Raw genomic sequence first — 57,671 nt, 5'->3', positions numbered from 1 at the left:
CCACAAACATTAGCAGAACATTAGGATATACCAATCCAATTTTCTTATGTGTTGTAGTGGGTGGTATTGTACCGCTGGGAAATTTATTGCCACGTCTGGATTTTTCTCTCGAAGTAGATTATGTGCATGCAACCCGCTATAGCGGGGATATCAAAGGTAAACGTTTAGCATGGAAAATGAAACCGAGCTGTAACATGAGAGGACGAACTATTGTAGTTGTCGATGATATTCTTGATGGCGGTGTGACGTTAGGTGCTGTTGTTCAATATTGTCAAAATCAAGGAGCAAATGCTGTTTATTCGGCTGTTCTAGTAGATAAATGTCAAGCTCGCTTGCCAAATGGGCATAAGCATGCTGATTTTAGTGGTTTAGAAGTTGAAAATCACTATGTATTCGGTTATGGCATGGATTATAAAGGTTATCTTCGTAATGCACCGGGTATTTACATGGTGGCGTCTGAGCATGAATGACACCTAATCGATAAGGAGATAATTTTAATCAATACCATGTTTCCCTTGTATATAATCAACCCTTTTTGAGATAGTCAGTCATTGATTATCTATTACTGCCAGGCCATATATAGCTCATGTTTTGTTTTAAATAGATTGTTTACTTAAATCCGACTGTTCCTGATTTAGCAAAAACTGAGAGGATAGAAGGAAATCAATCGGTGCACGTTGATTACTAAAATTTGATGGGGTGAAGATTATTTCTTCTATTTTTTGAATCGTCTTTAGAAAGACTTGAATAAAGCAGTCTCAAAATACCATCTATACCTATATCAGACGTATGTGTTCACGCAACCACCCACTAAATATCATTACAGTCTAATGCAAACCATTTGCTCGGTATATGTTTGAACAGCTTTATCAAGTCCAAGCAGCATTTTCACAGTTACCTCTCTTCAATAGAGATAAAATTCCTTGAAGCAGGGCCAATATATTCAGAAATTGGACGAATTAGTTTATTATCAGCACGTTGCTCTAATATATGGGCTGTCCATCCTGCAATGCGAGACATTGCAAATAAAGGCGTGAACATTTGCATGGGTATTTCACAAAAAGCATAGGCGGAAGCGCTATAAAAATCGAGATTAGGAAATAATTTCCTTTCATTCCACATGATTTTTTCTATTTGTTCAGAGATAGGAAAAAGATAACTCGCTTTTGAACGCTGAGCTAATTTTTTTGACCATTTTTTCATGATATTGGAACGAGGATCAAAAGTTTCATAGACACGATGTCCAAATCCCATAATCAATTCTTTTCGCGCTAACATTTTTTTCAAACCTTTTTCCGTTTCGTCCAAGTTATGAAAACGGTGAATTAATTTATAGGCTTCTTCATTAGCACCCCCATGTAAAGGACCTCGAAGTGTACCAATAGCACTACAAATAGCGGAATAAAAATCCGATAATGTTGCACTAGTTACTCGAGCCGCAAATGTAGAAGCATTAAATTCATGTTCTGCATATAAAATCATGGAGACATCAAGCATTCGTGCTTGCTGCGGATCAGGTTCTTTATCATGCAGTAAACGTAGAAAATAAGCAGCAGTACTAGGTATTTTTAAAGTAGTATCAATCTGCTTGTTGTCTTTATGAAAGAAATACCAATAAAGAAGCATCGCGGGGAAAATCGCGATTAAACGATTTGATATGTCAATGGCGTTGTGTGTATTTGTTTCTGTTTCTAAGCATCCTAGGATACTGCAACCACTACGCAAGACATCCATCGGATGTACATTAACAGGAATTTGCTCAAGCACAATTCTCAATGACTTCGGTAATGATCTCAAACAAACCAAAATATGACGATAGTCATTCAATTCTTGCTGATTAGGTAATCTGCCATAGATTAATAAATAAGCAACCTCTTCAAAACATGCGTTTTCAGTTAGATCTTCAATCGAATAACCGCGGTAATGGAGACCGACACCTTTTTGACCAACTGTACAGATAGCAGATTGCCCAACCACAACGCCAGCAAGTCCCCCTGTTTTTTGTTTATTCATGACCACTCCTGTAGTTTTGTTTTTTTAATATAGCGAGAGTTAAACGTGAAACTGAAATGAGACGATCTTTCTCATCTAGAATTTCAATGCCCCATACTTGCGTACTTCTTCCTAAATGAAAAGGTTTTGCTGTACCGATTACATAACCTGAACATATAGAGCGAATATGGTTGGTATTGATCTCTAAACCCACGCAATAAAATTCGTTTGGATCAATACAAAAATTACCGGCGATACTACCCACTGTTTCCGCTAATACGCAAGAAGCGCCACCATGCATAATGCCAATAGCTTGATAAGTACGATGATCCACGGGCATCCGTGCTCGAATATAGTCATCCCCAATCTCTGTAAATTCGATACCTAAATAAGTAACCATTGTGTTCTTGCTGCGTTCAGCCGCTTTTGTGAGATTTAATGCAGTCTTCCAAATACTCATAATAAACCCTGCTAACCCGAAAAGGAGAGTGCAAGCTCAATGTATCACATTGATGGGGAAGAATAAAAGTAGAGAAGTAATTAATGATTAAAAGGCATTTGTTTTCTAGGTGTTTTTCTATCAGAGTATGATTTAGAGTCTGATGTATTTTTTCATTTTTTTAACTTGTCCCTTCACGTTGTCTATCTATTTTTCGCTATTTTTTTTGATTCACGCAACAGTCTACTAGAATCTGATTTAGAATATTCCGCAATTAAACCACCAGATTTAGATCAATTTTTCTTTTTCTTGATACCTTTATTTTTATTTACTAGGTTAAAACAAATGTAGTGTTTTACTATGCCTTTAGTTTATTTATACCTTTAGGATAAGTGCGGTTTCGCATATGATCCCTCTTGATAGAACTCTAACATATACTATGGAACCTTAATATATAACTTTACATAATACTGATGGAATGCTAAATAATTATATCATTGATACCACTGTGATAGAATCTTGTTCCTAAGGAGTATTGCTGTTGTTGGCGCGATAGCTGAATTGTAAATAAGGCTGATTAAACGAACAGCCCCTGTATTGCCTTAGATCTACATATTTTTACCAATGTGGAAGGAAATTGTTGTAAGTAATAAATTATTTTTAAGCTAAAAAATTAAGATTTTAAGGAAAACTTGAGTAAAGCATGCTAATGCTACGATCTTACTGATTGACGTCCGATATAATACACCACCGGAGTGGTTTGTAGTCCAAATGGTTTGAAAGGGAACTATTGTGCTATACTGCTGTATTCCGAAGACACACTGTCTAGTCAAACAGCTAATTCTAAAGCAACCAGGTAAAACAATATATTATGTATCATCATGTTACTCAATTTTTGTAATAATAATGTTCTAAAGTATACTCTCTATTTATGAAAACTGATTATAATCGCAAGTGGTGGATTTTAGTTACAATGGCGACGGCTTTATCATTGGTTTTTATCGATCAAACCGCAGTTTCTATTGCTCTACCACAAATACAACGGGATCTTAATACGAGCAATCAGATACTACATTGGATGATTAATGGTTATCTCTTAAGTCTTTCGACAGTTGTAATCTTTGGAGGGAAACTAGGGGATTTATTTGGATATCGTTATACTTTTTTAGTAGGAACAATTGTTTTTGTTTTAGCATCCCTTGCCTGCGTAGTAGCGGAATCTGGCACGTGGATTATTGTTAGTCGGGTTATTCAAGGCATCGGTGGTGCTTTTATGATTCCTACAACGGGTGTAATTGTTATCAATGCATTTCCTAAAGAAGAGCATAGCAGAGCAACAGGTATTTATATCGGTCTTGCTTCTATAGCGCTTTCCATAGGGCCATTATTGGGTGGTGCATTAACTGAATTTTTAAGCTGGCGTTGGGTGTTTGGAATTAATCTTCCTGTAGCTTTACTTAGTATCATATTAATGCTGAAATTTGTTTCGAAAGAAAAACGCACACAAATAATTTCAATTGATTGGCTAGGTTTTATTTTACTTGCTATGTGTGTAGCTTGTTTTATCTTAGCGTTAATGGAGGTGTTTGATTTTGGATGGACCTCACCGTTAATTTGGACTCTCTTGGCAATTAGTTTACTATCAGTGATGGCTTTTATCATAGTAGAACAACGTTTAAAACATCCCCTAGTTGAGTTGAATATTTTTAGGAATCGGCTTTTTGCGACGATAGTTATGATGTTAATCATCATGCGAGCAACATTTATTTCTTTTATTTTTTGGATGATTTTTCTACAAAATGTAATAGGGTTTTCTCCAGGAATGGTGGGACTTTTGGTTCTTCCTGTTACTTTACCAATTATTTTAGGAAGTCCTTTCTCCAGTTATCTTGACGATCGTTTTGGGCCCCGTCTATTAATTAGTTTTGGAGCTGCATTTGTTGTTGCCAGTATGCTATGGGTGGGAATTACTTCTTGGACTCATAATTATGTTTATATGTTTCCAGGCTTTCTTTTATTAGGCTTTGCTACACCATTAGTGGTTTCAAATTCGATGATGACAGGAGTAACTGCAATAGAAGCTCATCAGCGAGGTCTAGGTTCTGGTATTTTGAGAGCCTCTCGGCAATTAGGGAGTTCCATTGGACTTGCTATTATTGGGTCAGTTATTTCCCATGTTAATCAGACAAAAATTTCTGGTTGGCTTTCTCATGCAACGGGCTTGTTAGCACAGATTCAGAGTTCTCAGATTAATGGTATTTTAGCGGGTACAGCTTCTTCGAGACAAGCTGTTGCTCATTTGTCTCCTCAGGAGATGGATGCTGTTCACACCGTTGCGGTATATGCTTATACATTTGCTTTCAGTAGGGGGATGTATCTGGCTGCACTTATTGCCTTTATTGGCTTTTTATTAGCGCTTCAAATCCCGCGACGTCAGCATGTGGATTGAACGATGGGTTACTTTTTGGCAGTATCATGGCGTTCTTGAAAGTTCAATATCAATGTATTTATCTGTGATCGCACTTGAGTTATGCCCAGCGTCTTCACGGACATATTCGCGAGGGCGGATCTTTACGTCGTCAGAAATACCAATGTGTCTCAGTCAGTAAACGGTAGCTTCAGTTAGCGTTCCTGATTTCTCCAGGAAACCATCTTGTTTTAATTGCCCAATTGACTGATCAAAACAATATTGGATAATTTTATGAATATGATTAGTACCGCAGCGCGAATATAGACTTTACCTTTTATGCGTGATAATAGCGGAGCATGATCAGCTGAAGAGGGAATGGGTGATAAATTGAGATATTTGCGACATCGCTTTAATGCGTCTAACATAGCTTCGCTAACAGCGATTTGATGTCGTTTATTTTCTTTACCTATAGTTGTATAAACCACCAATTATCATTACTATCTCGAAAAAAAATGATTCATCGTTGGTATCCAACGAGGGTTGGCTGCGAGTTCTGAGATTCGTAAGTGCATTGAATAAAGTACAGAAATAATAAAGAGAGTGCGTTCATGAACACCGGAATTTAAACAAGCTAGATTTTTTGCGGTTTAACTACATATTGCCATGGTAGTTTCGATAGACGCCTAATTTTTGTTTGCCCCTGAAATTTACGAATAAACTTGCTTTTTTGTCGGATAAGAGAGCCATAGAATTAACATGAACATATTCTTCCTGTAATAAATAATTATAAAAACTGCTTAAAATAGCAAATAATTCTTTTAAAGAGCCTTGAGATAATGCAAAATTTTCTAACTTTGGTTGTTCTCCTTTTCAATGACGAATTTTAGAAATAACAGATACAAAAGGGCGCCTAATAATATAGATTAGGAAGGCGTCTCCCTTCTTTCTTAACAAAATGTGGTAGTTTTCGAGTACCAATCCAATTTTTAGGTGGATTTTGGCAAAAACATATAAAGGTTTTCATGTCATGATGTTTTATGTTGGCCAATGAATACATGCATAGCACGAATATATGCGAAAATTCACGTTTAATTTTCTTAAAAAGGAACCTTATTTGCAAGAAGTTTAAAAACTGTTGAAAGAAAACATCTAAAAACTTATCCCGCATAGTTTATTTTCAAAAATTTAAATTATGTAGAGTAGAAATGATTATTAATGATTATAATGTAATTACTTTAATTAAAGTATTAAGTATATAAGTATTAAATTTTTTAAAGTGCTACTAGGTCAGAAGAAGATTTGACTATACTGATATCGTAGATTAAATAACTAGACTAGCATGAGATGATCCTCTATTTATCGAGGTGATGTGGTTCTTTATCCTCACGTAATTAGTGCGAAATTATCCACAGCAGCTTAAGAAAGAAAGAGAATTATACGGTGCTCTGTAATAATCATCTCTAGATAAATCTATATAAACTTCGTCAAATATGCAAGGCATCTGTCCTAAAGATATTAAGATAGCAACTAACAAATCGAGACTGAAATTCATTTAATATTAAGATGTAACCTTTACGCGATAACTACAGAGATATTGAGAATATTAATTATTTTATCCTTTCCAATAACTATTTTGATAATTTTTAGAATGTAAACACTATAAGTACTGCAGATCCAATATAAAATATTGCATAGAAAACAATTTTGTTATAAGTTTATTTCATGGCGGTTAGTGGAATTTGATAGCTTTCCGTTTCTGATTCGATTACATGAAATCTATATCTTACAAAGAACAAACCATAAAATAAATGATATTTTAAGATTTAACGTAAGAAAATGATACTGATCTATTATCATGCTTGGAACTTTTATGTTATGCAAGAAACATTAAATTTTTCCAGAGTTTACAATAATATTATAACGTGTATTATTCTACGATTATGATTCTTGTTAAGAACGCTACTTTTCGAAAAGAATTAGAACAGCATAAGAGATACTTACTAAGAATATCGATGGAAATAGGGGAAACAAGTTTTCGTCACTGATTGGGATAACTTTGATGGATAATCATCAATATTGGAGTTATGAGTATTTTTTGACGTGTCTCTGCATAAGTTTTATTGATAATTCAAGACGATGACTTCCGGTAATTAATACTTTATAATTACCTGACCGATTTAGCAATCAGACGCATTCTCTTGAAATTTGAAATTATTGCAATGTTTGGCGACGCGCGTGTATTTTAGTGATGTCTTTCATTTAAATCCTTGCTAAAGTAATTAAATTTTAATTGATGGAAATGTACAGCATACCAATGATTATAGAATTATAACTACAGAGATATTTTTGTGAATATTTTAATTTTATGAAATGCATAGTTCTATGTTCAGTGGTATTTAAGAAATTTTCAGATGTAATAAGATACTTATAGATTAGGACTACTATTGATTTGTAAATCGAGATACTTTATATATTAAAGTAGCAGTAGTAGCTCTTATGCTTTAGTACTTTTTCAGATTTTTTTCGCACGTTAAGTGATAAAATTTAGTTAGTATATTATCTTCTTAAAATTTTAAATTTTACCGCCGAGATTTCTAGAGTTAATTGCACTCGCTGATTTAAGTTAGTTATTTTAGTTAGTTTTAATTAGTTAAAATTAAAAATATTGATCAATTATCTGGTAGTTATTAATGCATGTATTATGAAACACGATAAAAACTATCATAACTTTCATTCTATTTTTCTAAACACTAAAAATGCTAGTATATCCATTACACTGTTTTCATTTAGCCAAATCCGTCATAATACTTTGATCAGACCTGAAAGGCTCAAAAGCATGCAAAAGACAGATAATTTGAGAATAAAATCCGTACGTCCCCTTGTTCCACCTATCTTTTTAATCAAAGAATTACCGCTTAGCTATAAAATAGCTAATTTAATTTACAATACTAGAAGTCTTGCGCAAGCAATCATTCAAGGAAAAGATGATCGATTACTAGTTGTGGTTGGACCATGCTCGATTCACGACCCAAAAGCTGCTATAGAGTATGCTTATAGATTAAAGGCCTGTGTAAACCAATATGCCAACGAGCTATGCATTATTATGCGTGTTTATTTTGAAAAGCCCCGAACTACTATTGGTTGGAAAGGACTAATTAACGACCCAGTCCTGGATGGCAGTTTTAGCATCAATCAAGGGCTAAGAATCGCTCGGTGTTTATTGTTAGAAATCAACCAAATCGGCGTTCCAACAGGCAGCGAATTCTTAGACACGATTATTCCTCAATATATTGCAGATCTCATCTCTTGGGCAGCTATCGGTGCTCGTACCACGGAAAGTCAGATCCATCGGGAACTTGCCTCAGGTCTTTCCATGCCTATCGGATTTAAGAACGGTACCACAGGCAATATGCAAGTTGCAGTCGATGCGGCTTTAGCAGCCCGCCATCCTCATCATTTTCTTGGCGTTTCTAAACAAGGTATTGCTGCCATCATCTCAACCAAAGGCAATCCTAACAGTCACGTAATTCTTCGCGGTTCAATTCAAGGTCCAAATTACGACTCTCAGTCCATTGAAAAGACGATTACAAAATTAAAAGCCATCCACCTACCTCCAAGTACGATGGTTGACTGCAGTCACGGAAATAGTAATAAAGATCATAAAAAACAAATAGAAGTAGTTGAATCACTTTGTGACCAAATACGCCGGGGAAGCTTTTATTTATTTGGAGTCATGATTGAAAGCAATTTAATAGAAGGTAAACAAATACTAGAAACACACAAGCCACTAATCTATGGGCAAAGTATTACTGATGCCTGCATTTCTTGGGAAGATACCAAAATAGCACTTAATAAGTTGGCGGAAGCAGTTATTAAACGACGTCAATATTAAATCACGAACACCTCTCTCTATTGGGTAAAAACAGTGCAGTCTTACGATTAACGCGCCAAAATAAGAGCACTAAAAAGATGAAATCAATTTCTATAAGTGGGCAAGATGCTTTCTGTTTTGTTGTTTTCATGTGCTGTTCTTTAATAGAGAAAATTAGTTCTATAAGGCTAAATTTAAACGATATCTTGATAGTTTATGGATTATTATAGATTGATACATTGTTTTGCTAATAGTCCATACTTATTTTATAAGGTTATATGGAGTCATTGCAAAAGAGCAGATACGAGTCAGTTAATGAAATAGATACAAAATTATTGAAGTGCTCTGTGGGCACCTTTAGGTGCATTACAGCTTATAGCTATGTGATGATTATCAGAATTTCTGCTATCAAGTCGGAATTTTTCTCTTCTAAATGCGAATATCAGAGAGAAACTACAAGAAGTTACGAGGTTGCGGTAAAATTGAGCTTAAACTTATTTCTATTTTCTATGACATCATTAGCTCGCAAAACCACGCCCATAAAAATCTGATAAAAATCTGATTGATCTTTAAAAGTCGTCATTATCAAGGCATCCTCTAAGTAGAGTGTTTATTGCATCAAAATCATATCCGTTCCGGTCTTTAGAATGGCGCTCCACATAATCTGTTTCATGATAAATTTCATGTCAAAGTCGGTAAATAAATACCGAACTTAGATCCTATCTAGATATCAATTGAGTGTTAAGAGTTCATATCCTTCTCCCACCAACTTTCCTACTTGGCAAAAAATAGATTGCACTACACCGTTAATAGGTGAACTTATCGTATATTCCATTTTCATTACTTCTAACATTACTAATCGATCACCCTTTGTTACTTTTTGATTCGGTTTAACAAAAATTTCGATGACTTTGCCTGGTACCGGAGCGATAAGCTGTCCTTCTATAGTTGTTTCATGGTTTATTGACATTTTGGGATCACGCTGAACGATGATAAAATGTTTCACACCATACAAAATATACAGGGCATCTGGTTGATAAAAAATAATAGCTTCTAAAAGTTGTCTTTCATAACAGATACTAAATCGATGATTTTTTTGTTGACAATCACTGATGAAAAAGGATCGATTCTGATTTATTATCAAATATCCGCCTGTATCTTGTGTAATTTCTATTTCAAATGGATTATCTTGATACCAAAAACGTAATTTCTGTTTAGATTTTTCTGATAAACGCCAATGATCTCTAATAAACCATGGTGAATGTGGATCTTCAGATTTAGAAGCCCATTGTTGGGCTTGTATTTGTTGCTGTCGTAATTCTGCAAGACAAGCAAAAAACAAAATTTCATCAGGTAACTTTTTATCAGCTTCAGGCAAGATGTTGTTTTCGAGGATGGTATTATGGAGGGCAGCTGCTTTAAAGACCATATTTTCACAAATTTGGTAGAGAAAAGAAATGTTGGTATTAACGCCAATGATGACAGTCCTTGTTAGTGATTCCTGTAGCAATGCCAAAGCAGTTCTCCGATCTTGTGCATGTACAATTAATTTGGCAATTAAAACATCATAATGAGGTGTGATCGTGTCACCTTGAACAAACCCGGAATCGAAACGAACATTTTTAGTTTCTATGGGTGCTAAGAAATAAATGATTTTCCCGGCGGAAGGGGAAAAATTATTGTAAGGATTTTCTGCATATAGTCGAGCTTCAAAAGCATGCCCTTCAAGTTTTATTTTTTCCTGCGATAAAGGTAGGGGTTCACCGGCAGCAACTTTAAATTGCCATTCTACTAAATCTAATCCTGTAACCATTTCTGTGACAGGATGTTCTACTTGTAATCGTGTATTCATTTCCATGAAATAAAAATTTTCGGATTGGTCAACAAGAAATTCAATGGTGCCAGCACCGATATAGTTGACTGCTGTTGCAATTATTACAGCTGTTTCGCTCATTTGTTTTTGGGTTACTGGTTTTAAATTGGGAGCGATAGATTCTTCAATGATTTTTTGATGACGTCGTTGAATGGAACAATCACGATCAAACAAGTGAATACCATTGCCTTGCTGATCAAAAAAAATTTGTACTTCAATATGACGAGCTGGTGTGATATATTTTTCTAGCAAAATTGTGTCGTTATCAAAGATGCATTTAGCTTCATGCTTAACAGATTGTAGAACATCTTCTAAGTCGCTTATAGCAGTAATCAAGCGAATGCCTTTACCGCCACTACCAATGGCTGCTTTAGCTAAAAGAGGAAAGCCTATTTTCTTTGCTTCATTGGTGAGTGTTTTAAGATCCTGTTTTATACCATGATAACCAGGTATGGTAGGAACGCCAATTTTTTCCATTAATCGTTTTGCTTCACATTTATTACCCATTGTAGTAATAGCACCTACAGGCGGACCAATAAAGATAATGCTATTTTTTTTACAAAGTATTGCAAATTTGGGGTCTTCAGATAAAAAACCGTAACCAGGATGAATAGCATCAGCATTAGTTTGTAGGGCGACTTCAATGATTTTTTCACGATTTAAGTAGCTTTCAACAGCTGGTGTTGGGTCAATGGAATAGGCTTCGTCTGCTAATTTTACGTGTAATGCATTTGCGTCAACGAAGGAATAGATAGCCACAGTGTTGATATTGCATTTTTTAGCCGTCCTAATAATTCGGCAAGCAATTTCTCCGCGATTAGCGATCAATAATTTGTGGAACATATTGTATCTTCCTTATTGTGTGTCCTATGCCTTTCTTTAATACTGTCTTTTCTGTTATCTCACGCTTTGCTACTAAATCTAGAAGATAATAACCCATACACTCAGCTGATTCTGTGAAGCTCAAAGTTACACAATCAAACTAAGGTGAAAGAAAAAGGAACTTAATCTAATTCGACATCTCAAATTCCTTTCACCTTTTTAAATAAAGATGAAAAAATATTAAAGATGAAAAATGTTATATCATTTTTTTACTGTTTTCTTGCTTTAAGAAAATCATTAATTCTTTCACGAGCTTCATTTGACGTACGTATGGTAGATAAAAAAGTGGCAGTTTGTGAAATAATATTTTCATTAATTGGCAGTAAATCGTTAAGTAATCGTTTAGTTGCTAGTAAAGCTTGAGGACCGTTTTTTTTGATGGATTCTGCAAGAATGTAACCTATTGATTGTAATGCATTAACCTTAACAACTTGGTGTAAAAGCCCCATTTCTTTTGCTTCTATTGCAGAGAATAATTCAGCTGTCAAAAAGTAACGTCTTGCAGGGCCATAACCAATTGAACGAATAATGTAGGGCGCAATTATTGCAGGGACTAATCCCAATTTAACTTCAGAAAAACAAAATTGTGTCTCTATAGTAGCAATGGCGATATCACAACAAGCTACAAATCCAATACCACCACCTATCACGTAACCATGAACTAATGCAATAGTGGGTTTAGATAATCGATCAAGTTGTTGAAAAAGATTTCCTAATGTTAATGCGTCTGCTTCATTTGCTTCACGAGAGCATCTCGCCATGCGCTTCATCCAGTCCAGATCAGCACCAGCAGAAAAATTTTTGCCTTCAGCATTGATGATAACTACCTGAATATTTGCATCAGTATCAATTTTTTTTAAAATCATTTTTAGCTCAGCAATAATGACTTCGTTAAAAGCATTATGTTTTTCACGACGATCTATAGTAATAGTACAAACATTTTTTTCAACATTTTGCCGAATATACGATGAGTTTATCACTTTTTCTCCTTACACTTAGCTTACATCCTGAATACACCAAAATGGGTTTTAGAAATAGGTGCATTTAGGCTTGCTGAGATACAAAGTCCCAAAGTACGTCGTGTGTCGAGAGGATTAATAACGCCATCATCCCATAATCGAGCAGTGGAATAATAAGGATTTATTTGAGTTTCATAAGTAGCACGAATATCCGCCTTAAATTTTTCTTTCTCCTTCTTATCCCATGTTTCACCGCGTCGTTTCATTTGATCGTATTTTACTTGAGCAAGTACGTTAGCTGCTTGCTCACTACCCATAACGGCAATATGGGCATTAGGCCATATAAATAAAAATCTAGCATGATAGCCACGACCACACATGGCGTAATTTCCTGCACCATAGCTGTTACCTATAATGACAGTAAATTTAGGTACTTCGCTACAAGCCACTGCATGAATCATTTTAGCTCCATGCTTTGCGATTCCATTGGTTTCGTATTTTTTTCCAACCATAAAACCAGTAATATTTTGTAAAAATACAAGAGGAATTTTTCTCTGACTGCATAGTTCAATAAAATGAGCGCCTTTTAATGCAGATTCTGAAAATAAAATACCATTGTTAGCAACAATCCCGACGGGATAACCATAAATGTGTGCAAAACCGCAAACCAAAGTGCTGCCATAAAGCGTTTTAAATTCTTCAAACTGAGAAGCATCTACTAAGCGAGCGATAATTTCGTGCACATCATACGGTATATGAGAATCAGTATTGATAATCCCGAGGATTTCTTGAGTGTCATAAGCAGGCTCTTCAATAGGGCGGATTACTAAAGAAATTATTTTTTTTCGATTTAAATGACTGATGCATTCTCTCGCTATTTTTAAAGCGTGTATGTCATTATGTGCAAGATAATCAGAAACACCTGACAGCCGACAATGCATATCAGCACCTCCCAATTCTTCTGCTGTAACAACTTCACCGACTGCCGCTTTCACTAGAGGAGGTCCACCTAAAAAAATAGTGGCTTGCTTTTTTACCATAATAACTTCATCAGCCATCGCTGGTATATAAGCCCCTCCGGCGGTGCATGAACCCATAACAACGGCAATTTGAGGAATATTTTTGGAAGAAAGACGTGCTTGATTATAAAAAATATGACCAAAATGATCCCGATCCGGAAATACTTCATCCTGTTTAGGAAGGTAGGCACCACCAGAGTCGACTAAATAAATACAAGGTAAATGATTTTCCTCAGCAATTGTTTGTGCGCGTAGATGTTTTTTAACAGTGATAGGATAATATGCTCCCCCTTTGATAGTCGCATCATTAGCCACGATTATACATTCTTGTCCAGCAATTTGCCCGATACCAGTTACTAAACCGCCAGCAGATACGTCATCTTCATAGAGTTGATAACCAGCTAATGAAGACAATTCTAAAAAAGCAGCACCTGAATCTAATAATCGCTCTATACGTTCACGAACTAGTAGTTTACCTTGTTCGTGCTGTCGTTGACGTGATTTTTTTGAAACCCCTTCTCTAATCTTAACAAGTAAAGTTTCCAACGTTTTTATTTGTAACTCCATTGCTGCTTTATTTTTTTTAAATTCTTCAGTGTTAATTTTTATTTTTGACATAATCCTCGGCATTTACGCTGCCTCCATTACAAGCGTTGTTGCTTTATCATTTCCAACACATAAGAAGTCTGCAATTTTTTAAATTATTTTTGCAGGTTTTATACCTTGTAAGATTACCAAAATTTATGCTATAAAGCACTGAACATAAGGATGTACTAAAGTATATAGTCCGTTGTGAATATTAATAACTACACGCAAGGTAAGCTAATACTTTCATAAATTGATATCGCAACGACAGCAAGTGCTGTTTATATAATCTCAAATAAAACAACTCGACGTTTTTCCAAGAATTTTTTAACAGCCTTTGAATAGGTTTAATGCCTTAAATAGCTTTAATGGAAGCTATGGTATACCACCTAACATCCTGTATTACTGTATTAAATACTAATTTAATACTAATCAAAACTAACTTGATACTAATTAAATATTGATAGTAATTTTTTGTTTCTAAAAGTCGTATTAATAGTAGTAGCAGCATCATTGGAAATAGTAAAGTAATTGAATCTTTATCCATCGTTTAGCACGAAAATTGATGTTTCTCAGCACACCATTTAGCAAATAGAACATCATTTAGAACATCATCTTCCACACCGCCAGCGATGATTTTTGTATAGGAATCAGAGAACATACATCATGAAACATTCATCATAAACCAATATAACATCCTCATACCAAAGTCACATACTTTTTATGACAGTCGCATACAAAGCACTTAAGGAAATCAGTTTTGAATGGTGTTTGTCGTGCAGTTACTTAGCCATGGATTACAGACAGAGCGTAATCATCTATAGAAACTTCATTAATGTACCCCTATGGCTTGAAAATAATGAACTACCTTATTGATATCAGCGCATATTAACTCATAATAGGAGCTAAGATTTCTTTGAACAATCATCATAATGTTGCATGGATATATGTTTATGAATATCTAAGTGACACTTACATAGTAATACTGGAAACCTTTTCTTTCCTCCATTCATAAAATTATTTTATAATTACTTTGAGTAGCTCACGTCCAATGATAATTCTCCGAATTTCTGACGTGCCGGCACCAATTTCATATAATTTGGCATCGCGTAGAAAGCGCTCAACAGGAAACTCTGTAGTATATCCATTACCACCTAAGCATTGAATAGCTTTTAAGGCTGCTTGAGTTGCATTTTCAGCAGCAAAGAGTAGAGCACTAGCAACATCTTTTCGATGAATTTTTCCTACGTCAGCGCTTTGTGCAACGGCGTATAAATATGCACGACTAGCATTCAACGCCGTATATACATCGGCTATTTTTGCCTGCATTAATTGAAATTCAGCAATGGCTTTTTGAAACTGTTTTCGTTTACAAATGTATGGCAAAACGACGTCGAGACAAGCTTGCATCAAGCCCAATGGACCACCACCTAAAACCAAACGCTCATAATCAAGCCCGCTCATCAGAATAGAAATACCATCGTTAATTTTACCCAATATATTTTCCTGAGGTACTTCGCAGTTATTAAAAATTAATTTACAGGTATCAGATCCTCGCATCCCTAATTTATCTATTTTTTGTGCCGTCTGATAACCAACCATATCTTTTTCAATCAAAAAGGCACTGATTCCATGTGCTTTTTTTTCCGGGTTAGTTTTAGCGTAAACAATTAATATATTTGCTTCTGACCCATTTGTAATCCACATTTTAACACCGTTTAACACAAATATTTCGCCTTCTTTTTTGGCAGAAAGTTGCATATTAACCACATCAGAACCTGCTTCAGTTTCACTCATGGCCAACGCACCAACATGTTCTCCGCTAATTAATTTAGGCAGATAACGCTCTTTTTGTGCTTCTGTACCGAAGCGATTAATTTGGTTGACGCATAGGTTAGAATGCGCCACATAGCTTAAGCCTATGGAACCAGAAACACGGCTAATTTCTTCCATAACAATAATGTGAGCAAGATAACCAATGTTGACTCCACCGTATTTTTTATCTGCCGTAATACCAAGCACACCTAGAGCGCCAAGTTTTGGCCATAAATCTCGAGGAAATTGATTAGTGGCATCAATTTTAGCGGCGAGAGGAGCAATTTCTTTACTAGCAAATTTCTGTATAGATTGACGAAGTATGTGGAGGGTGTCATCAATCTGGAAATCAGGGCCGTGCATCATGTTATGATTACCTCAGTTCGAAGAACATTATTTTAATCACTGAATTTGGGAATTTGGAAGATAACAATAATCATGATCTACAACAGTAACACTTTTAATTTCGAGATGAGATATATCGAGATATGTATCTATAATAGCTTGCGAATTATCTGGCCTGTGAATTATCACGTGATATCTGGTGTAATTTTATGAAGATTAAAATACAAATTTCGCGTTATTCAGCAACGTTTTGATCTTTAATGTTAAAGCATATAGAAAGAGAAAGATACAAATTCATAACAAGGTTATGAGTACAGATTCCAATTATAATCTCATAAATAACGCGGTTTGTTAAAACCGAGGGATTATACTTCAATTAGAAATAGCATAGTTGCTAATTGATGGTCAACGTTTGATATATTGGAGTAAAACGGTAAACAATACTCTTACGACATGAAGCGAATATACACCATGTTTTGACTAATAATCTGTAGGGCAAGACTAAGGATCGTTATGTAAATGGCTGACTTATCACGTTTGCCTTGCAGTGGTTTTTAGTTTACTACTTTAACCTTGTAATACTTACTTTATAGGAAGAGAAGTATAATATCGAAATATGGTAATCATTAAAATAGAATCATTAAAATAAAAAAGGTAGTGACAAAAGATGTGGCAGGTTTTGGCTAAAAAGCGTGATATGATTTATCACTATCTGCGTCCTTTGTTATTTAAGCTAGATCCTGAAATTGCTCAGGTATTAGTTTTAAAATGTCTTAAGTTGGTTTCTTGTTCGTGGATTATTAATCGACGACTAGCATCTTTCCCCCAACAACCAACATCTGTGTTTGGCATTTGTTTTCCTAATCCAGTAGGACTTGCTGCCGGTTTAGATAAAAATGGAGACTACATTGATTCATTATTAGGTCTTGGTTTTGGTTTTATAGAAGTGGGCACGGTAACCCCAAAATTTCAATCTGGCAATCCGAAGCCTCGTTTATTTCGTCTGTTAGAAGCACAGGCCTTAATTAATCGGTTAGGATTTAATAATCTAGGTGTTGATCACTTAGTACGTCAACTTAAAAAGCATAAAGTTAAAGGAATAATTGGTGCCAACATTGGGAAAAACCTAACGACACCTTTAGAAAAAGCAGGTGAAGATTATCGTTGTTGTTTAGAAAAGGTCTATCCGTATGTAGATTACGTCACTATCAACATTTCCTCCCCAAATACTCCGGGATTGCTAGAATTACAGAATGAACGTTATCTCGTGAACTTATTAAATGACTTAAAAGAAGAACAACGGCGGTTAGAAAAGTACCATCAAAAACGAGTGCCGTTGCTTTTAAAGATATCACCGGATGTGACGACATCAGAGATTAAAACGATTGCCTTATTGGCATTAGAGTACTGTATCGAAGGTATTGTTGCGACAAATACCACTACTAGTCATAAAAATATTGAAGGATTACCGTATAGTGATGAAACAGGTGGGATAAGTGGTAGACCGCTATTTTCAATGACACTAAAGATAGTCACCCAATTACATAATTTGTTAGGCGATAAGATTCCCATTATTGCTGTAGGAGGTATTAATTCAGGGGAAGATGCATCGACTTTATTAGCAGCGGGAGCGCGGTTGGTTGCGCTATATACGGGGCTAATTTATGAAGGGCCAGAACTGGTTCAGTCGGTCATTGGATTTCTTAAAAAAAGATTATAATTTGAAATAGACCTTTAATCTTTGCTAATTGATATTAGTGTAACGTGGCATGATTCTTGCTTTTCCTCTATTTTCGTATCGCACTACGTGCCTGGATTTTCGTGCAAGGAGTTTATGTTATCCAGAGAATGATGTGTGGTAGTGAAGAATGTGACCTTTAATCCAAAATATGGAAAGTAGCAGACATTAATGTTTTTGTGGTAACTATTAGAGATATTGAAAAGCATTGCGTTACTGAAACAGAAATGTATTTGTTATTTTTCTCAAATTGTAGTGTTGCTGAACAATAATGCTTCTTCACAAAGATTTAATCTATTATTTCTATGGAAGTAGTACTCTTGCATTAAAGGAACAGATGGCATTGCATTAGAAGCTGAGAACATTCAGTTAAGCTGAATACGATTTGCTAAACTTGCGATAAAGTGATCTCTTGCTTACATTGCTGTTTCCTGCTTCGTGCGACGATCTATCTTTTCAATGAATAAGTTTCTATATTTGTGATAAATGGCCGTATGAAATAATTTGTGATTTATATCATAATTACTTGTATCGTCAGTTATCTAGATTTTTCTTATGTTTTTGATGTTAAGATTATAAAAAATGGAAACTATCAATCGCGTGTATTATTTTTGAATTAATAATGATGTGAAAATTGATATAAGCCTAAGAGATGATTATTTTAATTGAGATAGTAGATGTTTGCGACTAAACTAATAATGGTTTCGAAGATAACCTTTTCAACCCTAACTATCACGAGTTTTGGTATATTTTTTGGCAGTAAAAATGGTACTAAAAGATTATCAAGAAAAAAATGAACAAATCGTTCAACGCAAGATAAAACTTGCTAAAATACGAAAAAATGGGCAACAAGCCTATCCAAATAATTTTAAAAGAGACAGTTTGGCTGCCGATCTGCACGCGACTTATGAACGATATGAATGGGGGGCGTTATCTACCAAGAAGGTAGTTCGCGTAAAAATGGCGGGACGGATGATGACACGCCGTCTCATGGGAAGAGCAAGTTTCGCACATATCCAGGACATGAGCGGTCGTATGCAAATTTATATAACATGTGATAATCTGCCCGAGGGAGTTTATTCATCGTTTAGAACCTGGGATATCGGCGATATTATCGGCGTTGAAGGCGTTCTTTTCAAAACAAGAACAGGAGAATTATCCGTTAGAGCAGAAAAAATTCGTTTGCTAGCGAAAGCCTTGCGTCCAATGCCAGATAAATTCCACGGTCTTCATGATCAAGAAAAACGCTTTCGTCAGCGTTATTTAGATTTAATTATCAATGAATCTTCGCGTAAAGTTTTTTTAATGCGATCACAACTCATTGTTCAAATACGTAATTTTCTTGATAACCGCGGATTTGTTGAAGTTGAAACCCCCATGATGCAACCATTACCAGGCGGTGCGATAGCACGTCCCTTTGAAACACATCATAATGCTATGAATATGGATTTGTTCTTACGTATTGCTCCTGAGCTTTATTTAAAGCGTCTAGTTGTCGGTGGATTTGAGAGAGTATACGAAATTAATCGTAACTTTCGTAATGAAGGAATTTCGACTCGCCATAATCCGGAATTTACGATGCTTGAACTTTATGAAGCCTATGCCACTTATGATGATTTAATGACACTAACTGAGGAGATGATTCGTTATTTAGCTGAAAAACTTTTTGGTACATTGCAGTTGACTTATCAAAACGTCAACATCGATCTAAGCAAGTGTTTCCCGCGTTTATCTTTACGTGATGCTATTTTACGATTTAATCCTACTACGATAACATCAGATCAAATTGATGATTTCGATAAAGCACGTGCTTTAGCTAATCATTATGAAATTGCAACACCTGCGTATTATGGATTAGGTAAGATTCAAACAGAACTGTTTGAAAAATTGGTTGAAGAAAAATTGCAGCAACCACTTTTTATTACGCAATTTCCTAAGGAAGTTTCTCCTCTATCGCGTACTAATGAAGAAAATGAGTTTGTTACGGATCGTTTTGAACTTTATATAGGTGGTCGTGAAATTGCGAATGGATTTTCAGAATTAAATGACCCTAGGGATCAAGAAGCTCGTTTTCATGAACAATTAAAAGCGCGTGATGCAGGTGATTTGGAAGCAATGAGTTTCGATGAAGATTATATTACAGCAATCGAGTATGGACTCCCCCCAACCGCAGGAGAAGGCATTGGCATTGATCGTTTAGTTATGCTATTTACTGATAATGCATCCATTCGTGATGTGATTTTGTTTCCGTTATTGCGTTGAAGTAAGATTGAATTGCTACGCTGAACTATCATCATTACCATTACGTGGCTTTGTTTAAGGCGAGATTGATATTTGTAGGAAGCTAAATAGCATTGCTCCCTTGCCTCAGAGCATGGATTTTATGGAAAAGCTGTGGACAAGCAAAATCAGACTATTGGATAAGGGACCTTCTCTAGATTTTTTAACTGTAATTGATTTAAAATAATCTCTCTTTCAAGAGTGTGACTTTGAAGGACGGCTAGTAATTCATATTCACTATGCCTCTTTTGAGCTGCTTCCACTACAATGCCTACAGGTTGACCGCTTTTACTTTTTAATTTTTCACCCAGCGTTGGTTTATTATCACCAATTACATTTGCACGATAAAGATGGCGTTTTAATGTACCAAGATATTCACTTCGTGCGATAATTTCCTGGCCTGTATAGCAACCTTTGTTAAAGCTTACACCACCCCATTTTTGTAGATTAATCATCTGAGGGATTAATATATGGCTGGTTGCAGGATAAATCCAAACCAAGCCCGCCTTAATATTTGTTAAGCGCCAAGTATTTTCATCAATGTCTTTCAGAATAATTTCTGACCCCTGATATTCTACTGCCTTTGCATTATCAATGGTTGTCAATTCCACTTTTAAAAACACGGCATATTTTTTTAAATGGGCAATAATAAGTTGAACAACGGATTTTGGTAAAAGAAAATAATAATTTTCTTTTTTCTGAAAGATAAAAAAATTTGCCATCATACGACCTTTGTGATTACAACAAGCACCGAATGAACCATATGTTTCGTTAATCATTCGCATATCACAGGTTAATTGTCCTTGTAGAAAAGTAGAAGCATTTTTGCCTGCGATGCTAATAAGGGCAAAATAACGAACCGGAATCAGGATGGATAACATGATAGTAGTCTACTAAGTTTATGGATAGATTATCATCTTATTGCGGCTTTGAAAATTTCTTTCTGTTTAATCCCAGAAATCATTATCATGATTAAATTGTCAATGTATAACGTACAAATACACTCATCAGAACTGACTTATTACATTGTTTTAGTCGCTATTCTAGCTTCTATTAGATGCTTAATTGATTGGATTGTTTTGTTCTATCAATATGTTATCCACTGTTCTATTTTTTATGTATTTAGAATATTTTTTTGTTGTTTAAAGCCTATTAGCCATTTTAAAAGCCTATTAGCCATTTTAGCTGAGTATTTTAAATGTTTTGAGATGTTTTGTAACTTAAAAACAAGTGCTATTTTTATTTTATAGGTCCTGTAAATGGTTACTGGAGAGTAATTTTGACTAAATAAACTTACTTAAGTGTTTTTAGGTAGTGATGGTAGAAATGATTTGGTGTGCTAAATGGTTAGGGGTTAGGTGGATTTTGACAAATTTGGTGACATAACAATAGACTTGGTACAGTTCGATCCAGATATCCAGCTACATGGCATATTTATCTTGGTTTGTATATTGGTTTGATTTAAGGAAACAATGGGTCGTTATATTCTCGATATAGTGTAAAAGTAGTCAAATTTTTTCTTTAATTTTCGCTTTACGACCTCCCAAATTGCGTAAATAATAAAGTTTAGCATGACGCACATTGCCGTGGCGCTTTACATCAATAGAGGCGATTAATGGACTGTAAAGTTGAAAAACTCGTTCCACACCTTCCCCTCCTCGTGATACTTTACGAACTGTAAAAGATGAATTCAAACCACGATTACGTTTAGCAATAACTACTCCTTCAAAAATCTGGATGCGTTCACGGTTACTTTCTTTTACTTTCACTTGCACGCTTACTATATCACCAGCGCGAAAGTTCTGAATTTTTCTATCCCGAATTTGCTCTGACTCAAGTGCTTGAATAATCCTGTTCATGATGACTCCATAATAAATTCATCAAGTAACTCCTGCTCATTTTTAGTCAAGGAATGATGCATTTGTAGCAGGTCTCTACGCCTCTGCCAAGTTCTTCCAAGAGATTGCTTGAGTCGCCATCTAGCGATAGCCGCATGATTACCACTTAAGAGAGTTTCTGGCACTGAACGATTTATGATTTTCTCTGGTCTGGTATAATGCGGGAAATCTAGAAAACCTGAAGTGAATGAATCTTGGGAAGCGGAATCTGCATGGCCTAAAGTGCCAGGAAGAAGTCGAGTTATTGCGTCAATGAGGACCATAGCGGGAAGTTCTCCTCCGCTAACAATGTAGTCACCAATCGACCACTCTTCATCTACTTCAGCTTCAATTAAACGCTCATCAATGCCTTCATAACGTCCAGCTATGAGAATGAATTGGTTATCGCAGATCTGTTCTGCAACAATAGATTGAGTTAAAAGCTTTCCTTGGGGACTTAAGTGAATCACTTTGGTGGTTCGTCCTAATACTGATTTTGCGGCTGTTAAAGCTGCCTGTAGTGGTTCAAATTTCATGATCATCCCTGGGCCTCCTCCATAGGGCCGATCGTCTACGGTACGACGGAGGTCTAAAGTGTAATCTCTTGGATTCCAAAAAAACAGTGTTAACAATCGGCGTTCTAGAGCACGACCGACTACACCATACTTTAAAAAGTTAAACATTTCAGGAAAGAGAGTAATGAGACCAATCTGCATTAAAAATCCACCTCCCAATCGACTACGATATTATTTGCTTCTATATTAACGGATCTGACTACTTGTGAGATATACGGAATCATCTGCTCTCGATCTTTATTTTTTACGATTAAGACATCGTTTGAAATTGTCTCAATCAGCGAGACGATAGTTCCAAGGTTAAGGCCATTAACGGATATAACACGCAAACCGATAAGATCGGACCAATAATACTCACCTTCCTCTAAAGGAGGTAGGGTCTCACGTTCAATTGCAATTAAATTATTTGTATAATATTTTACGGTTTCAGGGTTTTCTACTCCTTTTAGTTTTACGATTAAAAATGGACCGTAGACTTTTCCACTTTGCATGGTAAGCATTTTCCATCTGTTTTGGTGTTGGATCTGCCAAATTTTATAATTTAGCAAAGCTTCGATGGGATTAAAAAAAGAAACAACTTTTACGAATCCACAAACACCATGAGGTTTGGCGAAACGTCCCATAATAATTTTTTTATTAGTATTGAGCATTAAAGATATGCCATTACTTAGTTATTCACGGAAATCTACTTTTACTTGTCTGGTAGCAACTTTTCAGCTACTGTATCTTGTGCTTGGTGAGCTTTTATAGAAGATTGCTCAGATTGCAAGCGTTTTAGTTCAGCCTTACGTAAGCTACCCTCTTTGGCTGCTTCAGGTAACTTTTCAAATTTTTTGATTAAATGTTGCACACGCAGGGTAGCTTGTGCTCCTTGATTGAGCCAATAAACAATACGTTTTTTTTCCATATACAACGGGATATTTTTACCTCGGGCAAGTGGATTGTAATAACCAACGCGCTCAATAAATCGACCATCACGTGAATAGCGGCAATCAGCTATCACAATGTGATAGAAAGGATTCTTTTTACCGCCACTTCGAGTAAGACGAACGACTACCATATAAATACCTGCTCTCTAATGGAAGCAGGTATTTTACGCGACATGAGCAATTAGATGCAATAGATAAATGAATAATTATCCATTTATTGTCCTCTCTCATAGGAGGAAAGAGGTTTAGTTAAGTCGCTGTCGGCCTTGCACTTGCCTTGGCACTTGCTTGGATCTTTTGGCCATTTGATTGCTGTTAATGCTGCGCTTTACTATCTTTTGCATGTGATCGAATTGTTTTAAGAGTTTATTGACATCTTGAGGTGTGGTCCCAGAACCACTGGAGATACGACGTTTGCGTGATCCATTGATCAGCGTAGGAAAATGACGTTCTTTCAATGTCATTGACTGGATGATAGCTTGCATCTTCACCAATAATTTGTCATCGAAAAGCATAGCTGTTCCTTTTGGAATTTTAGCCATAATAGGTAATTTATCCAACAATGATTCTAGGCCACCTATTTTTCTGATTTGCTGTAGTTGTATCAAGAAATCCTCAAAATTAAAACGTTTACCTTTTTTTATGCTTTGCGCGATTTTTTCTGCATGTTTTTTATCAATTTTGCGTTGGGCTTCTTCCACCAAGCTGACAATATCACCCATACCCAAAATACGTGACGCCATGCGTCCGGGATAGAATGGTTCAAAATCATCCATTTTTTCACCTATTCCAATGAATTTAATGGGTTTTTCTGTAATCATGCGCATCGAGAGAGCAGCGCCACCACGAGCATCGCCTTCTGCTTTTGTCAAGATCACACCAGTTAAAGATAAGGCATCATTAAATGATTTTGCTACGTTAGCGGCGTCCTGACCCATCATGCTATCTACTACTAACAACAGCTCAGTGGGATGCATAATATCGCTTATCTCTTTCATTTCTTGCATTAATTCGTCATTGATATGCAAACGACCGGCCGTATCTAAAATCAGGACATCGACCAATTGCTTCTCAGCTTGTCTTAAAGCGGCAGCGGCAATATCTGTCGGTTTTTGATATGCTTCCGTCCGGAAAAATTGCGTATGCACTTTTTGCGCCAAAATTTCAAGTTGTTCAATAGCTGCTGGACGATAAATGTCTGCAGAAGCGACCAATACTGATCTTTTTTGAGTGTCTTGCAACCATAGAGCTAACTTAGCCACAGTGGTAGTTTTACCTGAACCTTGTAAACCGGTCATAATGATAGTAACAGGTAATTTGGCATTAAGATTAAGGTCGGATTTTTTATCACCGAGAATATGCCTCAATTCGTCTTGAACCTTTTTGATTAAAACATCACCCGGACGAACATTTTTAATAATTTCTTGTCCGATGACTTGTTCACGCACCTGTTTAATAAAATTATTAACTACAGTTGAGGCGACATCAGCTTCTAAAAGCGCATTCCGAATTTCGCGTAGTGTCGATTGAATATTATCCTCTGTTAATCGCCTTAAACCGCGGAGTTTGTTAATGCTGATCGCCAAATGATAAGTTAGCTTATTAAACATAAAATAAATTATAGCATATACATTATGTTTAATTCCATGCATGCTCTGATATTGCTCACAATATGACTATCTTTAATTATTTTCCATCATGATATTGCTAGTCTTTTTTGGCGTTTCAGTTATTGAAATAATATCCATTGCGCTTTAATATATTTTATCGTGAATTATTGTGTGTTCTTTGTCTTAATGGTAGGTAGGATTACAAGACGTTCTTGACTATGCAAGAACGTCTTGTATGTTAGTATGATGTCTTATACGTTAGTATGATTTTATTGAAATTTTATATAAAAACTACTGCTATTTTTCTTTTAGTTACTTTTATATTACTCACTATATGATCATTGCGAATTTTATTAATGCGCTGATGTGGATCATTGAATCCCTATAATAAATGCTTGTTTCCAGATCTCTGTCTCAGAGTCGCTGTTTGAGTAATGTTTGATTGAATTGTCAAGATATATTTTGAATTTTTGGATTTAGGACAGATGATAGTTAAAAATGTTGTTGTTCTACACAATCAAATGTATAGTGTTAGTATCAATCATGACGTAAAATCGTGAAGGACTTTTTAACTTCGGGTTATAACTGTTTTCTTCATTTATTGTGCAAGTGTTGTGCAAGCCCGTAGCACCATACGGGATACTCGGTTTTGACGAAAAATTCAGCTATTACAGCAAAAGTGGCTCGTAAAAAATTTATTAGCGGGGCTAAGAAGGTCTATTTCATTATAAAGGTGATATTGTTTTACCATTGGTTACTTAACTAACTTTTTTATTCTTTCTTATACGATGCACCTTTTTGAGGGATAAAAGGTGAATTTACTAATTAATTAACCTACTTATTTGATTTGGTGGCTATTATTTGTCATTTAACACGTAGAAAAGCGATTACACGAGAACAACTACAATTAATGAGATTACTGACAGCAATATAAAATTGTTACTTAGTAGTAATAAACAGTTATTATGGGTGTCAAAATGTAGCACAAATTGTACAAGTGTCAGATCAAAAAACTTTTTGTGTGTTTTGATAGAAAATATTTGTTAAACACTGTTTGCTATAAAATATGTATTTAAATTTCATAGTTGTAAAATACACAGAGGCCCAAGAAAAGACTTTAAGTGTTATTTTTTCCTTATAGCTAAAAAAAGAAGAAGTAGTGGGGTTTGATGGTAATGCAGATAGCCATTTTCGGTTTGATTATGCTAGAGTGTACAACTCTTTCGTCATAAGAACGGGTAATAAAAATGCGAATCGTTCTATTGGGATTGCCAGGGGCTGGTAAAGGTACTCAAGCAGAATTTATCTCTAGGCTATTTGATATCCCAAAAATTTCAACCGGAGGTATATTGCGTTTAGCAGTCAAATCTAAAACTTTTATGAGAAGTGAAGTGAGAAGTGAAGTAAAAAAAATAATGGAAAGTGGTAGTTTAGTGTCAGACAACATTATAGTTGCGTTGGTAAAAGAGCGAATTAGTCATCCAGATTATAAAAACGGTTTTTTACTTGATGGATTCCCACGAACGATTGTACAAGCATGGGCATTATATGCTGCAGGTATCAAAATCGATACAGTAATCGATATTGAAGTTCCAGAAAAAGAAATTATTTTACGCATGACAGGTCGACTTATTCATCCTGCCTCGGGGCGGGTTTACCATCGACTTTACAACCCTCCAAAAATCCCTAATCAAGATGATTTGACGGGTGAACCACTAATCCGACGTATTGATGATTGTGAGAAAACGATTCGTCAACGATTAGCTGTGTATCGGGAACAGACCAGTCCGTTAAGTGATTACTATGCAGAGTTGGAAAAATGCTGTGGCCCTAATGCACCAAAGTATTATCGCATTTCTGGTTTAGGAAATGTGGATGAAGTTCGTGATCGTATTCTGAGCACGATTCAATAAAGGAAGTTTGAGGTGAGCATTTCATTAGTATAATAAATTTGTGATTGCATATTTTTGTTACTCGTTATACTTTTCTTAGTACAACGTACGTATTTTTATGGACTACGCGTATTTTTCTTAACTCTTCTGAGTTTTATGGAATTTATCAAGTTATTTCTTGTTTTGAAATGTCTTTGCATGTTCGTTTTTACTGGCATTTTTTGTTCCATAACATCATGCACTAGATAACCAAAAAAATAACCAAAAAAATGGCAATTGTGTTTTACTGTTTTATATAAAAAATAAATTTTAAAAATAATAAATTTTAAAGAAATAAATCTAAAATAAAATTAGGTGGAATAGATAACATTTTGATATTGTACAGATTAGAAAAGAAAAATTACGGTGATGATCGTGATTTCGTTTTTGATGGCTTCCCCGCTACATACATAAGTGAGAAGACTATCCGTGAAGCTTGGAAAGCTGTGGACGTTTAATCCAACTATTGAGTGTTATCTGTATTTTGGAGACAAAGTAGAAAATATGCGGCAATATCCTTGAAAAACGCACTTGGAAATAGTTATCGATTTACTGATCGATATATCTATCTGCATGCATGAAAGAAAATTACGGAATTACATCAATTAGAATAAAAGCGTTTTAGTATTTTATGAATGACTATCACCGAAGAGATTTTATAACAATGGCTATCTGAAATAAGATTAGTAACCATAACCGAATCTTAGATATCAGGTCTGAGTAGACGCATATCATATATCATAACTAAATAAAGTTAAAAAGAGCAGCAACTATAGGCCGTAGAAATGTGTAGTAGCAGAGTATCTCTTAATAATACACAATCAACGTAATTAAAAATTTTGCGGGGTTTATATGCTTGAGCATAATCTTATCTTTTCTATTTTTCTTATTTTCACAGGCGCAGCTATTTTATCTACTTTTGCTCTAATGACACGTCAGTCAATGTTGGTAGCCTATATTTTGTTGGGCATTTTCTTTGGGCCGTGGGGATTAAGGCTGATTAATAATTTAGGCATGCTGCGCACAGTTGGTGATGTAGGTATTATATTTTTGTTGTTCCTTTTGGGATTAAACCTACCACCACAAAAATTAATCACCATGTTTAAGGAAATCAAGTGGGTTGGATTAATTAGCTCAGTAGTTTTTGCGACGATCGGCTATCTAGTGGCTTATTTTTTTAATTATCCATGGATAGAGTGTCTAACAGTTGGTAGTGCTATGATGTTTTCCAGTACTATCATTGGCATTAAATTGTTACCAACGACGATTTTGCATCATCAACATACTGGTGAAGTAATGATTAGTGTCCTATTATTACAAGACTTGATTGCCATTGCCGTCTTATTTTTGCTACACGGTATGGGACGAGGAGGACGCGTTTTAATTGATGTTATACTGCTGATATTAGGATTCCCTGCAATTCTGATTTTTGCTTATTTGTTTGATCGCTTTGCCCTGTTTCCTTTATTTTCAAAATTTAATCGTATTAAAGAATATCTCTTTTTATTAGCCATTGGTTGGTGTCTAAGTATGACTGAATTGGCTGCTGTCTTGGGATTATCAGCTGAAATCGGTGCTTTTATAGCTGGAGTTAGTCTTGCTTCACGGCCAGTATCAGTTTATATTTCTGAAAGCTTAAAACCTGTGCGGGATTTCTTTTTGGTATTATTTTTCTTTTCCGTAGGAGCAACGTTTAATTTAAAATTCTTGTCAGATGTTATTATTCCATCTCTAATTTTGCTGATGTTATTGATGATAACAAAGCCTGTCATTTATCGAGTATTATTACAATGGATGGGTGGCGAATCGAAACAGGTAGCCTGGGAAGTGGGCATACGATTGGCTCAGATCAGTGAATTTTCATTGATTATTGCTTACGTGGCATCGGCTAACTATTTAATTAGCAATAAAGCAGCTAATTTGATCGAAGCAGCGACAATACTATCATTTATCGCATCCTCCTATTGGGTGGTTATACAATACCCAACACCAGTAGCCATGTCCGACCGTTTACGGCGGGACTGATTGTTAACCGTAATATACTGTTTGATTATGGTGATAAAGATAAGCAAAAACGATTCGCATCCAAAACCCAATAGTCGTATTCTATATAGTTAATTAAAAAAATATAATATGAAAAGCGGCATATTGTGCCATACTTGTGGCTTCGGTTGTTTTTATATTTAACTTAACTATTTAACTTAACTATTTTTAACTAGCAGTTTTAAATTTTTTAACTATGATTTATTAAGTAGTTAGGGTATTATTTTAGTTAGCACTATTTTTGGTGTTGCATGATAGAATGTAACGTTCCTTAATTAGAGAAACTCGTGGAGTTCGGGTGTATACCCCAGGGTACTGTTTTATCACAAATATTATTCAAGGTTTGTAAGTATTATTAAGGCTACCTAGCCTTGTTTGTTCGTTAGCTAGCTACTTTGTCAACATTGAAGCTGTAACAGTGATAGCCTATAACATATGGACTACGTTAACAAAGCAGCGGCAGTGTGACACTGAATAACATTGTGGACAGTAAAAAAAGCTAAACTGCTATTATTAGGACGCAAACCTAAGACTATAATTAGGCTTATAGTGGTTGTATTATTCACAATTAGCCTCCGATTAGAACTAATATTAATAAGTTAGATAATTAATCAAAATATATAAAGCAAGGTACAAGTATGGAGTATATGTAGGTAGAATAAGTAATATAAACAGGTAGTAGAGTAGTTATGACTGAGAAAAACCTGAATTTTCAGGATGTAGATCCTGTAGAAACTCAGGAGTGGAAAGAAGCACTTGATTCTGTGGTGGAGTACGAAGGCGTTGAACGGGCTGAATTCATTTTAAGTCAGTTATTGGATCATGCCAGAAAGTTTGGTATTTCTACCATGACTACTGGCACGCAAACTCCTTATGTTAATACGCTACCTGCTGAAACAAAAACGAAATTATCTGACGATGAAATACAGGTCATGGAACGCCTCACTAACTTCATGCGCTGGAATGCTTTGGTTATGGTGATGCGAGCTGGGCGCAAAAAAGCAGGGTTAGGAGGACATCTTTCTAGCTATGCTTCAATTGCAATGTTATACGAAGTAGGGTTAAACTATTTTTTTCGAGCAGATGATTTAGTATTTTTTCAAGGCCACTCTTCGGAGGGTATTTATGCGCGAGCTTTTCTTGAAGGTCGTTTAAACGAACGAGATTTGATCTATTTTCGTCAAGAAGCCCTTAGTAAAGGAATATCTTCCTATCCTCATCCTCATTTAATGCCCTATTTTTGGCAATTCCCCACGGTTTCTATGGGGTTGGGACCGTTAATGGCGATTTATCAAGCACAAATGTTGAAATATCTACATTATCGTCGATTGAATAACACCCTTCATCGGAAGGTGTGGGCGTTTTGCGGTGACGGTGAAACTGGCGAACCAGAAACATTGGGTGCTTTGTTGATTGCTAGTCGCGAGAAATTAAATAACTTAATTTTCATCGTTAATTGTAATTTGCAGCGTCTCGATGGTCCCGTTTCAGGTAATGGCAAAATTATTCAAGAACTTGAGGGTATTTTCTGTGGCGCTGGATGGCGAGTAATTAAAGTCATTTGGGGCCAGAAATGGGAGCAATTATTTAAAAAAGATAAATCAGGGATGTTGTTGAAACGCGTTAATGAAATGGTTGATGGAGAATATCAAGCCTGTTGTTCCAAAGATGGTGCTTATATGCGCAAACATTTTTTTGGTAAATATCGCGACTTATTAGAACTTGTTTCTGATATAAGTGATGATGATTTAAAACGACTTACTGACGGTGGTCATGATTTTCAAAAGATATATGCAGCTTACGCTGAAGCCATGAAAGATAGCGGTCAACCCACAGTTATTCTTGCCAAGACGGTTAAAGGATATGGCTATGGAAAAGAAGGTGAATCACAAAATATTGCCCATAACTTGGAAGAAATTAGCGAAGAAGGATTAAAAATTTTCCGTAGGCGTTTTGGTCTACCTTTATCTGATGAGCAATTAAGCGGTCTTGAATTTTATAAGCCGGCAGATGATAGTTCTGAATTATGTTACTTGCGCGAACAACGTAAAAAATTAGGAGGTTTGTTGCCTATGCGAGATGGAACTTTTGAGTCGTTAACAGTGCCCGATCTAAATTTTTTTGAACCCCTCTTAAAAGGCACGGGCGGCCGTACTATTTCAACTGGCACCGCTTTCTCACGTATTATGAGCTTATTGCTGAAAGACGATAATATCAAGGATCGCATCGTTCCTATTGTTGCTGATGAGGCACGTACGCTAGGATTAGAAGGTTTATTTCGTCAGGCAGGCATTTATGCGGCAGAAGGGCAAAAATACACGCCAGAAGATCAACAAAAACTGGTCTTTTACCGAGAGGATAAAGCAGGACAATTATTGCAACAAGGTATTTCAGAAGCAGGTGCAATGGCTAGCTGGATTGCAGCAGCAACTTCATTCGCAAATAATCATTATCCCTTAATTCCAGTGTATACGTATTATGCTATGTTCGGTTACCAACGTATAGGTGATTTAGTGTGGGCTGCAGCTGATATGCAAAGTCGTGGTTTTATTATGGGAGGATTAGCGGGTAGAACCACTTTAGCGGGTGAAGGATTGCAACATCAGGATGCTCACAATTTACTAATGTTTAGTGTGGTACCAACGTGTCGTTCATATGATCCTGCTTTTAATTATGAATTAGCGGTGATTATTCAAGACGGCTTACGGCGTATGTATCAGGATAAAGAAAATGTTTTTTACTACATCACATTGATGAATGAAGGTTATCGGCACCCAGCAATGCCGAAAGGTGTTGAAAAAGGTATTATAAGGGGAATGTATTTGTTTAAAAGAGGCAATACAAGATTATCTAAGCACGTCCAATTATTAGGATCAGGTGCTATTTTACAAGAAGTCATTGCTGCCTCTGAAATTTTAGAAAAACAATTTGATGTCTCAGCCAATGTGTGGAGTGTAACCAGTTTTAATTTACTACGTCATAATATTGAATCGATAGATCGCTATAATCGCTTGCATCCTAAGGGGCCAGCAAGACAAAACTATGTTGAAGAATGTTTGCAAGATCAAAAAGGACCAGTAATTGCTGCAACAGATTATATGAAACTACAAGCTAATCAAATTCGGCAAGCTATTAAACAACCTTATTATGTTTTAGGCACTGATGGTTTCGGTCGCAGTGATACCCGACCTGTGCTACGTGATTTCTTTGAAGTGGACGCCAAAATGGTAGTTTACACTGCATTAAGAGCTCTAATGGATCAAGGTGCATTTAAAAAAGATCAGCTTGTTAGTACTATAAAAATATTAGGCATTGAACCTGATCGTCCTGATCCCTGGACATTGTAAAAACTTTTCCTCTGGTGACTTGATTTATGGAGTGCTAGTTAGCCTAACCTAGCGAAGAAGAAATGCCATCTTGGGGTGTGTTATTTCCTTGTTTACTTAAGGTCAGTAGAAGAGATTGGCTAACATTATTTTCTGAACCTTGATTCAGTGCTACTGATATGGAGTTGCAAATAAGAAAATAAAAGGAGAGACTTGTGGTAAATCGTATTGAGCAAATTGCTATACCTGATCTTGGTGGAGTAACCGAAGCTAGTGTTATTGAAATTTTAGTTAAACCCGGTGATTACATTACAAAAGAAGAGAGTTTAATTACTTTGGAAAGTAATAAAGCTTCGATGGATGTTCCATCACCATTAGCCGGGAAAATTAAAGATATTCAAGTTAAAGTAGGTAACAAGGTTAAAGAAGGTGATAAAATTTTAACTATTGAAATAGATGAAGAAAATGTAGCTAAAAAAGAAGAACCTGTCGAAAAATCGGAAAAAGAGAAAAGAAAAAAACCTATTAAAGAAGAAGTAACAAAGAACCCTAGGGTCGAGAACTTCGAAGAAAAAATATCAGAAGGGTTTGGAACCACTATTCATGCTGGACCTGCTGTCCGTCGTACTGCCCATGAATTTGATATAGATTTAATAAAAATAAAGGGCACTGGAAGAAAAGGTCGTCTTTTGAAAGATGATGTGCAGGAATTCGTAAAACAGCAATTGAAAATAGCAGAGTGCAAAGACGTTGGGGGAATGATGTTTCCGCCAATTCCTATCATTGATTTTTCAAAGTTTGGTGCTTTGGAAAAAAAACCGCTGTCAAAAATCAAAAAGGCATCCGGCATTAATTTAAGTCGCAATTGGATAATGATTCCTCATGTTACCCAATTTGGGGAAGCCGATATCACTGAACTGGAAACATTTCGTCAAAGCCAAAAAGAATATGCTGCTAAACGAAATGTACGCTTGACGCTGCTTGTTTTTATTATTAAAGCGGTCATTAGCGCTTTGAAAGCATTCCCCCAATTTAATGCTTCATTAGATTCTTCTGGTGAAAATTTAATTTTAAAAAAATACTTTCATATTGGTATAGCGGTAGATACAGTAGAAGGATTAGTAGTTCCAGTAATTCGTGATGCGGATAAAAAAGGACTATTTAAATTGGCTAAAAAATTGCAGGACATCGGTGAAAAAGCGCGTACAAAGGGATTAAATTTGAGTGACATGCAAGGAGGTTGTTTTAGTATATCGAGTCTAGGTAGTATTGGTGGTACAGCATTCACACCTATTATCAATGTACCGGAAGTGGCAGTTTTAGGAGTGTCTCAAATGCAATGGAAACCCGTTTGTAGTAAAACAGGCGATTGCAAGATGCGATTGATGTTGCCGTTGAGTTTATCTTACGATCACCGTGTTATTGATGGAGTGGATGGTGCCCGTTTTATTGTTTATTTAACGGAACGTTTGTCTGATATAAGGACTTTATTATTATAATCATAATTAATCATAATCATTTCCATCATCATTTTGATAAGTGCATAGAATTTTAATAAAAATGAGAGGAACAATGGAAAAAGAAATTAAAACCGAAGTTGTTGTATTAGGGAGTGGCCCTGGTGGCTATGCCGCTGCATTTCGTGCGGCGGACCTAGGTAAAAAAGTGTTATTAGTCGAACGATATGACGCCCTAGGTGGTGTATGTTTAAATGTCGGTTGTATCCCTTCAAAAGCATTATTACATGTAGCAAAAGTAATAGATGATGTTCGCGATATAGTTTCGTTAGGGATCAATTTTAGTAAGCCAAAATTAAAAATAGAAAAAATTCGAGGCTGGAAAGAAAGTATCATAAAAAAATTAACGGATGGCCTTACAATGATGGCTAAACAACGCAAAGTGGAGGTTGTCACCGGTTTTGGAAAATTCACTAGTGCTAATGAAATTAGCGTTGAAAATAAAGAGAAAACGGTCATTCACTTTGAGAAAGCAATTATTGCTGTTGGTTCTTTACCTATTAAACTACCATTTCTTCCTGAAGATCCGCGAATCATAGATTCAACAGGAGCATTAGAATTAGAAGATGTCAAGACACATTTGTTAGTGCTTGGAGGAGGTATTATCGGTTTGGAAATGGCAACGGTCTACCATGCATTAGGTGCGAAGATTAGTATTGTAGAAAAGATGGATCAAATTATTCCTGGAGCAGATATCGATGTTGTTAATCCATTATATGAGCGCATTAAAAACCGTTACGAATCTATTTCATTAAAAATTAGTGCCACCATAGTGGAAGCAAAAAAAGATGGTCTTTATGTGACATTTAAAGGTGAAAATGCACCTAAAGAACCTCAAAAATATGATCGCATTTTAGTGGCCGTGGGACGTGCACCAAATGGAAAATTAATCGATGCAGAAAAAGCGGGTGTGCAGGTAAATGAGCTAGGTTATATTGCAGTTGATAAACAAATGCGTACAAATATCCCCCATATTTACGCGGTTGGTGATGTAGTAGGTCAGCCTATGTTAGCACACAAAGCGACCTATGAAGGACGTTTAGCTGCCGAAGTCGTTGCGGGTAAGAAACATTATAATGATGCTTGTTGTATTCCAGTAGTGGCTTATACAGATCCTGAAGTTGCTTGGGTGGGTTTAACTGAAAATGAGGCTAAAAAAGAAGGCGTTAAATGTAAAAAAGGAGTATTTCCATGGGCAGCAAGTGGTCGTGCTTTATCACTTGGTCGCAATCGAGGTCTTACAAAATTATTGTTTGATGAAAACGATAGAGTAATAGGAGGTGGTATTGTGGGCGTCAACGCTGGCGATTTAATTTCCGAGGTAGCTTTAGCTATCGAAATGGGTTGCGATGCCGCAGACATTGCTTTAACGATCCATCCACATCCAACGTTGTCAGAAACAGTTATGATGGCTTGTGAGACGTACAAAGGAACTATTACTGATTTAATACCATGTAGAGAATAAAAACTCCTGACTTGTTTATTACTTATTGCTGTTCTCTTCCACAGCATAGTAGAATCAACAGAATGGTCAAATCAGGGAGCATATTTTGCGTTGTTTAGCGTAACAAGATACTTCAATTTACTCCATGCTTTTCGTAATAACAGTTTTGTTGTTTTTATTAATTGTACTTTCATATTTGTTATAATTTACCCACATATGGTATATGTATTACTGAAATTGATTGTGTTAAGACGTTGCATCGAACATTTTGGATATCCAATCAAATCTTCAATTGTTAAATGATCGGTGTTATAATTACGATTGATTGATCGAGTATATATTTCTGTATTCATTTTCAACAAAATAGCACGAGAAACAATATCTCAGGTAATGTCTTTCGTCGACTTTACTTTATTGTTTCGATACAGCACTCAGCAAGAAAGTTTGAATAAAGAATTTTTTGATGAATCAATTGTATTACTAGCACTGACTATAATGTTTTTATAATGAAATATAGCTAACAAATGTCCATCAAATTTAACTGGATCCTAAGGAAGTTCTTTAATAGCATATCTCACAAATCATCCGTTCTCTGTTAAAATATTCGTCACGGAAACAGTGTTTGACAAAGTAACCGTTGAGTAAACTCATTTATAAAAAAATATATTTCACCAAATCGATTTAAAGATGCCGCGCATGATAATTTGTATAATAATTTTTACTTTAAAAAATTATCCCCATTCAATTCCTTGGAATTTAAAGATCCTTAAATGTAAAAGTGCATATTTAATAAATTCCAATGGCATCAAAGGAATCTCTACAAATTAAGATAATATTTTATTCCAAAAACAACTGAGATATAGGTTCTTATCTCAAAATTGTTTAGAATGAGCGTTGATGATAAAAAAGCCTTTTGCTATTGATGGATGTGCTGTAGAAAAAGCCTTAGCTACTGCTGCCATGACTTATGATGCTAATGCCGAAATTCCAAATCTTATTGCAGATCGTCTATTAAATCGGCTTGATTGCATTCGTCTTAAGCCTGAGTGGATCATGGATTTTGGTGTGCGGATAGGTTATACGACGAGGATTCTTAAGAAACGATACAATAGAGCAAGCATAATAGGCGTAGAGTCCTCCTTGCCCATGCTTTTGAAAGGAGAGAATGGAGTGGTAGGAGAATATACGTCATTACCGTTTATAGATCACTCGATAGATTTGGTTTTTTCTAATTTAACTTTCCACTGGTCTGTGAATCTTCAACAGACTCTAAAAGAATGTCGGCGAGTTTTAAAACCGGAGGGGTTATTGCTATTCAGTACAGTTGGGCCTGAGACATTGAGGGAATTACGTGAGAGTTTTTCAGATGGAAAGTGGCATGTGCACGCTTTTTATGATATGCATGATATTGGTGATATGCTCACTTGTTTGAGTTTTGTGGATACAGTTATGGATATGGAGCGACTTACTGTATATTATGAATCCGTTTTTCAATTGTTGGAAGATTTGAAATTAACAGGTGCTCATAATGCAGCTGAAGGTCGTTGTAGGGGATTGATGGGGAAAATGCAATGGGAAGGTATGCTGAAATCTTACGAAGAAAAACGTAATAAAAATGGTGCTTTGCCAGTTACTCTAGAAGTCGTTTACGGGCATGCTTTTGGAACCGAACTTAGTCAATACAAAGGTGCGGAAGGAGAAGTGTTCATTTCAATCAATAAAATCAAACGAGCAGTAAGGTAAAGTAGTTTTATGTAATTTAAATTAATTAATCGTTATTCTTAGATTCAGGGTGAAAAGGAGTTAATATTTCCTTTCCTGATTGGTTTATTAAAACTTTCACCTGTTGCTCCGCTGTTTCAAGTGCTTTTTGACATTCACGAACCAACCTCATCCCCGTTTCAAACCTTTCAAGCGATTCTTCTAGAGGAAGATCTCCTTGCTCCATTTGTTCAACAAGTATAGTTAAGTAATCCAGAGATTTTTCAAAGTTGAAGTCTTCTACTTTTTTGCAGGGCACAAAACCCCCTTTTAACAGCTCATTATTTTCACTTGTATCAGATACTAACCAGTATAGTATCATCTCACATAAAACATATTTTAAGCAACAAATCACTTGATTTTTCTAACGAGTTGTGAACTGGAATCAAATCATCCTTGTAATTCACAGCGGACGTTGTAACGTTCTAGAAAGTTTTATTTACTTAGTTAACCATGGGCTTACGGTAACTACTGGTTCTTTCTGCAATTAAGTTCACAACAGCTTACTTAATTCTAAACTAAAATCAGAGTTTTATGAAGAATCTTTAAAAATAGGTGATAGTGTTAGCAAAAATTTATAACTCTTTGAATTTAAAAAATTTTTCATTAGTACTAGAGACTTTACTCCTCTGCATAAAGTTTTTGGGAAATCTTTAATGCTAGTTTTAGAATGATTTTAGGTTTTTAAGTAATTTTCGTCTGCTTTGCTCTATAATTTATTGAATTTTTGATTCAAATGATACAAGAATTCTCTTAGCTTTTTTAATAGTAACCGCTCATAACTCATACGATGATCTATTATAGTTATCGTTAACGAAAATTACTATCTAACCTTTTAAAAAAGAATTCATTTTTACGATAATGTTTAAGTATTCTTATGAATTTTCATTTTTTTATTTCATTCGATCAATCATTTTTCTCAAAAGGCTCAGATGTTGCGTGATATCTTAATTTAAAATCTTCATTTAAGAAACTGCCATACAAAAAAGCAATTGAAATTTTATAGAATACTTTTAGACGTGGTAGTCTTGCCTTTTGTAAGAGAAAATTATCTAAGAGGGAATGATCAGCAACATACTCATGGGTGAAGATAATTTTGTTTTGTTATAAAAACTTTTTTATAACTCACCTTATCTGGACTAGAAACTAGAAAAATTTCTACTCAGTTATATTGGTTACATAATAATGAATTAAAGTTACTTTTGCATAATTTATGAAAAACCATTTCTATCACGCTTGTATACAAGAAGTTAACTTTGTTTAAGATCAATGGAGTGCTATATTTTACAGTGTAAAAGTGATTGTCGACTGAAGTATCTGTAAACGAACAACTGCGACATTTTTTATTCATTAGCAGTAATGGATAAACAAATATAATTTTTAACTAGTGCGAAAACTCACACCACCAGTTTTAACTTCATAACACTTATTATACCTTTAGAAAAAGCAAAAATTTCTTAAATAATGCAGTTAGTGTAACTTCTAGATACTTAGGAAAACAATTCAAGTATTGATTATCGTCTGAATCGCAAAATTATTTGTGGAAGATATGATCAACAAATTTCAACCAAAGTCCTCCCATACTGTCTCACTATGTAGAACTACTAATTGCCAAACATAATAAAGTGTAAGAGGTTTAGCAGTACAATATGAGTATATTATTTTTGATGTGAAGATTAATAAGTTTAACGCGCAGTTTATAGTACATTATAAATAACCTACCAAAACAATTAAATGGTATCGTCAAAAAATGGAACTCTAATCATGATAAATTATCCTTAAAAAATACTGTGTTTTATAAAATCTCGCTTTTCCAAAGGATTAATTGAGAGTGCAAGCATGTTGAGTGAAAGTGGAAGATGTATTAAGTTTCACAAGTTAAATTATATGCATTGCTTGTATTTTACAAGCCTAGCATAGTATCATTGAAGTCTTGTCCAAAATACATTCTCTTGATATCCATAATATTCATAGTTAATTATTATTATACATTATTATTGTATATGATTGATGTATTTTTTTTTGCGATAATAAAGAAGATCTGAAAATTTAATGTTTAGAGACAATCGTTAATTGATTTATGGTATCAGTAAAGACTGAGACTAAATCGTATAACACGGTGTTTTCATTAGCCGATTTACTTAAGATATCTTGAGCAGGATATCATTAATTAGTCATTATAGTAACTAATTATTACGGTACATTGTGAAAAAACTTATTTTAATTCGTTCTACATTATCTTTCTTAAAGAAAGAAGTGATATCGCTATCGGAAAAATATAAAAGAAAATCAAAGGTTAAGTTTTATTACATAAATATTTTTAATGAACTATGTTAGCATGTAACTTATCTGACAAAATTAATACAGTACCTTTTGATTTTTAGTGATGTATTACCGATTATAACATCAGATTATTTATCGATATAAAATATAAATATAAAAATATATTCCTCGCGATACAAGATTAGTAGTGATATCGGATAGAAAAATTGGAAATCTATAGAAAACATTTCTTTAGGTAATTAACGAACATAAATAATTTAATCAGCAAAATAAGTTTCCTTTTTTTTTTAATTTCTTTACAATTTTAGAGACCTCTATTTCTTAAAAGGAAAAAAATATGGCAATAAAAAAAAGAACTTCTTTTCAGGTGAAATCGACTGGTCGTAAACCGAAGTCAAAAACAGCAAAAGTAACTGTTATTAAGGAGCGTATGACAAAATCGCAGATTTTAGCTCATTTGGCTGAAGCCACTGAACTTACTAAAAAACAGATAAGATTAGTTCTCGAAACATTGATTGACTTAGGTAAAGCTCATCTTAAAAAGGGCGGTGCTGGTGAATTTGTAATTCCTGGGCTTGCTAAATGTATGGTCAAGCGTAAACCAGCAACAAAGGCACGGAAAGGAATTAATCCATTTACGGGCGAAGCGATGACGTTTAAAGCAAAACCGGCTAGAAATGTTGTAAAAATCCGTCCTTTAAAGCAACTTAAAGAAATAGTCGAGTAAATAAAAGGAGATAAAGGAGATAAAAATGCGAAAACCAGCAAAATCAACAGCCATTAAAAAGGCTGAGATGGCGGTAAAGAAACTGAAAGTACGCTTAAAAAAGGCTGAGGCGAAGGTAAAAAAAGAATTAGCTAATGCTAAAAAATCAAAAAATAAAGCTAAAAATACAATTACAAAAGTACGATGTTCAATAAAAAAAAGATCGGTGTTGAAAACGGGAGCGAAACGCAAACGACCCCAGAGGATTTTAAAAACTCGACAAAAACCAGGACGTCCAGCTAGAGTTGAAATAATATAATAGTCTTATTCATCGGTTGAGCAAAGCTGCTCAACCGGCGTTTCAATGAGCTGAGTCCAGTTATCTAATCCTCCTGCTAAATGATATATTTCTTTAAATCCTATTTGTTGGAGAAGGGGAATAGCGATTTGGCTCCGATTACCTCTTTGGCAGTAAACAATTATTATTTTGTTCTTATCTTCCTGTTTTAATTGATTAGCGGCATAGGGCAAATGTGATAAGGGTAGATTAATGGCATTATTAATATGTCCCTTGCGCCATTCCTCCAGTTCTCGTACATCTATAAACAACACATTCTCGAAAAGTTTTAATGAAGTTGGATCAATAGTTTTAATCTCTGTACTATTCCAAGAGCAGATAGGTGGATAATTAATTAATCGAATTTTATTTGGATAACGACATTGACAATTTTGGCGAACAGGGATGTTGAATATAGATACTGCCATAGTTAGTGCATTAATTTGCCAAAGTTTTCCAATTAGAGGATAAAATTGGTGGTTAGTGTGGATATCCTTGAGGATATATTTTATGGCTTCCAATGCCTGCATACTTCCAATCATACCTGGAAGTGCGCCGATAACGCCAATCTCTGTGCAATTAGGTGTGTTATTCACAAAGCTACATTCAGGAAAAAGACATCGGTAACACGGACCATGATTTACATCGAAAATAGCTACTTGCCCTTCAAATTTACTGATTGCACCATATACGACAGGTTTAGCACATTGTACAGCACAATCATTGATAAGATATTTCGTTGATAAATTATCCGTGCCATCTATAACAATATCGTATTTCTGAAATAGAAAGGATACGTTTTGACTATTCAATTGTTCTGTATACACATGATAATTAATGCTTGAATTTGTACGCCATAGTGACGCTTTTGCGCACTCTGCTTTCGACTTAAAAACATCTTCTTCTTTAAAAAGAATTTGCCTTTGTAAATTTGACCAATCAACCGTATCGAAATCAATAACACCAATGGTACCTACACCGGCTGCTGATAAATAAAGAAGCGCCGGACATCCTAAACCTCCTGCGCCAACACATAGAATACGGGCTTCTTGTAGCGCCTTTTGTCCAGATTCACCAATTAAGGCTATATGACTTGCATAACGTTCACAACTATCCATTATAGTATTATAAACAGATAATCCTGGATATGGAAATGTAGCAGAGAATTAGATAATGTAGATATTAAGAATAATGTAGATATTAAGATGTTTACCGTAAAGAACTTTGTGCGGTTAAGTCAGTCAGCAATTTCACTTGTTGGTTTATTCTATAGAAAATACAATTTTAAAATTGATCAGCGCTTTAACTTAACAGTTGGCCATCAACTTCATAATATCTATTTTTGATTACAGGCTGTGTGAACCTCGAGTATAATAGGATCATTAAGTATAATAGGATAATTAAGGCTATTAGTATTTTTTACTGCAAATCTATTTATAAAATAGAAATAAGCTTAGATATAACAATCAGTGTGAGTGTCTATACTAAGGATATTGCTAATTGCAAAAAACTACTACTAAGTAATTTATGAGATGTTTTCTAGATGAATATTAACGATTGCGGGTAAGAAGTGTCATTTATTTGACTATGATCCATTGTCTTGTACAATGGGACAATATGTTTTCATACAAAATGCACTAGCAATAATGGTAGGTTTTCCAATATTGCTGAATGTATAGACTAAGCAATCAGGAAAATTAACTTAAGAAGTAATTCATTTTAAACTAACTGTAAAATGATGAGAAGCGATTAACAATGATGAACAAAATAGGCCAAGAGGCCTCCGATTTTATGTTACCCACTGATGAGGGAAAATTTTTATCACTTAAAACCTTAAGAGGCAAAAAAGTTATTTTATATTTTTATCCGAAAGATAATACGCCTGGCTGTACAAAGGAAGCTTGTGCCTTTCGAGATAGTTGGTCTAATTTAGAAAAAATTAACACTACGGTAGTTGGTATTTCAAGAGATAGCGTTGGAGCACATCAGATTTTCAAAGAAAAATATAATTTACCATTCACATTATTATCAGATAAAGGGAGTAATGTGTGTGAACAGTATGACGTTTTAGTAGATAAAAGTCTATTCGGAAAAAAATATCAAGGTGTCGAGCGTACCACTTTTTTGATTGATGAAAAAGGGATAATTTTAGCAATTTGGCGTAAAGTCAAGGTAGATGGTCACGTGGTAGAACTTCTGAAAGAATTAAGCTCTGTTAATCAGTCTCAATTGGAGGAAATATAACTTAGTAGCATTCCGGTAAATCGTTCGATTTATGTCAATGGTCGTTCTTCATCATCTACTCATGTATACCATAATATGGGTAATTAGTTGTTTAAGATTTACTGATCATATTTGTTTTTATGTGTATAAAAACATAATTTATTTTTATTGAGTATTTATTTAACAATATATCATATCATCTAGGAAATTGGTTAAGGGTAATTAGTTAAGACAGCTCATCAAACTGCAGAAACTATAAAAAGATATTATTAAACTTTCTACAGGATCGTTAAAAGCTGGAGTTCTAGATGGGACCAGCTATTTCTCTTCTGTATTACCAGAAGCGCATTGCGATATCACAATCTTTTATCACAGTGAAATATGCCTATTAGCTTAGTGTTGTTGGGAAATTCTACAATGAAAGTGAAAGGGATCCGTGATTTTAATTATGAAGAGTAGATTTAGTAATTGTAATTACTTATGGAATTAATTATTTATGGAATGCAATTCTTAGGAAATGCACTTTGGGTATAAAGATCTGTGTTTTACAAGGGATTATCGAGTGACATCTCTAGACAAATCTCCTCTAAGTAAAATGATAACAACATAACACGATGGAGGCGGCGGGGATTGAACCCGCGTCCGTAAATCATCCGCCCTTGATTCTACATGCTTAGCAGCGTCTACTATATTAACTGGCCATTACCCAACGTGCAGGGTAGATGGATAGCGAGCCCTTAAGTTCTTGGCCTTTAAGCAACGGGCTGTACTTAAAGCAAGCCTATATACATGGCCGTTGAGAGGGATCTATAGGCGAACCCCAGCAACGGAAGAAGCATTATGCGTAAGCTTCTTGGAGATAATTGCTATCGTTTGCAACTATTTGTTTGCAACTGATCGATTACGAGTCTACGTTGCCGACTCGACATGCATCTCGGGTTTTAGGATCTACGTCGAAGCCTATTCGCCCCCTCTAAACTAGGACTTTAGCTTTATCCTTAGCTTCATACCACATGTTTATTATTGGTTATGTTTATTATACTTGTTTAAATATTACATCACCTGATGTCTTTCGTAAATGTCTTAATTGAAATATTTATACTCTGGCAGTAAGGCCTGTTTTTCCGCAGTAATTTCATAGTATTCCTGAACTTGATAAAAAAGTGTAACCAGGAGACGAGTAGCTATGCGATAACTATTTTCTGATAACTATTTTCTATTACAATCTGCTTTTTCTGTTCATTGTAATAAAAAGTATGGCTAACAGACGACTACTTTTGTAGAGGGGTGTTGATTTATTTGATTTAAGGCTAGTTTAAGTGATTCCTTCTATATCTTAGTAAATAAAAATAAGATTAGTACAACAGGTATACGTGGGGGGAAAGCGACTCACAAGGAGATGTGCCAAGACATGTGAAGGCAGATAGATAGGCCTTTGATAAGCGGGATTCTATGTATTATTCATAGATATAATTTCCTAGATAAAATAAATGAGGGGAAAATAGACTCATTCATGAAATCTTAACATCCGGTGTTTTTCGCGTTCCCATTCACGGCGTTTGATAGTTTCGCGTTTATCATGCGTCTTTTTACCCTTAGCAAGCGCGATCCCAACTTTTACATTATTTTTATGCCAATGTAAATCAAGCGGCACTACGGTTAAGCCTTTTTTTTGAACAGCACCAAAAAAAATTTCAATTTCATTTTTGTTCAAAAGTAACTTACGTGAGCGCTGTGGGTCGATTTTGATATATTCAGCTATATTGGGAAGCGGAGAAAAATGGGCTCCGATCAACCACGCTTCACCTCCTCTGAAAACCACGTAACTATCACGCAACTGTACTTGTCCAGCGCGAACGCTTTTGACTTCCCAGCCTTCTAGCATTAATCCAGCTTCAAAACGCTGTTCAATATGATAGTCATACCACGCTTTTTTATTTTTGGTAATAAGACAAGGAGTGGGTTTTTTTATGATTTGCTTGTTCATAACGTTAATTATATTATCGAAACCGTATGTTGGATATCAATATCAGTAGAACTATACCCTATAGCCAAAAACAAATGTACGAGTTGGTTAATGATGTGGCATCATATTCAGAATTTATTCCCTTCTGTAGTAATAGCCAAATTGATAGTTATACGCTAGATGAAATATGCGCCACTCTTTCGTTTTCTCGCGGAGACCTTCACAAGTCCTTCACGACATTAAATAGACTTCAACCGCATAGTATGATAGAAATCCATTTTATTAATGGCCCTTTTAAACAACTTGAGGGATTTTGGCAATTTGAGTCTTTAGGCGACGATCAATGTCGTATTTCGTTAGACTTGAAATTTGAATTTACTTCACGATGGCTTGCCTTAATGTTTGAGCCACTATTCCATCAGATAGTAATAATGTTGATTAATTCGTTTTGTAAACGTGCAGATACAATTTATGGTGCAAAGGAAATGATTTGGATTAGTGTTGCTTACGCTACTCTCAAAGAACAGATTGAGATTCCTTTAGTTGTTGAAGAAAACTGTACAGTCGCCCTTGCAATTAAACGTTCCGGTATTTTGCAACAATTTTCAGAAATTAATTTAGGTACAGTACCTGTCGGTATTTATAGTAAACGTACTACACTCGAAGCAAATTTACGCGACGGGGATCGTATCGAAATCTATCGTCCTCTATATATTGACCCTAAAGAAGCTCGATTATTGCGAGCGAAACGTAAAACGAACAAGAGTTCCCGCGATTAATAAGTAAGAATTAAGGCAAGAGTAGTGCTGTCATTTTAAATTTTATTTTATCTGTCCAAAACCGATGACTTAATTATGTATAGATAAAACCATCGAATAGGAGGATTACGTGCTGCACTGGACTGGATGATGTTATTAAGGTAAAAAGTAGAAAAGTAAACAATCAAAAGGTGCAATGACTCTTAATGATGCATCATATAAGAGCTCCTATCTTCTATGTCAGTAAAATTTCATTAGGTTGTATCTCTGGCATCAAATGCTACTTATGCTAAAATTATTAGTGTGCATACAGCGCAATACTGTACTCGTGAGCCAATAGAAAGGAGAATCACCGTTGGAAGATCAAGAACTAAGAAAAGCTGGTCTTAAAGCTACTTTGCCGCGTATTAAAATATTAAGAATATTAGAAAGTGCAGATCCTCGTCACATGAGTGCTGAAGATGTTCATCGAAAATTGATGAAAATGGGAGAAGATGTTGGACTTGCGACAGTTTATCGTGTACTTACTCGGTTTCAAGCGTCTGGACTTGTAGAGCGACATTACTTCGAAGGTGGTCATTCGATTTTCGAAATTGGTCAACGAGAACATCATGATCATTTGGTTTGCTTGCATTGTGGAAAAGTAGAAGAGTTTTTTAATGACATTATAGAAAATTGTCAGGTTGAGATTGCTGAGCAATTAAAATTTAAAATGACTGATCATAATTTGACAATTTATGGTATTTGTCAATGGTGTGAGCAACATGCTTTCTTAAAATAATTTTTCTTCTATAAAAAAAAATTATTTTGTTCAATTACTATTATCCATGCATCGTTGGTGTGACTTAACATTAAGTCAAAGTCATATTTACAGATTCAAAGAATTGAAGTGATTTATTCTTTCAAGAAAGATGCAAGATAGGTAACTAGAACTTAACCTCTCTTTTCACTTATTATGTTATTGCTATATGCTAGTGTAATAAATAAAGTTTGTGTTGTTTTCAATATAAACTCAGAGCATTAAGAAGATCTTTTTCTTACTAGAGAGAAAAACATGACGAATTCTAATATCTTGGTGACGTATTGCTAAATGAGAGATCGCTTAATGTTTCACTTAAACATAGATAAAGTATGTAAAGAAAGGATTTAGATATAGAAGGTTTTCAATTGCTAATATTTTGTGATTAAGTTTTCGATTCTATCGAAGGAAAATTACAGACAGATTTTTATTAACGGAATTGCTTTCCAGTATTTGTAATCATGATGATCTTATAAATAATGATTTTCATAGACGATTGGTGTTTTATTTTTTTCATAAGAAATAATCGATTCTTTTTAAGGATTGCTAATTTTCCCATTATTATGATACTTATTATGATATAATGCATGTCTAGACTATATGAGGCAATGTATATACTTTGAGTAAAATTTTTCATAGGATATGTTTGTTCTATAAACTTTAGCACCGTATGCCAAGTGGTAGTAATTTTCAATATATCCTTGTATTAGTTTCTATCATATTAAGATGACGCTTTTATTTAGCAATTTTGAAGGAAGCTCTTTATATATGGGGACCCGTGTATTTCTTCAACTCATGAGGAAACCAGATAGTTAATTTCGCAATTTGTTTCAACTTCATCAAAAATAACTGGCTTGACATTTTTTTGTGAGAGTCTCTATTACGACTGTTTTATATTATGGCATTAATATATAGAAAATAGAATAGTATTAAATTTTTATACGTTGGTTGTTATCATAAAAATCTTGTTATCTTTTTTTTTGCTATTGTGCTAATTCTTCTACGAATATTTTTCTTTAATTTACAATTGATAGTAGTTAAGTTCTCAGATGTATTTTTCGATATTTTTAAGTGTGTGTTGTACATTATTTGAGTCATTTTTCGACATCGATCGGCTTATTTAATGTAATATAGTGTTTATGAAACATATCACGCATAATGATAACTTTAATTCAGGTGTTTCGAATAAAGGTGGTGTTTAGTATTAAATTAACGTTAAATAACTTGAGTAATAGTATTTTTCATTTTACGTTACATCTGATATCGTGAACACGATCAGTACACTATTCTCAAGACATAGAGGTGAACATTTCATCATTTTGTACAATTAGATGGACTATTTATATCAATTTTAATGAGTGGTTGAGCATCATGTATGAATTATTGATGATCTTAATATTAATTGGTTCAAACTTTCATGTATTTTCTTGTAAATTATTTTATTTTAGTTTTTCAAACTAATGCATTAAAAAAGTGATGGTTTATGATTTCGGTTTTTTATTTATTTATTTAATTGATCTAGTTGAGATTAGATGGATTTTGTAGGTGATAATAACCATGAATTTTTGAAATAGCGTATTGTGAAAATCAAAATTATCCAGCCATGATTATTGGATTTATCTTTTTACGATATTTTTAGTGTCACGATAGTGCATTGATAATATAAAAAAATAGCCAAATCTCGCGATATATGTGGTTTATTAATGTTGTTCTCATATCCCCATCACGCTAGATATTCTACATACGATATATTTATCTATTAATTGTTAAAGAACAAATCAATATTATACTGGCTAATACTAGTATGAACAAGAGCGGTATCAGCTTGTTTACAAAGTATAATCTACGACGTTACAATAATGAAATGATTTGTTTTATCTGTTATTAATCAGTACAATGTCATTGTGCTCTTTTTATTAAAATTTCAGTTAAGTGATTTAATGATCATAGAGCATTTTAAATCTTCGAAGTATGTTTTTCCCAATTTAGTTTACGACGTAATATATCGTAATAATTGTAATTGCGCGGATGGATTAAGCGTAATGGATGTTGGTATTTACTTATATAAATGCTTCCTTCTGGTAAGAGAGGTGTGCGAGGCTGTCCATCATAACTAACATATGGTGATACATCATTTTCTCGTGAGATATTTATTTTTATTTGACTATCGCCATCTATTACGATGGGTCGACTACTTAACGTATGAGGGAACATAGGGACTAAAGCAACAGCATCCAGTTGTGGATGTAAGATAGGACCACCTCCTGATAACGCATAGGCGGTTGAGCCTGTAGGTGTAGTGATGATTAATCCGTCGGCGCGTTGGTGGCAGACAAATACATCATTAATGTAAATATCAAATTCAATCATTTTTGCGATATCTCCGGGTAGTAGCACGACATCATTAATGGCAACTCCTCGTGTGATTACTTTGTTATCATGTTTAGCTCTCATATCCAGTAGAAAACGTATCTCTTCCTTATAATGCCCCTTTAAAATAGTTTCAATTTTGTTAAATTCATTTGAGGGGATATCCGTTAAAAAGCCTAGTCGCCCGCGATTAATTCCTAACACTGGAAGTCCTTGAGGAACAGCAATATGTGCTGCATTTAATAAACTACCGTCACCGCCAACTGCAATTAATAAGTCTATTTTTTCTTTTAATTGTTCTATGGAAACGATAGGTAACTGATGTGTCTTAATCATATGAGCCGAATTTTTTTCCAGATTAACCTCTTTTTTTAAAGAAAGTAGATAATTAGTAAGTGCCGAGAGTGTTTCAGGCACTCCCTCGACCCCTTCACGTCCCATTAAAGCAATCCGATGAAATAACGGCTTATTCATAATGTTTTTGAGCATAGCTGTTTTATTGCTAGAATTCTAGCAATCCATTTATTTTATCAATATTGTTATCAATACTAACATTGTTTCCTATTCTTTTTGTCTCATAACTTCTAGTGCTAGCATATTATTAAGTATTAAGATTGCTTTGGTGTAGGATTCAAAAAAAAATATTTAGGTTTATCGCCTTTATTGCATTATTTTAATTTTATAGTGAAAATTAATGGAGCAACTAAATTTGAATGCCATCTTGATTGTCAAAGTAACTATTGAGAATAAAAGCACTAGTAGTACCTTTGACCCTAACAAAAAATTCAAATTTATAAATTTACTTTTTAAAGAATCGTTCTTTTTAATTTATTAAAAAGATTTTTTTCGAAGAAAATTTTTCGAAGAAAATTTTATTCATTAATAATATTGTTAATTAGAACATTAAATATTTCTTAAAATGAAGAAGATTTAAATACATTTATGTAAGATAGCTTCTGTTACTTTTTAAAAAGATGCCAGAAAGATTGAAAAGATTAAGATAATAGCAAGAAAATGGAGATCAGAATTACGGTGTCAGAGTTGTATCTATAACTTGGTCAAAACTGTTAATACGATTAAATCTTTTGAGCCACTAAACTACATGTAGAGATAGCTAACTACATATAGAGATACTAACTACATGTGGAGATAGTTATTGATATGTAAAGAATTGAGATAACTTAGAATAACATGATAAGAATAATTTTTTTGATTTTACAGAAGATTACTTATTTATATGAATATGAATCTCTGCATTGGTTTTTAAAAAAATTAATCATGGAAAGTTATAGTGAAGATAACTGATAGTTTTATTAGTAAATTTTTACTTGAAAAAATAAAAACCAATATAAAAATTCTATACTGTCATATTAAAGCAGTTATTGATACCTACAATCGAAGTCAGTAATTTGAAATTAAATTCAGGATAATTTGAAAATTTTGTATAAAAAACCGCTTATTTTTCCATATAGTTACAAGATTATTTACAGTTAGATTTTATTAATTGGAAATGAAACTTGAAAACATAATAAGAAAAATAAGAAAAAAAATTTTAAAAAATTATTTATCTGATTTAGAAAATCTCGGTTTAAACAAAGGTATTATCGTCGTTTCGTGGAGAGAATAGCAAACAATTTATATAACTTATCTAGTGTGTACTCACTACTACCAAATTTTTTATGATTATAAAAGAATTAACAGAAGTAGTTTCGTTTGTAATATTTATTCTATAAATTTATACGAAAGTATACGAAAGTAAACGAAATATTCAAAAGTATTTTAGTAAGGAAAATAAGGTAGAGACTTTATTATAGCAAGATCGACTTAGCAATAAGAAATGACTACTAATATTTTTATTCTTTTTTAACATAAAGATATGAAACAATACTTAAACTTCATGGGGATATTTAATATAACTAATGTTCGAGTTACGTAATATAGTAACTCTCTAAGATATTAGGATAGAATTTAAAAATTAACAGATCCACTTTTTATTTTACTAGAATTTTGTATAAAAATGAAGTTTTTTAGTTTTCAAAATCAATTAATGCGTAAAAACCGTCTTTTTTGATAAAAAGTATTAACAAAATACAACAAAACTATTACAATGTTCCTACTGCCTCATACAAGAGACAGTATTTTGTTACTTATTGAAATAATAAAATAGATTGAAGCAGAGCTTTTATTGATGTTCAATTAGAAACAAGACAAAGTGATTATTTACGCTTGATTTTATTTAGCCGTTCAAATTGAGTCAGTGTATCGTATGCAAAAAATAAATACTGATTAAGAAGCAAATACTGATTAAGTAGCCAGCCTATGAGATAGGTTGAATGGATGTAGACTTATAGGAAAGTTTTACAGAAAACCAAATTCTATTGTAGTATGTGATGCCTGACGATCGGAGAAATAAGAATGAGTAAAAACGATAAAACTATATTTGAACTCAAAAATAAACATGAAGAGACCATTAAAGTGGGAAAAATCATTGGGTCGGAAGGAGAGGAGTTAAAGGAGGAACCAAAAACGAAGGCAGAGGAGTCACAAGTAGAGAATATTCAATCTAAAATAGTAGAATCTCCTCCAGAGGAGATTGAATGTCGTAGATGTGAAACATGGAAAGATCAATTAACCAACATGGCATATAAGGTAGAGGAATATAAAGATCAATTCCTTCGTGTCAAGGCTGAAATAGATAATCTACGTAAGCGAACGGAACGAGAAAAAGCTGATGCAATAAAGTATGGCGCAAGTCGATTACTCACGGATCTTTTTCCCGTCGTCGATAGTTTAATTCATGGCCTTCAAAGCCCCGAATCACAAGATCCATATGCTAAGAATATCCGAGAGGGTATGAACTTAACACTGGAGTTGCTGTACAAAATATTAAGCAAGCATGGTGTTGAAATTATTGATCCCAAACCTGGTGATTTTTTTAATCCAGCATTCCATGAAGCTATGTCTGTTCAGAAAATGCCTACTGCAAAAGCTGACACTATCGTTCAGGTTATGCAAAATGGATATCGACTCAACGGTCGAGTTTTACGGGCAGCGAGGGTAATAGTTGTCGGATAGATTATTAAGAGGATAGATTATTAAGATTAACAATTAGCGTATTTGAATGTACTCAGAACATAACTAAGATACACGATAGTCGGGGTTATATGCGTAAAAAAAAAGAGAATGGTGATATAGAGCCACAAGGCCATTTACTAGATAGGCTTGGCTTAATTATCTGTGTGAAGGTAAGTCGTTCGAAAATTCCAGTTAATGCTGCAGAGAATTAGAATTATCCCTCAAGTTGTTATTTTAAACTAAAAGATTAGGAATGAACAAATTAAATGAAGATTCTGAAATCCTATACTAGTTATAACAAGCAGGTACCCAAGTATCATTTTAAAAATGCAGCATAATTTATAGAGAAAAGGTTAAATCGAAACTTTCTCACAAAACGAATGAAAGATATGCCGTTTTTAAGTTGTCTTTCTGCGCACACGGTTTTACATAGGAGGGTAGATAATCAAGCACTCTTCCAAGTACTCGAAGGAGCTGATTCATCAAGGTTATCTTCATTTGATATACAGCGCATCATACAGTGCTCCATTTTTTGTGATTTGGCACATACAAAAAGTAAGTCGTGATTAAATAGGAAAATATTGTTCTGTCCAGAAGTTGGGTGGAACTTCTAAAAACCTCTTTTCCTACCATCCTTAGAAATTTGAAGATACAAGATTGTACATTAAATGTGCATCACACGCTAAAATGCTCTTAGAAACCTGTACTAACATTACATCGTTAAGGCATTCCCTTGAAATCTAAAACGCCGTCCCCACTTATACTCAGTATGTGTAGAGGGCAGCCCTAAATCTTTATTTTTGAGAGGAAAGAGAATGGCAACTATTGGTATTGACTTAGGCACTACGAACTCCTGCGTTGCGATAATGGAGAGCGGAAAGGTGCGTGTGATTGAGAACTCTGAAGGTTCCCGTACCACACCGTCGATTGTCGCTTATACCAAAGATGGTGAAATATTGGTTGGCGCGTCAGCGAAACGCCAAGCAGTAACCAATCCTGATAGAACTTTATTCGCCATTAAACGATTGATTGGTCGTTGTTTTGATGACAGAATTGTGCAAAAGGATATTAAGATGGTGCCTTACAAGATCGTCAAAGCGGATAATGGTGATGCTTGGGTGGAAATTATCGATAAAGATGAAAAAGCTGAAAAATTAGCGCCTCCACAAATTTCAGCGCAAGTTTTAATAAAGATGAAGAAGACGGCTGAAGATTATCTTGGTCATGAAGTTAAAGATGCGGTAATTACTGTGCCGGCTTATTTTAATGATTCCCAACGGCAAGCGACGAAAGACGCTGGTAAAATTGCAGGTCTTAATGTCAAACGAATTATTAATGAGCCTACCGCTGCCGCCTTAGCTTATGGTATAGATAAGAAAAAAGGTGATCGAAAAATTGCAGTTTATGATTTAGGAGGTGGCACGTTTGATGTTTCTATTATCGAAATTGCTGAAGTAGATGGTGAACACCAATTTGAGGTATTGGCTACCAATGGTGATACTTTCCTGGGCGGTGAAGACTTCGATTTACGTTTAATTGAGTATTTAGCCAGTGAGTTTAGGAAAGATGTGGGTATTGATTTACACAGCGATCCTTTAGCCTTACAGCGTCTAAAAGAAGCTGCAGAAAAGGCGAAAATTGAGCTTTCATCAAGTCAACAAACTGATGTAAATTTGCCGTATATTACAGCAGACGTTTCTGGTCCAAAACATTTAAATATTCGTGTTACTCGCACGAAACTCGAGTCACTCGTCGAGGGCTTGATTGAGCGCACGATTGAGCCATGTAAAAACGCTATTAAGGATGCGGGATTCAAGGTTTCTGAAATTGATGACGTGATCTTAGTAGGTGGCCAAACTCGCATGCCTAAAGTACAAGAAGCCGTAAAAGATTTTTTTCAGAAAGAAGCGCGTAAAGACGTAAATCCAGATGAAGCTGTTGCGATTGGTGCTGCAATTCAGGGAGCTGTTTTATCGGGCGCAGTAAAAGATGTGCTGTTGCTTGATGTCACACCATTATCTCTGGGAATTGAGACTTTCGGTGGTGTAATGACAAAACTTATCCAAAAGAATACCACAATTCCAACAAAAGCGAACCAGGTATTTTCTACAGCGGAAGATAGTCAAACAGCTGTTACTGTACATGTGTTGCAAGGGGAACGTGAAATGGCGTCAGCAAATAAATCGCTAGGTCGTTTTGATCTCACCGATATTCCTCCAGCACCTCGTGGTATTCCGCAAATTGAAGTGACTTTCGATATCGATGCAAATGGTATTTTGCATGTGTCGGCAAAAGATAAAGCGACTGGGAAAGAGCAATCGATTGTTATTAAAGCATCGAGTGGCTTGTCTGATGAAGAAGTGGAGAAAATGGTGAAAGACGCAGAAGCGCATAAAGATGCCGATCGTCAGTTCCATGAGTTAGTCAATGCACGAAACCAAGCAGACGCGATAATTTACGCTACAGAAAAATCCATGAGAGATCTTGCCGGTGATATCTCTTCGGAAGAGAAAAGTGCTATTGAAAAAGCTATCGAAGCACTCAAAGAAGCAATGAAAGGCAACACCCGAGAGGCTATTGAAGCAAAAACAAAAGCATTGACAGAACACTCCTCGAAATTGATTGAACGTGTTTATGCGAAAAAAAGTACTGTAGCTGCATCTGGTCCTGAAGCTAGCGTTGGAAACGAAAGTAAGGCCAAGGCCAAGGATAAACAGAAAGAAGATGTTGTCGATGCAGAGTTTGAAGAAGTCGGAGACGAGAAGAAAAAAGATGAAGGGAAAAAATAATAGGGGAAAAAAATAATAGCCATCGTTGTTCCTTCAAGAGTGAGAATCTAGGATTTAGTCTCGTTCATTCTTTCTGTTTGGTTGTCTGACGAGCTAAAATCGGGAAAACAAAAATAGTCATGCCATCAAAACGCGATTACTACGAAGTTCTTGGTCTCAGTCGCAGTGCGACCGAAGCTGAGATAAAAAAGGCTTTCCGCCGTTTAGCCATGAAATACCATCCCGATCGCAATCCAGGCGACAAAGATGCTGAAATGAAATTCAAGGAAGCACGTGAAGCCTATGAAGTGCTTTCTGATTCGCATAAACGCGCTTCTTACGATCAATTCGGTCATGCTGGTGTCGAACAATCATTTAGTGGAGGGACGACGGCAACTAGTGGTGGATTTGGTTTTGGAGATTTAGGCGATATTTTTGGTGATATCTTTGGGGACATTTTTGGTGGCAGTCGGGGACAATCACGTGAACAGCGAGGTTCCGATCTCGTATATAATTTAGTTTTATCACTTGAAGAAGCTGTTCACGGCATTACCCAGACTATAAAGGTTCCTACGTGGGTAAAGTGTGATACCTGTGATGGGAGAGGTATTAAGAGAGGGGGTGAACCAGTTTTTTGCCAACGGTGTGGCGGGACGGGTCAAATGCGTATACAACACGGTTTCTTGCAAGTTCAGCAAACCTGTTCTGTTTGTCGAGGTACAGGGCGAGTTGTTAAAAATCCTTGTTTTGATTGCCAAGGACAAGGCCGTTGCCGGCAAACGCAAACCTTATCTGTTAAAATACCTCCTGGTATTGACTCAGGTGATCGTATTCGATTAGCTGGCAGGGGTGAAGCGGGGGTGTTTGGAGCACCCACAGGCGATCTGTACGTTCAAATCCGCGTTAAGTCACATCCTCTTTTTCATAGGGAGGGTAATAATTTACATTCAGAAGTGCCAATTAGCTTTGTAACCGCTGCACTAGGCGGCGAAGTGGAAATTCCAACACTTGATGGTACTGTCAAGCTAACTATTCCTCCAGAGACTCAAACTGGAAAACAGTTCCGCTTACGCGGCAAAGGCGTAAAAGCTCTTCGAATCGGCGCTGTTGGTGATTTGATCTGCCAAATCACCGTTGAAACACCTATAAAATTAAGCTCTGAACAAAAAAAATGTCTTAAACAATTTGAAGATCTGTTAAAAAAAGACGAAAAAAGTCATAGCCCACGCACTCGTAGCTGGTTTGATAGCGTAAGAGATTTTTTTACCGCTAGATAAAAATTTGATTCTTTCATTTTCTTCCCTTGCAGGATGTATTTAGGTCATCTTTATTTTAAAAAAGATTCTGGTGTCAAGTATTTCTTAATTCACTACAGATCATTTAACTCCAATTGATTACATGACGTAATACTAGTAGGTTTAGAATACAGATAATATCAATTTCTCCCTTACACTTAACTAAATAATGTCGATGTTGATTATTCGAAACAATTAACAAGATTGGCATTACTATTTGAATCTTTGGTGTTTTAATATATTTGTTGTATGAAGTGCCAAACTTGAGGTAATGATCAGAGCTTTAAGGTGTGAGAAATAAAAGGATCGATATCAGCAGCTAAGGTTAACTCTCGCATTTTCTTAGACTTACTTACTGCTATTCGATATTAGATGGAATCTTATTGATATTTTATAAAACGACTGGAGTAATTTGGCGTCGATTAGACTTTCATCTATCTATCTCAATTTTAGCCTAGTTTGTAGTAATTCTCTCAAATAAAGGTTGAGATAAATATTAATGTTGGTCTACAGAAGGTACAAGTAGCTACTAAGTTTCCGGAGAATTCTTTGAAGAGTATAAAGCTACAGACGGAAAAGAGCTCCATACTAAAATTGGGTAATTAATGATATGTTACCAAAATCTTCCTTCCTATTCTCTTTAGAATCGCTTATTCTGTGGCAAATTTTATCTTGGATTCTAATAAGTATAAGGGGTGCTTCTGTACGATGAGTGATTTAAATCTACTTAATGAACGAAAGCCGGCGATTTTGGTGTTAGCCGATGGCAGTTTCTTTTTTGGAAATTCCATTGGCACTGAAGGGACTACAGTTGGGGAAGTAATCTTTAATACTACTATGACAGGTTATCAAGAAATCTTAACTGATCCCTCTTACGCAGAACAAATTATCACTTTCACTTATCCGCACATTGGTAACGTAGGCGTTAATGCTAACGATTTAGAATCTTATCAAATTTGGGCGGCTGGACTTATCATTCGTGAATTATCTCCTATTGCTAGCAATTGGCGAGCAGAACAATCGCTAGATGATTATTTAAAAGAAGAAGGAGTGGTAGCTATTGATGGAGTTGACACACGACGTTTAACACGTTTAATTCGCCAACACGGAGCATTACACGGTTGCATTATAGCAGGTGGCAAGATGGACACTGGCCAAGCACTTCAACAAGCACGTGCCTATTCTGGTTTAAAAGGAAAGGATCTTTCTACAGTTGTTTCGACAACAAAAGTAGAAATATGGACGGAAGGAACTCTAGCTCTTACTTCTACAAGAAAATCTCCACCAATCAACCAATATCGTGTATTGGTTTATGATTATGGTTTGAAGCATCAAATCGCACGATTACTTATCGGTAGTGGTTGCTCCGTGACTATCGTACCTGCGCAAACTTCTGTAGAAGAAGCGCTCAATTTAAAACCTGATGGCGTGGTATTATCCAATGGACCAGGGGATCCTGCAGCTTGTAGTTATGCTATCGCAACTATCCGGAAGTTTTTAGAAAAAGAAATACCACTCCTAGGTATTTGTTTAGGTTTTCAGTTATTGATACTGGCATGTGGTGGAAAAACCAAAAAAATGAAATTTGGTCATCATGGAGCAAATCATCCCGTACAAGATATAAGGGATGGTCGTGTTTTTATTACCAGTCAAAATCATAGTTTTTCAGCGAATGAAGCAGATTTACCAGAAATTTTACGAATAACTCATCGCTCTTTATTTGATGGAACATTGCAAGGCATTGCACACAAAACGAAACCCGCAATTGCTTTTCAAGGGCATCCAGAAGCTAGTCCCGGACCTCAAGATATGCAAGGAATTTTTGAAGATTTTATTCAGTTGATGAAAAGACAATGCCAAAAAGAATCGA

General features: G+C 35.1%; 38 protein-coding genes, 1 other RNA gene and 1 pseudogene (3 of these 40 only partly in view). 22 read left to right on the top strand and 18 right to left on the bottom strand.

The genetic code is table 11. The annotated features are described in order from the left end of the window. Positions 1-470, top strand: the 3' portion of a protein-coding gene (locus tag CEAn_RS02330; RefSeq protein WP_211924164.1) for a hypoxanthine-guanine phosphoribosyltransferase. It extends 91 nt beyond the left edge of the window; the window shows 470 of its 561 coding nt (coding positions 92-561); its start codon lies off the left edge, out of view; its stop codon occupies positions 468-470. A 424-nt stretch (positions 471-894) separates the two neighbouring features. Here CEAn_RS02330 and CEAn_RS02325 read toward each other — a convergent pair whose 3' ends face one another. Both CEAn_RS02325 and CEAn_RS02320 read right to left on the bottom strand, forming a co-directional pair. After that, a complete protein-coding gene (locus CEAn_RS02325) occupies positions 895-2,013 on the bottom strand; it encodes a citrate/2-methylcitrate synthase (RefSeq protein WP_211923623.1) in 1,119 nt (372 codons plus the stop codon). Next, the gene (locus CEAn_RS02320) at positions 2,006-2,452 is read right to left on the bottom strand and encodes a hotdog fold thioesterase (protein ID WP_211923622.1); all 447 of its coding nucleotides are present in this window, start codon (positions 2,450-2,452) and stop codon (positions 2,006-2,008) included. Before CEAn_RS02320 ends, CEAn_RS02325 begins: the two co-directional genes overlap by 8 nt. A 910-nt stretch (positions 2,453-3,362) precedes the next feature. Here CEAn_RS02320 and CEAn_RS02315 point away from each other — a divergent pair. Next, a complete protein-coding gene (locus tag CEAn_RS02315) occupies positions 3,363-4,880 on the top strand; it encodes an MFS transporter (RefSeq protein ID WP_211923621.1) in 1,518 nt (505 codons plus the stop codon). A 209-nt stretch (positions 4,881-5,089) separates the two neighbouring features. On the opposite strand, the gene CEAn_RS02310 is transcribed toward CEAn_RS02315, so the two are convergent. After that, complete coding sequence (locus CEAn_RS02310) at positions 5,090-5,326, bottom strand: hypothetical protein (protein ID WP_211923620.1); 237 nt, start codon at positions 5,324-5,326, stop codon at positions 5,090-5,092. Positions 5,327-7,677: 2,351 nt separating this feature from the next. Here CEAn_RS02310 and CEAn_RS02305 point away from each other — a divergent pair. Continuing rightward, entirely contained in the window at positions 7,678-8,733 is a 1,056-nt protein-coding gene (locus CEAn_RS02305) for a 3-deoxy-7-phosphoheptulonate synthase (protein WP_211923619.1), read from the top strand. 709 nt (positions 8,734-9,442) lie between these two features. Here the strand turns inward: CEAn_RS02305 and CEAn_RS02300 are convergent. The 4 genes from CEAn_RS02300 to CEAn_RS02285 all read right to left on the bottom strand — a co-directional run bounded on the left by CEAn_RS02300 (position 9,443) and on the right by CEAn_RS02285 (position 16,211). Beyond that, complete coding sequence (locus CEAn_RS02300) at positions 9,443-11,428, bottom strand: acetyl/propionyl/methylcrotonyl-CoA carboxylase subunit alpha (RefSeq protein WP_211923618.1); 1,986 nt, start codon at positions 11,426-11,428, stop codon at positions 9,443-9,445. A 248-nt stretch (positions 11,429-11,676) separates the two neighbouring features. Then, positions 11,677-12,447, bottom strand: a complete 771-nt coding sequence (locus CEAn_RS02295; protein ID WP_211923617.1) for an enoyl-CoA hydratase-related protein — start codon at positions 12,445-12,447, stop codon at positions 11,677-11,679. Positions 12,448-12,467: 20 nt separating this feature from the next. Further along, positions 12,468-14,075: a carboxyl transferase domain-containing protein gene (locus tag CEAn_RS02290; RefSeq protein WP_211923616.1), complete on the bottom strand. Its 1,608-nt coding sequence runs from the start codon at positions 14,073-14,075 to the stop codon at positions 12,468-12,470. 972 nt (positions 14,076-15,047) lie between these two features. Beyond that, the gene (locus CEAn_RS02285) at positions 15,048-16,211 is read right to left on the bottom strand and encodes an acyl-CoA dehydrogenase family protein (RefSeq protein WP_211923615.1); all 1,164 of its coding nucleotides are present in this window, start codon (positions 16,209-16,211) and stop codon (positions 15,048-15,050) included. Between the two features lie 676 nt (positions 16,212-16,887). On the opposite strand from CEAn_RS02285, the gene CEAn_RS02280 reads away from it, so the two are divergent. Both CEAn_RS02280 and lysS read left to right on the top strand, forming a co-directional pair. Continuing rightward, on the top strand, positions 16,888-17,910 hold the full coding sequence (locus CEAn_RS02280) for a quinone-dependent dihydroorotate dehydrogenase (RefSeq protein ID WP_211924163.1): 1,023 nt from the start codon (positions 16,888-16,890) through the stop codon (positions 17,908-17,910). Between the two features lie 783 nt (positions 17,911-18,693). Continuing rightward, positions 18,694-20,190: a lysine--tRNA ligase gene (lysS, locus tag CEAn_RS02275; protein WP_211923614.1), complete on the top strand. Its 1,497-nt coding sequence runs from the start codon at positions 18,694-18,696 to the stop codon at positions 20,188-20,190. 146 nt (positions 20,191-20,336) lie between these two features. Here lysS and ygfZ read toward each other — a convergent pair whose 3' ends face one another. From ygfZ to ffh, 6 genes are all read right to left on the bottom strand, one after another. After that, positions 20,337-21,089, bottom strand: a complete 753-nt coding sequence (gene ygfZ / locus CEAn_RS02270; RefSeq protein ID WP_211923613.1) for a CAF17-like 4Fe-4S cluster assembly/insertion protein YgfZ — start codon at positions 21,087-21,089, stop codon at positions 20,337-20,339. A 627-nt stretch (positions 21,090-21,716) separates the two neighbouring features. After that, positions 21,717-22,067: a 50S ribosomal protein L19 gene (rplS, locus tag CEAn_RS02265; protein ID WP_211923612.1), complete on the bottom strand. Its 351-nt coding sequence runs from the start codon at positions 22,065-22,067 to the stop codon at positions 21,717-21,719. After that, entirely contained in the window at positions 22,064-22,801 is a 738-nt protein-coding gene (gene trmD, locus CEAn_RS02260; RefSeq protein ID WP_211923611.1) for a tRNA (guanosine(37)-N1)-methyltransferase TrmD, read from the bottom strand. Before trmD ends, rplS begins: the two co-directional genes overlap by 4 nt. Beyond that, positions 22,801-23,310, bottom strand: coding sequence for a ribosome maturation factor RimM (gene rimM, locus CEAn_RS02255; protein ID WP_211923610.1), 510 nt, complete (start codon positions 23,308-23,310; stop codon positions 22,801-22,803). The genes trmD and rimM overlap by 1 nt, the downstream gene beginning before the upstream one ends. A gap of 41 nt (positions 23,311-23,351) precedes the next feature. Beyond that, the gene (gene rpsP, locus CEAn_RS02250; RefSeq protein ID WP_211923609.1) at positions 23,352-23,720 is read right to left on the bottom strand and encodes a 30S ribosomal protein S16; all 369 of its coding nucleotides are present in this window, start codon (positions 23,718-23,720) and stop codon (positions 23,352-23,354) included. 114 nt (positions 23,721-23,834) lie between these two features. Further along, positions 23,835-25,199, bottom strand: a complete 1,365-nt coding sequence (ffh, locus tag CEAn_RS02245) for a signal recognition particle protein (protein WP_211924162.1) — start codon at positions 25,197-25,199, stop codon at positions 23,835-23,837. A gap of 1,241 nt (positions 25,200-26,440) precedes the next feature. Here ffh and adk point away from each other — a divergent pair. The 6 genes from adk (at position 26,441) to CEAn_RS02215 (ending at position 37,203) form a co-directional block, all read left to right on the top strand. Then, a complete protein-coding gene (gene adk, locus CEAn_RS02240) occupies positions 26,441-27,112 on the top strand; it encodes an adenylate kinase (RefSeq protein WP_244670115.1) in 672 nt (223 codons plus the stop codon). 870 nt (positions 27,113-27,982) lie between these two features. Beyond that, on the top strand, positions 27,983-29,155 hold the full coding sequence (locus tag CEAn_RS02235) for a cation:proton antiporter domain-containing protein (RefSeq protein WP_211923607.1): 1,173 nt from the start codon (positions 27,983-27,985) through the stop codon (positions 29,153-29,155). A gap of 707 nt (positions 29,156-29,862) precedes the next feature. Then, positions 29,863-32,520 carry a pyruvate dehydrogenase (acetyl-transferring), homodimeric type gene (gene aceE, locus CEAn_RS02230; RefSeq protein WP_211923606.1) on the top strand — a complete coding sequence of 886 codons (2,658 nt, stop codon included), beginning with the start codon at positions 29,863-29,865 and terminating at the stop codon, positions 32,518-32,520. 194 nt (positions 32,521-32,714) lie between these two features. Then, positions 32,715-33,998 carry a 2-oxo acid dehydrogenase subunit E2 gene (locus CEAn_RS02225; protein ID WP_211923605.1) on the top strand — a complete coding sequence of 428 codons (1,284 nt, stop codon included), beginning with the start codon at positions 32,715-32,717 and terminating at the stop codon, positions 33,996-33,998. 73 nt (positions 33,999-34,071) lie between these two features. Further along, a complete protein-coding gene (lpdA, locus tag CEAn_RS02220; protein WP_211923604.1) occupies positions 34,072-35,481 on the top strand; it encodes a dihydrolipoyl dehydrogenase in 1,410 nt (469 codons plus the stop codon). 876 nt (positions 35,482-36,357) lie between these two features. Further along, complete coding sequence (locus CEAn_RS02215) at positions 36,358-37,203, top strand: methyltransferase domain-containing protein (protein WP_211923603.1); 846 nt, start codon at positions 36,358-36,360, stop codon at positions 37,201-37,203. Positions 37,204-37,228: 25 nt separating this feature from the next. Here the strand turns inward: CEAn_RS02215 and CEAn_RS02210 are convergent, their stop codons facing one another. Next, positions 37,229-37,480 carry an exodeoxyribonuclease VII small subunit gene (locus CEAn_RS02210; RefSeq protein WP_211924161.1) on the bottom strand — a complete coding sequence of 84 codons (252 nt, stop codon included), beginning with the start codon at positions 37,478-37,480 and terminating at the stop codon, positions 37,229-37,231. Between the two features lie 2,361 nt (positions 37,481-39,841). Here CEAn_RS02210 and CEAn_RS02205 point away from each other — a divergent pair. Together CEAn_RS02205 and CEAn_RS03725 are read left to right on the top strand one after the other, a co-directional pair. Further along, complete coding sequence (locus CEAn_RS02205) at positions 39,842-40,231, top strand: HU family DNA-binding protein (protein ID WP_211923602.1); 390 nt, start codon at positions 39,842-39,844, stop codon at positions 40,229-40,231. A gap of 25 nt (positions 40,232-40,256) precedes the next feature. Beyond that, complete coding sequence (locus CEAn_RS03725; protein ID WP_211923601.1) at positions 40,257-40,529, top strand: hypothetical protein; 273 nt, start codon at positions 40,257-40,259, stop codon at positions 40,527-40,529. 5 nt (positions 40,530-40,534) lie between these two features. Here CEAn_RS03725 and CEAn_RS02195 read toward each other — a convergent pair whose 3' ends face one another. Then, on the bottom strand, positions 40,535-41,665 hold the full coding sequence (locus CEAn_RS02195) for a HesA/MoeB/ThiF family protein (RefSeq protein WP_211923600.1): 1,131 nt from the start codon (positions 41,663-41,665) through the stop codon (positions 40,535-40,537). 640 nt (positions 41,666-42,305) lie between these two features. Between CEAn_RS02195 and bcp the strand changes: the two genes are divergently transcribed. Then, positions 42,306-42,791 (top strand): thioredoxin-dependent thiol peroxidase, encoded by a 486-nt coding sequence (gene bcp / locus CEAn_RS02190; RefSeq protein ID WP_244670042.1) that lies wholly within the window; start codon positions 42,306-42,308, stop codon positions 42,789-42,791. 591 nt (positions 42,792-43,382) lie between these two features. Here bcp and ssrA read toward each other — a convergent pair. Together ssrA and smpB are read right to left on the bottom strand one after the other, a co-directional pair. Then, positions 43,383-43,742, bottom strand: a transfer-messenger RNA (tmRNA) gene (ssrA, locus tag CEAn_RS02185). Between the two features lie 535 nt (positions 43,743-44,277). Then, a complete protein-coding gene (gene smpB, locus CEAn_RS02180) occupies positions 44,278-44,757 on the bottom strand; it encodes an SsrA-binding protein SmpB (RefSeq protein ID WP_211923598.1) in 480 nt (159 codons plus the stop codon). Between the two features lie 26 nt (positions 44,758-44,783). Here smpB and CEAn_RS02175 point away from each other — a divergent pair. The 3 genes and pseudogenes from CEAn_RS02175 to fur form a co-directional block, all read left to right on the top strand. Beyond that, positions 44,784-45,125 (top strand): annotated as a pseudogene (locus tag CEAn_RS02175) (type II toxin-antitoxin system RatA family toxin); the annotation flags it as partial. Positions 45,126-45,221: 96 nt separating this feature from the next. Beyond that, positions 45,222-45,515, top strand: coding sequence for an RnfH family protein (locus CEAn_RS02170; protein ID WP_211924160.1), 294 nt, complete (start codon positions 45,222-45,224; stop codon positions 45,513-45,515). Between the two features lie 334 nt (positions 45,516-45,849). After that, the gene (gene fur / locus CEAn_RS02165) at positions 45,850-46,275 is read left to right on the top strand and encodes a ferric iron uptake transcriptional regulator (RefSeq protein WP_211923597.1); all 426 of its coding nucleotides are present in this window, start codon (positions 45,850-45,852) and stop codon (positions 46,273-46,275) included. Positions 46,276-48,249: 1,974 nt separating this feature from the next. Here fur and CEAn_RS02160 read toward each other — a convergent pair. After that, the gene (locus tag CEAn_RS02160) at positions 48,250-49,152 is read right to left on the bottom strand and encodes an NAD(+) kinase (RefSeq protein WP_211923596.1); all 903 of its coding nucleotides are present in this window, start codon (positions 49,150-49,152) and stop codon (positions 48,250-48,252) included. A 1,926-nt stretch (positions 49,153-51,078) separates the two neighbouring features. Here CEAn_RS02160 and grpE point away from each other — a divergent pair. After that, positions 51,079-51,738, top strand: a complete 660-nt coding sequence (gene grpE, locus CEAn_RS02155) for a nucleotide exchange factor GrpE (RefSeq protein WP_211923595.1) — start codon at positions 51,079-51,081, stop codon at positions 51,736-51,738. An 815-nt stretch (positions 51,739-52,553) separates the two neighbouring features. Next, entirely contained in the window at positions 52,554-54,527 is a 1,974-nt protein-coding gene (gene dnaK / locus CEAn_RS02150; RefSeq protein ID WP_211923594.1) for a molecular chaperone DnaK, read from the top strand. A gap of 119 nt (positions 54,528-54,646) precedes the next feature. Beyond that, a complete protein-coding gene (dnaJ, locus tag CEAn_RS02145) occupies positions 54,647-55,783 on the top strand; it encodes a molecular chaperone DnaJ (protein ID WP_211923593.1) in 1,137 nt (378 codons plus the stop codon). Positions 55,784-56,509: 726 nt separating this feature from the next. Next, a protein-coding gene (gene carA, locus CEAn_RS02140; protein ID WP_211923592.1) for a glutamine-hydrolyzing carbamoyl-phosphate synthase small subunit crosses the window boundary here: on the top strand, positions 56,510-57,671 show its 5' portion. 5 nt of this gene lie beyond the right edge of the window; the window shows 1,162 of its 1,167 coding nt (coding positions 1-1,162); the start codon lies at positions 56,510-56,512; the stop codon falls past the right edge of the window. Beyond that, positions 57,655-57,671: the beginning of a carbamoyl-phosphate synthase large subunit gene (carB, locus tag CEAn_RS02135; protein WP_211923591.1), read on the top strand. 3,217 nt of this gene lie beyond the right edge of the window; the window shows 17 of its 3,234 coding nt (coding positions 1-17); its start codon is at positions 57,655-57,657; the stop codon falls past the right edge of the window. Before carA ends, carB begins: the two co-directional genes overlap by 22 nt.

The organism is Coxiella endosymbiont of Amblyomma nuttalli (assembly GCF_018107685.1).
GTDB lineage: Bacteria > Pseudomonadota > Gammaproteobacteria > Coxiellales > Coxiellaceae > Coxiella.
This window is presented reverse-complemented; position numbering and strand designations above follow the sequence as displayed.

Excerpts from the sequence above, each read along its gene's own strand:
- CEAn_RS02325 (WP_211923623.1), bottom strand. The coding sequence starts at position 2,013 with ATGAATAAACAAAAAACAGGGGGACTTGCTGGCGTTGTGGTTGGGCAA.
- CEAn_RS02320 (WP_211923622.1), bottom strand. The coding sequence starts at position 2,452 with ATGAGTATTTGGAAGACTGCATTAAATCTCACAAAAGCGGCTGAACGC.
- CEAn_RS02315 (WP_211923621.1), top strand. The coding sequence starts at position 3,363 with ATGAAAACTGATTATAATCGCAAGTGGTGGATTTTAGTTACAATGGCG.
- CEAn_RS02305 (WP_211923619.1), top strand. The coding sequence starts at position 7,678 with ATGCAAAAGACAGATAATTTGAGAATAAAATCCGTACGTCCCCTTGTT.
- CEAn_RS02300 (WP_211923618.1), bottom strand. The coding sequence starts at position 11,428 with ATGTTCCACAAATTATTGATCGCTAATCGCGGAGAAATTGCTTGCCGA.
- CEAn_RS02290 (WP_211923616.1), bottom strand. The coding sequence starts at position 14,075 with ATGCCGAGGATTATGTCAAAAATAAAAATTAACACTGAAGAATTTAAA.
- CEAn_RS02285 (WP_211923615.1), bottom strand. The coding sequence starts at position 16,211 with ATGATGCACGGCCCTGATTTCCAGATTGATGACACCCTCCACATACTT.
- CEAn_RS02280 (WP_211924163.1), top strand. The coding sequence starts at position 16,888 with ATGATTTATCACTATCTGCGTCCTTTGTTATTTAAGCTAGATCCTGAA.
- lysS (WP_211923614.1), top strand. The coding sequence starts at position 18,694 with ATGGTACTAAAAGATTATCAAGAAAAAAATGAACAAATCGTTCAACGC.
- ygfZ (WP_211923613.1), bottom strand. The coding sequence starts at position 21,089 with ATGTTATCCATCCTGATTCCGGTTCGTTATTTTGCCCTTATTAGCATC.
- rplS (WP_211923612.1), bottom strand. The coding sequence starts at position 22,067 with ATGAACAGGATTATTCAAGCACTTGAGTCAGAGCAAATTCGGGATAGA.
- trmD (WP_211923611.1), bottom strand. The coding sequence starts at position 22,801 with ATGCAGATTGGTCTCATTACTCTCTTTCCTGAAATGTTTAACTTTTTA.
- rimM (WP_211923610.1), bottom strand. The coding sequence starts at position 23,310 with ATGCTCAATACTAATAAAAAAATTATTATGGGACGTTTCGCCAAACCT.
- rpsP (WP_211923609.1), bottom strand. The coding sequence starts at position 23,720 with ATGGTAGTCGTTCGTCTTACTCGAAGTGGCGGTAAAAAGAATCCTTTC.
- ffh (WP_211924162.1), bottom strand. The coding sequence starts at position 25,199 with ATGTTTAATAAGCTAACTTATCATTTGGCGATCAGCATTAACAAACTC.
- CEAn_RS02235 (WP_211923607.1), top strand. The coding sequence starts at position 27,983 with ATGCTTGAGCATAATCTTATCTTTTCTATTTTTCTTATTTTCACAGGC.
- aceE (WP_211923606.1), top strand. The coding sequence starts at position 29,863 with ATGACTGAGAAAAACCTGAATTTTCAGGATGTAGATCCTGTAGAAACT.
- lpdA (WP_211923604.1), top strand. The coding sequence starts at position 34,072 with ATGGAAAAAGAAATTAAAACCGAAGTTGTTGTATTAGGGAGTGGCCCT.
- CEAn_RS02215 (WP_211923603.1), top strand. The coding sequence starts at position 36,358 with ATGATAAAAAAGCCTTTTGCTATTGATGGATGTGCTGTAGAAAAAGCC.
- CEAn_RS02205 (WP_211923602.1), top strand. The coding sequence starts at position 39,842 with ATGGCAATAAAAAAAAGAACTTCTTTTCAGGTGAAATCGACTGGTCGT.
- CEAn_RS03725 (WP_211923601.1), top strand. The coding sequence starts at position 40,257 with ATGCGAAAACCAGCAAAATCAACAGCCATTAAAAAGGCTGAGATGGCG.
- CEAn_RS02195 (WP_211923600.1), bottom strand. The coding sequence starts at position 41,665 with ATGGATAGTTGTGAACGTTATGCAAGTCATATAGCCTTAATTGGTGAA.
- bcp (WP_244670042.1), top strand. The coding sequence starts at position 42,306 with ATGAACAAAATAGGCCAAGAGGCCTCCGATTTTATGTTACCCACTGAT.
- smpB (WP_211923598.1), bottom strand. The coding sequence starts at position 44,757 with ATGAACAAGCAAATCATAAAAAAACCCACTCCTTGTCTTATTACCAAA.
- CEAn_RS02170 (WP_211924160.1), top strand. The coding sequence starts at position 45,222 with ATGATTTGGATTAGTGTTGCTTACGCTACTCTCAAAGAACAGATTGAG.
- CEAn_RS02160 (WP_211923596.1), bottom strand. The coding sequence starts at position 49,152 with ATGCTCAAAAACATTATGAATAAGCCGTTATTTCATCGGATTGCTTTA.
- grpE (WP_211923595.1), top strand. The coding sequence starts at position 51,079 with ATGAGTAAAAACGATAAAACTATATTTGAACTCAAAAATAAACATGAA.
- dnaK (WP_211923594.1), top strand. The coding sequence starts at position 52,554 with ATGGCAACTATTGGTATTGACTTAGGCACTACGAACTCCTGCGTTGCG.
- dnaJ (WP_211923593.1), top strand. The coding sequence starts at position 54,647 with ATGCCATCAAAACGCGATTACTACGAAGTTCTTGGTCTCAGTCGCAGT.